The sequence below is a fragment of the Rhizobium sp. 18055 genome (genome assembly GCF_902706285.1).
Classification (GTDB): domain Bacteria; phylum Pseudomonadota; class Alphaproteobacteria; order Rhizobiales; family Rhizobiaceae; genus Rhizobium.
Window position 1 is genome coordinate 1 of the sequence record NZ_CACSKD010000010.1, and the last position, 55,341, is coordinate 55,341.

At 60.4% G+C, this 55,341-nt stretch carries 55 protein-coding genes and 4 tRNA genes (1 of these 59 only partly in view); 23 read left to right on the forward strand and 36 right to left on the reverse strand.

The genetic code is table 11. From position 1 onward, the window contains the following. On the forward strand, nt 1-166 hold a 166-nt coding region (locus tag GVL52_RS17355), incomplete at its 5' end, for an integrase core domain-containing protein (protein ID WP_160009360.1). A gap of 62 nt (nt 167-228) precedes the next feature. Here GVL52_RS17355 and GVL52_RS17360 read toward each other — a convergent pair. Continuing rightward, entirely contained in the window at nt 229-1,143 is a 915-nt protein-coding gene (locus GVL52_RS17360; RefSeq protein WP_160009362.1) for a hypothetical protein, read from the reverse strand. 382 nt (nt 1,144-1,525) lie between these two features. Between GVL52_RS17360 and GVL52_RS17365 the strand changes: the two genes are divergently transcribed. Further along, complete coding sequence (locus GVL52_RS17365) at nt 1,526-1,771, forward strand: pyocin activator PrtN family protein (RefSeq protein ID WP_160009724.1); 246 nt, start codon at nt 1,526-1,528, stop codon at nt 1,769-1,771. 71 nt (nt 1,772-1,842) lie between these two features. On the opposite strand, the gene GVL52_RS17370 is transcribed toward GVL52_RS17365, so the two are convergent. After that, nucleotides 1,843-2,730 carry a hypothetical protein gene (locus GVL52_RS17370; protein WP_160009364.1) on the reverse strand — a complete coding sequence of 296 codons (888 nt, stop codon included), beginning with the start codon at nt 2,728-2,730 and terminating at the stop codon, nt 1,843-1,845. Between the two features lie 778 nt (nt 2,731-3,508). Here GVL52_RS17370 and GVL52_RS17375 point away from each other — a divergent pair. Next, on the forward strand, nt 3,509-4,666 hold the full coding sequence (locus GVL52_RS17375; RefSeq protein ID WP_244619216.1) for an MFS transporter: 1,158 nt from the start codon (nt 3,509-3,511) through the stop codon (nt 4,664-4,666). Nucleotides 4,667-4,777: 111 nt separating this feature from the next. Here the strand turns inward: GVL52_RS17375 and GVL52_RS30420 are convergent, their stop codons facing one another. The 4 genes from GVL52_RS30420 to GVL52_RS17390 form a co-directional block, all read right to left on the reverse strand. Then, complete coding sequence (locus GVL52_RS30420; protein WP_200847847.1) at nt 4,778-4,945, reverse strand: hypothetical protein; 168 nt, start codon at nt 4,943-4,945, stop codon at nt 4,778-4,780. Between the two features lie 440 nt (nt 4,946-5,385). Next, a tRNA-Arg gene (locus GVL52_RS17380) sits at nt 5,386-5,462 on the reverse strand. A 52-nt stretch (nt 5,463-5,514) separates the two neighbouring features. Beyond that, nucleotides 5,515-5,820, reverse strand: coding sequence for an ETC complex I subunit (locus GVL52_RS17385; protein ID WP_160009366.1), 306 nt, complete (start codon nt 5,818-5,820; stop codon nt 5,515-5,517). 155 nt (nt 5,821-5,975) lie between these two features. Next, a complete protein-coding gene (locus GVL52_RS17390) occupies nt 5,976-7,598 on the reverse strand; it encodes a phosphoethanolamine transferase (RefSeq protein WP_200847850.1) in 1,623 nt (540 codons plus the stop codon). A gap of 223 nt (nt 7,599-7,821) precedes the next feature. Between GVL52_RS17390 and GVL52_RS17395 the strand changes: the two genes are divergently transcribed. Continuing rightward, nucleotides 7,822-7,898: transfer RNA gene (locus GVL52_RS17395), tRNA-Pro, on the forward strand. A 273-nt stretch (nt 7,899-8,171) separates the two neighbouring features. Here GVL52_RS17395 and GVL52_RS17400 read toward each other — a convergent pair. The 6 genes from GVL52_RS17400 to GVL52_RS17425 form a co-directional block, all read right to left on the reverse strand. Next, nucleotides 8,172-9,527 (reverse strand): aminotransferase class V-fold PLP-dependent enzyme, encoded by a 1,356-nt coding sequence (locus GVL52_RS17400; RefSeq protein ID WP_244619217.1) that lies wholly within the window; start codon nt 9,525-9,527, stop codon nt 8,172-8,174. Between the two features lie 107 nt (nt 9,528-9,634). After that, nucleotides 9,635-11,170, reverse strand: a complete 1,536-nt coding sequence (locus GVL52_RS17405; protein ID WP_160009372.1) for a hypothetical protein — start codon at nt 11,168-11,170, stop codon at nt 9,635-9,637. Nucleotides 11,171-11,207: 37 nt separating this feature from the next. Next, entirely contained in the window at nt 11,208-12,917 is a 1,710-nt protein-coding gene (locus GVL52_RS17410; protein WP_244619218.1) for a RimK family alpha-L-glutamate ligase, read from the reverse strand. A gap of 210 nt (nt 12,918-13,127) precedes the next feature. Beyond that, on the reverse strand, nt 13,128-14,789 hold the full coding sequence (locus GVL52_RS17415; RefSeq protein WP_244619219.1) for a phosphoethanolamine transferase: 1,662 nt from the start codon (nt 14,787-14,789) through the stop codon (nt 13,128-13,130). 144 nt (nt 14,790-14,933) lie between these two features. After that, on the reverse strand, nt 14,934-15,518 hold the full coding sequence (locus GVL52_RS17420) for a dual specificity protein phosphatase family protein (protein WP_244619220.1): 585 nt from the start codon (nt 15,516-15,518) through the stop codon (nt 14,934-14,936). Next, complete coding sequence (locus GVL52_RS17425) at nt 15,502-15,747, reverse strand: hypothetical protein (protein WP_160009376.1); 246 nt, start codon at nt 15,745-15,747, stop codon at nt 15,502-15,504. Before GVL52_RS17425 ends, GVL52_RS17420 begins: the two co-directional genes overlap by 17 nt. Nucleotides 15,748-15,788: 41 nt before the next feature. Here GVL52_RS17425 and GVL52_RS17430 point away from each other — a divergent pair, with 41 nt between their 5' ends. Further along, nucleotides 15,789-16,097 carry a BA14K family protein gene (locus GVL52_RS17430; RefSeq protein WP_160009378.1) on the forward strand — a complete coding sequence of 103 codons (309 nt, stop codon included), beginning with the start codon at nt 15,789-15,791 and terminating at the stop codon, nt 16,095-16,097. Nucleotides 16,098-16,158: 61 nt separating this feature from the next. Here GVL52_RS17430 and GVL52_RS17435 read toward each other — a convergent pair whose 3' ends face one another. The 3 genes from GVL52_RS17435 to msrA form a co-directional block, all read right to left on the reverse strand. Further along, nucleotides 16,159-16,677, reverse strand: a complete 519-nt coding sequence (locus tag GVL52_RS17435) for a Dps family protein (protein ID WP_160009380.1) — start codon at nt 16,675-16,677, stop codon at nt 16,159-16,161. A 227-nt stretch (nt 16,678-16,904) separates the two neighbouring features. Beyond that, a complete protein-coding gene (gene fdhD / locus GVL52_RS17440) occupies nt 16,905-17,726 on the reverse strand; it encodes a formate dehydrogenase accessory sulfurtransferase FdhD (protein WP_244619221.1) in 822 nt (273 codons plus the stop codon). A 250-nt stretch (nt 17,727-17,976) separates the two neighbouring features. Further along, on the reverse strand, nt 17,977-18,489 hold the full coding sequence (gene msrA, locus GVL52_RS17445) for a peptide-methionine (S)-S-oxide reductase MsrA (protein ID WP_160009384.1): 513 nt from the start codon (nt 18,487-18,489) through the stop codon (nt 17,977-17,979). Nucleotides 18,490-18,623: 134 nt separating this feature from the next. Here msrA and GVL52_RS17450 point away from each other — a divergent pair, with 134 nt between their 5' ends. Both GVL52_RS17450 and GVL52_RS17455 read left to right on the forward strand, forming a co-directional pair. After that, nucleotides 18,624-18,794 (forward strand): hypothetical protein, encoded by a 171-nt coding sequence (locus tag GVL52_RS17450; RefSeq protein ID WP_160009386.1) that lies wholly within the window; start codon nt 18,624-18,626, stop codon nt 18,792-18,794. 172 nt (nt 18,795-18,966) lie between these two features. Further along, nucleotides 18,967-19,191 carry an alkylphosphonate utilization protein gene (locus tag GVL52_RS17455; RefSeq protein WP_160009388.1) on the forward strand — a complete coding sequence of 75 codons (225 nt, stop codon included), beginning with the start codon at nt 18,967-18,969 and terminating at the stop codon, nt 19,189-19,191. Nucleotides 19,192-19,399: 208 nt separating this feature from the next. Here GVL52_RS17455 and GVL52_RS17460 read toward each other — a convergent pair whose 3' ends face one another. Continuing rightward, nucleotides 19,400-19,879 (reverse strand): DUF192 domain-containing protein, encoded by a 480-nt coding sequence (locus tag GVL52_RS17460; protein WP_160009390.1) that lies wholly within the window; start codon nt 19,877-19,879, stop codon nt 19,400-19,402. Continuing rightward, the gene (locus tag GVL52_RS17465) at nt 19,879-20,457 is read right to left on the reverse strand and encodes a cold-shock protein (RefSeq protein ID WP_160009392.1); all 579 of its coding nucleotides are present in this window, start codon (nt 20,455-20,457) and stop codon (nt 19,879-19,881) included. The genes GVL52_RS17460 and GVL52_RS17465 overlap by 1 nt, the downstream gene beginning before the upstream one ends. A 193-nt stretch (nt 20,458-20,650) precedes the next feature. Here GVL52_RS17465 and GVL52_RS17470 point away from each other — a divergent pair, with 193 nt between their 5' ends. The 3 genes from GVL52_RS17470 to GVL52_RS17480 all read left to right on the forward strand — a co-directional run bounded on the left by GVL52_RS17470 (nt 20,651) and on the right by GVL52_RS17480 (nt 22,559). After that, nucleotides 20,651-21,091: a VOC family protein gene (locus GVL52_RS17470; RefSeq protein ID WP_160009394.1), complete on the forward strand. Its 441-nt coding sequence runs from the start codon at nt 20,651-20,653 to the stop codon at nt 21,089-21,091. 156 nt (nt 21,092-21,247) lie between these two features. Then, nucleotides 21,248-22,288, forward strand: coding sequence for a D-Ala-D-Ala carboxypeptidase family metallohydrolase (locus tag GVL52_RS17475; RefSeq protein WP_160009396.1), 1,041 nt, complete (start codon nt 21,248-21,250; stop codon nt 22,286-22,288). A 196-nt stretch (nt 22,289-22,484) separates the two neighbouring features. After that, nucleotides 22,485-22,559: transfer RNA gene (locus tag GVL52_RS17480), tRNA-Glu, on the forward strand. A 106-nt stretch (nt 22,560-22,665) separates the two neighbouring features. Here the strand turns inward: GVL52_RS17480 and GVL52_RS17485 are convergent. From GVL52_RS17485 to GVL52_RS17495, 3 genes are all read right to left on the reverse strand, one after another. Further along, entirely contained in the window at nt 22,666-23,997 is a 1,332-nt protein-coding gene (locus GVL52_RS17485; RefSeq protein ID WP_160009398.1) for an FAD-binding oxidoreductase, read from the reverse strand. A 191-nt stretch (nt 23,998-24,188) separates the two neighbouring features. Further along, nucleotides 24,189-25,415 (reverse strand): adenylate/guanylate cyclase domain-containing protein, encoded by a 1,227-nt coding sequence (locus tag GVL52_RS17490; RefSeq protein WP_160009400.1) that lies wholly within the window; start codon nt 25,413-25,415, stop codon nt 24,189-24,191. 134 nt (nt 25,416-25,549) lie between these two features. Further along, a complete protein-coding gene (locus tag GVL52_RS17495) occupies nt 25,550-26,314 on the reverse strand; it encodes a TIM barrel protein (protein ID WP_160009402.1) in 765 nt (254 codons plus the stop codon). A gap of 251 nt (nt 26,315-26,565) precedes the next feature. Here GVL52_RS17495 and GVL52_RS17500 point away from each other — a divergent pair, with 251 nt between their 5' ends. Beyond that, nucleotides 26,566-27,777 carry an MFS transporter gene (locus GVL52_RS17500; RefSeq protein ID WP_160009404.1) on the forward strand — a complete coding sequence of 404 codons (1,212 nt, stop codon included), beginning with the start codon at nt 26,566-26,568 and terminating at the stop codon, nt 27,775-27,777. A gap of 263 nt (nt 27,778-28,040) precedes the next feature. Here GVL52_RS17500 and GVL52_RS17505 read toward each other — a convergent pair. The 7 genes from GVL52_RS17505 to GVL52_RS17535 form a co-directional block, all read right to left on the reverse strand. Beyond that, a tRNA-Lys gene (locus GVL52_RS17505) sits at nt 28,041-28,116 on the reverse strand. Nucleotides 28,117-28,241: 125 nt separating this feature from the next. Continuing rightward, the gene (locus GVL52_RS17510) at nt 28,242-29,153 is read right to left on the reverse strand and encodes a PhzF family phenazine biosynthesis protein (RefSeq protein WP_160009406.1); all 912 of its coding nucleotides are present in this window, start codon (nt 29,151-29,153) and stop codon (nt 28,242-28,244) included. Between the two features lie 74 nt (nt 29,154-29,227). After that, nucleotides 29,228-29,965, reverse strand: coding sequence for an NUDIX hydrolase (locus tag GVL52_RS17515; protein WP_160009408.1), 738 nt, complete (start codon nt 29,963-29,965; stop codon nt 29,228-29,230). 26 nt (nt 29,966-29,991) lie between these two features. Then, nucleotides 29,992-31,101 (reverse strand): endonuclease/exonuclease/phosphatase family protein, encoded by a 1,110-nt coding sequence (locus GVL52_RS17520; protein WP_160009410.1) that lies wholly within the window; start codon nt 31,099-31,101, stop codon nt 29,992-29,994. A 69-nt stretch (nt 31,102-31,170) separates the two neighbouring features. Next, nucleotides 31,171-32,199: an ABC transporter ATP-binding protein gene (locus tag GVL52_RS17525; RefSeq protein WP_160009412.1), complete on the reverse strand. Its 1,029-nt coding sequence runs from the start codon at nt 32,197-32,199 to the stop codon at nt 31,171-31,173. After that, nucleotides 32,187-33,881: an iron ABC transporter permease gene (locus GVL52_RS17530; protein ID WP_160009414.1), complete on the reverse strand. Its 1,695-nt coding sequence runs from the start codon at nt 33,879-33,881 to the stop codon at nt 32,187-32,189. Before GVL52_RS17530 ends, GVL52_RS17525 begins: the two co-directional genes overlap by 13 nt. Before the next feature lie 17 nt (nt 33,882-33,898). Further along, entirely contained in the window at nt 33,899-34,873 is a 975-nt protein-coding gene (locus GVL52_RS17535) for an ABC transporter substrate-binding protein (protein ID WP_160009417.1), read from the reverse strand. Between the two features lie 176 nt (nt 34,874-35,049). Here GVL52_RS17535 and GVL52_RS17540 point away from each other — a divergent pair, with 176 nt between their 5' ends. Further along, entirely contained in the window at nt 35,050-36,108 is a 1,059-nt protein-coding gene (locus GVL52_RS17540; RefSeq protein WP_160009419.1) for an aldo/keto reductase, read from the forward strand. Between the two features lie 19 nt (nt 36,109-36,127). On the opposite strand, the gene GVL52_RS17545 is transcribed toward GVL52_RS17540, so the two are convergent. Beyond that, nucleotides 36,128-37,351: a PLP-dependent aminotransferase family protein gene (locus tag GVL52_RS17545; protein WP_160009421.1), complete on the reverse strand. Its 1,224-nt coding sequence runs from the start codon at nt 37,349-37,351 to the stop codon at nt 36,128-36,130. Nucleotides 37,352-37,580: 229 nt separating this feature from the next. Here GVL52_RS17545 and GVL52_RS17550 point away from each other — a divergent pair, with 229 nt between their 5' ends. Beyond that, complete coding sequence (locus GVL52_RS17550; protein WP_160009423.1) at nt 37,581-38,681, forward strand: branched-chain amino acid aminotransferase; 1,101 nt, start codon at nt 37,581-37,583, stop codon at nt 38,679-38,681. 169 nt (nt 38,682-38,850) lie between these two features. On the opposite strand, the gene GVL52_RS17555 is transcribed toward GVL52_RS17550, so the two are convergent. Then, on the reverse strand, nt 38,851-39,342 hold the full coding sequence (locus GVL52_RS17555; protein ID WP_160009425.1) for a YidB family protein: 492 nt from the start codon (nt 39,340-39,342) through the stop codon (nt 38,851-38,853). A gap of 144 nt (nt 39,343-39,486) precedes the next feature. On the opposite strand from GVL52_RS17555, the gene GVL52_RS17560 reads away from it, so the two are divergent. Both GVL52_RS17560 and GVL52_RS17565 read left to right on the forward strand, forming a co-directional pair. Then, complete coding sequence (locus tag GVL52_RS17560) at nt 39,487-39,744, forward strand: GlsB/YeaQ/YmgE family stress response membrane protein (protein ID WP_160009427.1); 258 nt, start codon at nt 39,487-39,489, stop codon at nt 39,742-39,744. A gap of 104 nt (nt 39,745-39,848) precedes the next feature. Beyond that, nucleotides 39,849-40,436 (forward strand): bifunctional 2-polyprenyl-6-hydroxyphenol methylase/3-demethylubiquinol 3-O-methyltransferase UbiG, encoded by a 588-nt coding sequence (locus GVL52_RS17565; protein ID WP_160009429.1) that lies wholly within the window; start codon nt 39,849-39,851, stop codon nt 40,434-40,436. A 49-nt stretch (nt 40,437-40,485) separates the two neighbouring features. On the opposite strand, the gene ilvC is transcribed toward GVL52_RS17565, so the two are convergent. From ilvC to GVL52_RS17580, 3 genes are all read right to left on the reverse strand, one after another. Then, nucleotides 40,486-41,505, reverse strand: coding sequence for a ketol-acid reductoisomerase (gene ilvC / locus GVL52_RS17570; RefSeq protein ID WP_160009431.1), 1,020 nt, complete (start codon nt 41,503-41,505; stop codon nt 40,486-40,488). A gap of 59 nt (nt 41,506-41,564) precedes the next feature. Continuing rightward, nucleotides 41,565-42,218, reverse strand: a complete 654-nt coding sequence (locus tag GVL52_RS17575; RefSeq protein WP_160009433.1) for a TetR/AcrR family transcriptional regulator C-terminal domain-containing protein — start codon at nt 42,216-42,218, stop codon at nt 41,565-41,567. Between the two features lie 205 nt (nt 42,219-42,423). Then, the gene (locus tag GVL52_RS17580; protein ID WP_160009435.1) at nt 42,424-43,332 is read right to left on the reverse strand and encodes an AraC family transcriptional regulator; all 909 of its coding nucleotides are present in this window, start codon (nt 43,330-43,332) and stop codon (nt 42,424-42,426) included. A 192-nt stretch (nt 43,333-43,524) separates the two neighbouring features. On the opposite strand from GVL52_RS17580, the gene GVL52_RS17585 reads away from it, so the two are divergent. Both GVL52_RS17585 and GVL52_RS17590 read left to right on the forward strand, forming a co-directional pair. After that, on the forward strand, nt 43,525-44,571 hold the full coding sequence (locus GVL52_RS17585) for an NAD(P)-dependent alcohol dehydrogenase (RefSeq protein WP_160009437.1): 1,047 nt from the start codon (nt 43,525-43,527) through the stop codon (nt 44,569-44,571). A 161-nt stretch (nt 44,572-44,732) separates the two neighbouring features. Next, the gene (locus GVL52_RS17590) at nt 44,733-45,776 is read left to right on the forward strand and encodes an NAD(P)-dependent alcohol dehydrogenase (RefSeq protein ID WP_160009439.1); all 1,044 of its coding nucleotides are present in this window, start codon (nt 44,733-44,735) and stop codon (nt 45,774-45,776) included. A 191-nt stretch (nt 45,777-45,967) separates the two neighbouring features. Here the strand turns inward: GVL52_RS17590 and GVL52_RS17595 are convergent, their stop codons facing one another. Continuing rightward, entirely contained in the window at nt 45,968-47,230 is a 1,263-nt protein-coding gene (locus GVL52_RS17595; protein ID WP_160009441.1) for an NAD(P)/FAD-dependent oxidoreductase, read from the reverse strand. A 352-nt stretch (nt 47,231-47,582) separates the two neighbouring features. Between GVL52_RS17595 and GVL52_RS17600 the strand changes: the two genes are divergently transcribed. The 4 genes from GVL52_RS17600 (at nt 47,583) to GVL52_RS17615 (ending at nt 51,285) form a co-directional block, all read left to right on the forward strand. Beyond that, entirely contained in the window at nt 47,583-48,296 is a 714-nt protein-coding gene (locus tag GVL52_RS17600) for an aspartate/glutamate racemase family protein (protein WP_160009443.1), read from the forward strand. A 67-nt stretch (nt 48,297-48,363) separates the two neighbouring features. Further along, the gene (locus tag GVL52_RS17605) at nt 48,364-49,281 is read left to right on the forward strand and encodes a bifunctional helix-turn-helix transcriptional regulator/GNAT family N-acetyltransferase (protein WP_160009445.1); all 918 of its coding nucleotides are present in this window, start codon (nt 48,364-48,366) and stop codon (nt 49,279-49,281) included. Between the two features lie 60 nt (nt 49,282-49,341). Beyond that, a complete protein-coding gene (locus GVL52_RS17610) occupies nt 49,342-49,962 on the forward strand; it encodes a TetR/AcrR family transcriptional regulator (protein WP_160009447.1) in 621 nt (206 codons plus the stop codon). Between the two features lie 168 nt (nt 49,963-50,130). Then, nucleotides 50,131-51,285 (forward strand): MFS transporter, encoded by a 1,155-nt coding sequence (locus tag GVL52_RS17615; protein WP_160009730.1) that lies wholly within the window; start codon nt 50,131-50,133, stop codon nt 51,283-51,285. Here GVL52_RS17615 and GVL52_RS17620 read toward each other — a convergent pair. Then, nucleotides 51,282-51,701: a helix-turn-helix domain-containing protein gene (locus GVL52_RS17620; protein ID WP_160009449.1), complete on the reverse strand. Its 420-nt coding sequence runs from the start codon at nt 51,699-51,701 to the stop codon at nt 51,282-51,284. The two genes, GVL52_RS17615 and GVL52_RS17620, sit on opposite strands and share 4 nt — an antisense overlap. A 120-nt stretch (nt 51,702-51,821) precedes the next feature. On the opposite strand from GVL52_RS17620, the gene GVL52_RS17625 reads away from it, so the two are divergent. Continuing rightward, on the forward strand, nt 51,822-52,709 hold the full coding sequence (locus GVL52_RS17625; protein ID WP_160009451.1) for an SDR family oxidoreductase: 888 nt from the start codon (nt 51,822-51,824) through the stop codon (nt 52,707-52,709). Nucleotides 52,710-52,773: 64 nt separating this feature from the next. Here the strand turns inward: GVL52_RS17625 and GVL52_RS17630 are convergent, their stop codons facing one another. After that, on the reverse strand, nt 52,774-53,526 hold the full coding sequence (locus GVL52_RS17630; RefSeq protein WP_160009453.1) for a pyridoxine 5'-phosphate synthase: 753 nt from the start codon (nt 53,524-53,526) through the stop codon (nt 52,774-52,776). A gap of 431 nt (nt 53,527-53,957) precedes the next feature. Here GVL52_RS17630 and GVL52_RS17635 point away from each other — a divergent pair, with 431 nt between their 5' ends. After that, nucleotides 53,958-54,647, forward strand: coding sequence for a MerR family transcriptional regulator (locus GVL52_RS17635; protein WP_160009455.1), 690 nt, complete (start codon nt 53,958-53,960; stop codon nt 54,645-54,647). A gap of 39 nt (nt 54,648-54,686) precedes the next feature. Here the strand turns inward: GVL52_RS17635 and GVL52_RS17640 are convergent, their stop codons facing one another. Continuing rightward, on the reverse strand, nt 54,687-55,341 hold the 3' portion of the coding sequence (locus GVL52_RS17640; RefSeq protein WP_160009457.1) for an ATP-dependent RecD-like DNA helicase. The gene runs 473 nt beyond the window's last position; the window shows 655 of its 1,128 coding nt (coding positions 474-1,128); the start codon falls outside the window, past its right edge; the stop codon is at nt 54,687-54,689.

Below are 55,341 nucleotides of genomic sequence, written 5' to 3' on the forward strand. Positions count from 1 at the left end.
CGAGGAAGTCTACCTCCATGCCTACAGGACGGTGTCCGAGGCTCGCGCTGGCATCGGCCGCTATCTGGCCTTTTACAATAGCCGACGCCCACATTCATCCCTTGACCGGAAGACGCCGGATCAGGCCTACTTCAACGCGCTGGCACCAATGATGGTGGCGGCATAATCGAGGCGGAAATCCACTTAGCCAAACGCCCAAAACTGTTCAGACAAACCGAGCCATCTCTATTATTCTGCCGCAGCCACAGGCTGCGCCTTGGCGCGCCGAGCCTGAGTGGGCTTTTCCGTGCTCTTTAGATAAGCTGGGGCGTCGGCGCTGCGCTCAGCGATAATGGTGATCAGGCGATCAATGGCCTTGGTCTTATCTTTCGTTTCAGTCAGCGATTCCGCGAGGTGGATAGCAAGAAGCGTGTCCTGCATCTGTGCCAACCGCGAAAAAAAGAAATTCAACTGGATCAGGCTTCGGTTATAAAGATAGAAATACCCGCCTCCAATAAACTGGAGGATGAGTCCTGCAAAGGGCACGACGTAGACTGTTATATCACTCTTCTGCGAGGTATAAGCCCACCAGCCTCCACAGATAATCGTTACAAACCCGACGATGACCGCAGTGAGGCTGGCGCGAAAGCTCGACTTCGCTTGGCTCTGATTCATCAGGTAGTATTCAACGAGCTGGGCGAGATTGATCTTGATACCTTTGATGATATCATCATCAGCATCTTTGGGCTTTTCATCATTCTTCGGCGGTTCGAGAGAAAGCGTGCCTCTAGCGCTGGCGGTACCGATTGCCTTGCCGCTGAAGGTACCGCTGTTCCGTCCGATTAACGCGTCTAAGAACCGCTCGCTTCCGTCGTCACGCCTCGTAACTTCCTTAAGGCGCTCCGGCTCCACCAAGCTCACAAAAATTGCGGAAAGACACCATATCGTCACAAATGCTCCAGCTATCACGACGGGAGCGATTTCGAGAGGATTCACCGCTCTGCCGCTGCCTAGCGTGTTGCCTGAAAACCCAACATAAAGGCCAGCAACAGTTATGCCAGCAGATATGACGGTTGTTGCAAGCACCAGACCTCTCGCAAGCTTGTTTCGGCGGAGCACCTCAATGACGACCGCATTCAGAGTTTCAATCGTTTGTTCGAACATCGTTCCTAGCCAACCGAACTACAAAGACGAGCTATATCAATACAACCGTAAATAAAAAGTCCCTCAAGGCCGCAGATTTCGTTCACCCAATTGATACCTCATCGCCAAGCATTCTTATAAAGCAATGGGGAAGGGTTCTCTTTTAACCACTCGTTTTTCGCCTCGCGCTGGAGAACGAAGCGCATGGCTCTTGAAATCGATTCAACCTCCTCTGTCAGGTGAAGTCGCTCCAGTTCATGCAAAAGCGCTAGCGTTGAGATTTTCACAGCACCGCTTGCGAAACTATCGGCTCCCGCTGGTCAGCTCCATTTGCTACTCCATATTGCCGAAAGCCTGTCGTGCGGAAAAGGATAAGATAGTGGTCAACACAACCTTCTTGCTTATGGCACAATACGATGGCGCGGCGATTGTGCCCACAGAAGCGGTCTGCAAAGACTACTTCAGCCATCTGACGCCCACGCAGTTCGTTCGCAAGGTCAATGCGGGAGACATCGACATTGTCTTGACAAGGATCGAGACCAGCCAAAAGGCTGCACTTGGCGTTCATATCGAAGATTTGGCCGATTACATCGACAAACGTAGAGCGTCCGCGCGTAAAGAAAATGATCAGCTTCATGGACGACGTTAGTGTCCAGGTAATTTTCCCAAAACAACCGCTCGTCCATGGCGGATGTTTTGATAATTCATACTCGAATTTCGTCATCCACTCTTGCTGAACTGCGCTGCGGTGCGCAGGGAGTTCATTTCAATCAGCAAAGGTTGAAGTCGGTACCGGCCCATCAGAATCTGGTGTTTTGAAGACAATCTTCCACTCATGGATTGAAGTTCGTCCAACTGCTCTCGAATCTCAATCCACAGCCGCTCGTCCCAAGTGTCTTGATCAATCTCCAAATTTCGAGTTTTGATGGACTTTGTCGCGGCAATTAAGTTTTCCCGAACAAGCTGGGCCAAATCAGCGAGGTCGCCAAACCTTGACGACGGAAAAATAGTGTAAGTTCGGGCTCCTCCGAACACGCGTACGGTCTTATGGTCGCCTGCCAATCCCGGCGTTGGCCGCTCCTCCCATTCCGATGCGCTGAATGAAAAGCTGCCCTCCTGCCCGACGAAGACTAGGAAATTCTCTACCATCTCGTCAAACTGATCATTGGCGTCGGCTTGATCGCGGGAAAGTTGTTCCCGCTCCAAAATCTCGGTCTGCTTTCTAAATAATGCAGTCGAAGCTTTTGTTTCTTCCACCTGCTGCCGCGCAACCTCTAGCTGCTCCCTCATTACATCCTGGGTCTCGTCAAGCTCTTGGCGTTGCGCCGCAAGTTCCTGCGATTGGATGAACACCGTTCCGGCGAGCCACAGAAAGGCAATGGGCGCGAATGCTCCGCCGAGGGTGTCTCCAAGCTCATTAATTTGTCGGCATGCTAGAAATCGATCCCAGAAGCCATGAAACCAGTTTGGAGAAGCGACAGTATTGATCGGGCTGCAAGTTTTGGTCTGAATTGCGAGATAGTAGAAAGTAATTGCGTATCCTACTGTCAGTCCAACGAGTATCCCGGTAACCATGCTCTTGCGCTGCCCGGTTGCCTTTTTTGTCAATCTCGCTGCTCCCTACGAGAGGCTGGCATTCGCGCATCAGCAGTTCGGCGCTTCTTTGTGCCGCGCACTCCCCTTATTATCGGATGACCACTCTTGTCCCATGTTTCAATCGATGACGGCTCAATGTTTCGGTACTTCTGCGTCGCGTCCCACGCCCAATCGAAGGCAACCGTGTCCGAGACAAAAACCCACTTCTTGGAGCCCAACGCTAGAAATGAGTATTTCTCGCCAGCTATATGCAACACGTGAGCATGCCACGCCTTAGTGTTGCCGCCTCTGCTTGGGGGCCTCCCTGGCTCTGACAGATATGCAGCATAGCTACCCACACTTGTCCTATCTAGACGCATAGTTCCAATCTCACCCCGATTCTCACCATTCATATAATAAACGGGCTATTGCGGAAGTTGCAACGAAGGTACGCCGCGAACCACTCGGTCACCAATCCAGCGATGCAGCCGCCTTGGCGATTGCCGCTATCTTTGACAGCACCGACACTGATCATGAGCTTTGGATTACTGATGAGGCAAGCCGGGACGCTCATTCTTTGGCGCTGGTCATCCTGGCTCTCTGCCGGGAATATAGGGCGGGCGACGGATGCGACCCATATGTGGCTTGACGGCACATATCCTGCTGCGGACTATGCAACAAAATAGGTCCGATAGGATTATTGCTGGGATCGGGAAATGCGCCAATGGATAATGTGAAGCGAAATCAACAATTTATAGGTGGATTGCACTCGGAGAAACCCTCTGCGGAACAGACGGTTTTCAGCATCATCATGGCAGTCAGCTTCTGCCATCTCTTGAACGACACCATGCAGTCGCTGATCCCCGCCCTCTATCCGATGATCAAGGACAGCTACGGCCTCGACTTCACCCAGATCGGTCTGCTCGGACTGGTTTTCCAGGTCACCGCATCGCTGCTGCAGCCGCTGATCGGCATCTATACCGACAAGCGCCCTCTGCCCTATTCGCTGTCGATCGGCATGGGCTTCACGCTGATCGGCCTGGTGCTGCTGGCTTACGCGCACGCCTACTGGGTGCTTTTGGTCGGCGCTGGCGTCGTCGGTCTTGGCTCGGCGGTGTTCCACCCGGAATCCTCGCGCGTCGCCCGTCTCGCCTCCGGCGGTCGCCATGGTCTCGCCCAGTCGCTGTTCCAGGTTGGCGGCAATTTCGGCTCGGCCATCGGCCCGCTGCTCGCAGCCTTCATCGTGCTGCCGCATGGCCAGACCAGCGTCGCCTGGTTCTCGGTCGCAGCATTGACCGGCATGATCATTCTCTGGCGCGTCGGTGCATGGTATGCGAACCACCGCCGCACGACTGCCGGCCGCAAGGCACCTTCAAATGTGGTCGCGCTGCCACGCAAGAAGGTGATCATGGCCATTGCAGTGCTCGCCATGCTGGTCTTCTCGAAATACGTCTACATGACCAGCCTTTCGAGCTATTACACCTTCTACATGATCGAGCGCTTCCAGGTCTCGGTGCAGCATGCGCAGATCCTGCTCTTCGTCTTCCTCGGCGCCGTGGCCATCGGCACCGTTGCGGGCGGCCCGATCGTTGACTGGTTCGGCACCAAGTTCGTGATCTGGTTCTCGATCCTCGGCGCCCTGCCTTTTACCCTGGCACTGCCTTACGCCGGCTATACCTGGACGGTGGTCCTGACCTTCGTCATCGGGGTGATCCTCGCCTCCGCCTTCTCGGCCATCGTCGTCTTCGCGCAGGAACTGGTACCCGGCCGCGTCGGCATGATCGCCGGCCTGTTCTTCGGCTTCGCCTTCGGCATCGGCGGCATCGGTGCGGCGGCGCTCGGCATGGTCGCGGACCACAAGGGCATCGTCTTCGTCTATCACCTCTGCTCGTATCTGCCGCTGCTCGGCCTGCTCACCGTCTTCCTGCCCGATATCGGCAAGGGCCGGCGCCACGCACCGGCGAAATGACGCAACCAGCCCGAACCAATCCGCCTGAATCAAAAAGGGCCGAGGCGTGATGCCTCGGCCCTTTTTCTTGCATGGTCCCGGGTTCAGCCAAGAACGGCCGGCCCCTGTCGATTACTTGCGAGCGCCGCCCGGACGACCCTTGTTCTGACCGGTGCCGCCCGAGGTCTTGGCATCGTTGGCCTGGCCGAAATTGGTGCCGCCAAGATGGCCCCCGGCGCTGCTGTTGGCCACATAACGTTCTGTGCGGCGCTGGATTTCGGCTGCATTTGTCTTGCTCATGTGATCTTCCCTTTGATTGCATAGATGACCGCCCCCAGCCCGCGGCCAGATGGCGTAGAATCGATTTTGAGAGAAGAAGTCAGCTTGAGCGCCGCAGGGTATGAAGCGAGGGCGCTAAACAAAGCTCGACCAGCAATTTCGATAGGAAAGCTTTGCGCGCTCAATGTGTTCAAAGCAAGCAATACCTGCCTCACACGCTCGACAGGCACTTGCAGGCAACAAAAAAGGCCGGGGCGAAACCGCACCGACCTTCCTCATCGCATCTCACACCAGTGCCAGTACATCCGTGGTCAAAAGTATCAATGCAATATCAGCAGTCGCGAGGTCCGCTGTTGGGACGCTAACCAGCAAAGCCGATGAACACCATATGGGCGAGCAATGTGTCGAATTCAAGTCCGGATGGAGAGAAACTGTGGAACCGGCAGCCGGAATCTCAGAAATGGCGACCCCTGCAGGAATCGAACCTGCGACAACCTGCTTAGAAGGCAGGTGCTCTATCCAGCTGAGCTAAGGGGCCACGCGCCGATGCGCCTTGGCACATCGGCGAAATCAGTTTTCAAGAACGCGGATCAGTGCGTCCAGGGCTGGGTGCGCGTATAGCGGAAATTATCCGGATACGCCACCGTCTGGCGCTGCGGATCTTTCGGCACCAGCACCCGGTATTCGATGCCGTTGCGCTGCGCATAGGCTTCGGCCAGTTCCTGGGTTTCGAAGGTCAGCTTCACTTGCTGGCGCATGTCGGATGACGACGTATAGCCCATGATCGGATCAATCGTGCGTGGCGTTTCCTGATCGAACTCGAGCACCCAGACGTGGGTCTTTGCCTTGCCGGACTGCATGGCGGTCTTGGCTGGACGATAGATCTTGGCAGACATGGCTGCACGCCTCCGGATTATGGCTTTCGCATTCAAATTCATCTGGCCCCGCTAGCGGCGCCGCGTCATGCACAATCGCACAAACAGATGAATTTTGCTTAGCTGCGAATCCCGTCCTTTTCAAGAGAAAAGCCGCAACCTCGACGCATGGCAGCTCAGGCTTTCGGCGTCACCTGCGCCACCACGTTGGCCGTGTTGCGGCAACGCGCAAACAGGTCGAGCTTCGGATCATAGACCGTCGTCGCCACATCCATCAGGCCAAGGACGCTGTGGAAAAAATTGTCGTGCGACACAGGATCGGAAGCGCTGGCAGCAAGGCAGGCCGTGTCGATACCCGACGCCGCACTGAAATCCTGAGACAGCCAGGCGATGATCGGCGCATGCGTCTGCTCGGCAGGCGCGATGATATAAGGTGCGCCATGCAAATAAAGGCCATTCTCACCCAGCGATTCACCGTGATCGGAGACATAGAGCATCGAGGCCGAGATCGAGCCCTGGCGCTTCTTCAGATTGTCGATGACCTTGGCAACGACATGGTCGGTGAACAGGATGGAATTGTCATAGGCGTTGACGATCTCCTCCGGCTTGCAGGCGCCGAACTCGGCGGTGCGGCAATCCGGCGTAAAGCGGCGGAAATCATCGGGATAGCGCCGGTAATAGGCCGGACCGTGGCTTCCGAGCTGGTGCAGCACCAGCACGCTGTCGCTCTTGACGTGGGCAAGCCAGTCGTCGAGCTTGTCCAGCAGCACCGTGTCCAGGCACTCGCCGTCGGTGCAGAAGCGCGGATCGGCGGCATCCGGCAGGAAGCGGTAGGGAATGCGGTTGGCAACGCCATAGCTGCCCGTATCGTTGTCCCACCATTCGACATCGATCTTGGCATGGCCGAGAATATCCGTGAGGTTGTCGGTCTCCAGCCCCTTGCGGTGGGTATATTCCTTGCGGGGATAGACAGAGTACATGCAGGGCAGCGACACCGCAGTCGCCGTGCCGCAGCTCGTTGCATTCGCGTAGTAGATGACGCCGCGCGCCTTCATCTCAGGATTGGTTTCGCGGGGATAGCCGCCCAGCGAGAAATTCTGCGCCCTGCCCGTCTCGCCGGCAATGATGATCGTCACGCGCGGCTTGCCATTGGCACTCGCGGAGCGCTGATGCGCATCGGTGCCAAGCGGCCGGCGCACGATATTGCGATCCTCCTCGGATGCGAAGACGAAGCGCGCAACACTGCCGATCGGCAGGAACGGGTTGAGCGTCAGCAGGATATCCCGGTGGATACGGCCAACGGACGCATAGGTCTGCGAAAAGCTGAGACCGGCGGCAACGAAGATCGCAAGGCAGGGAACGATCACCGCCATGTTCCACACGAACTTCTTCAAAAACGGCTTGTGGACGACCTGAACCCAGAGAATGAACAGGGAAGGAAGAATGCCCTTGAGGAGAATGTGGAACACGAAGGCTGGCGTGATCAGGTGCGCGGACTCGGCGTGCGTGGTGACGGCCGCGTTGCGAATCATCTCCTTGTCGATGATCACGCCGAACTGGTCGTTGAACCACGACGACACCACGGCGACCATCAGGAAGAAGATCAGCGCAGGCTTGATCAGGTATTTCACCGAAAACGTCGTCAGCGCCGCAATGGTCAGCGCGCAGATGCCAAGCACGAAGCCGACAAAGGCAAGAGGTGCGGAGGAGAGATATTCGAAGGCGCGCATCCAAAATGTCTGGTTTGCAACGCCGAGAATATAGATTGCCGTCACCACCGACAGTGCCACACTGCCCATGCGCGACCGAAAGCCGCTGCGGGCATCCGATAAAACGCTGTCTTTCAATATGCTCTCCACCGTCAAAGCTGGCGCTCCGTGGAGGGCCGCCGCATCAAACAAACAGGGAGATGGCATCCGTTGCTGACAGAAACCTGAAGGTGTCTGCGTACGATCATTGTGAAAAGGTGATTTTAGTTATTGCGGCCCACCAACGAACCGTGTATTGCGCTCCTCGTTGGCACGGAGTGTAGCGCAGTCTGGTAGCGCATCTGGTTTGGGACCAGAGGGTCGGGAGTTCGAATCTCTCCACTCCGACCACCGACATCAAGCTGATTTTGATCAGCAATTCCCAATTCGAGTTCAGCCTGCAAAATCCCATACGTGGGAGCGGACAGGCATGTGCCGCGCTCTGAAAGAGTTGGTCTTTCGTGCCGGAGCTTATCAGCCTCCGGTCATCCGCGGCTGCCACGCTGGACGCGGTCAGGAACATGCAGGTTCGGATATTGGCCGCACCGGGCGACACCGCTCATGGCGCCGGATGAAGCCCCGCCCCCCGGGCGGCGCGCAACACTGGAACGCCAAGGGCATCGCTCAGGCGAGATAATCGACCAGAATATTGACGAACGTGTCGATGTCAGCCTTGCTCGTGCGATGATTGACGATGGCGCAGCGCACGGCGAGTTCGCCATTCACGGTTGTCCAGGACGGTACGGCGACGCCTTGCTCGTGAAGATCGAGCACCAGGTTCCGGGTAAATTCGGCGTCGGCGCCGCGAATACCGAAACAGACGATGTTCAGTGCCACCGGCGCCTTGATCTCGAACCTTGGATCGCAGGCGATCTTATCGGAAAGATAACGCGCAAGTTCGCACGTATGGGCGATCGAGTTGCCCATGCGCTCCGTCCCGAGCGATTCCATGGTCATCCACGTCTTCAGGGCCCGAAAGCCGCGCGACAGGTCGGGTCCGAGATCGCAGGGCCAGGTTTCCCCTGCTGCCAAGCCACGGTCCGAGCGTTGCAGATACGCAGCCGGTTGCGCGAAGGCCCGCTTTTGGGCGGCGCTGTCTCGAACGAGCAGGAAGCCTGCGTCATAGGGTACATGACCCCATTTATGAAAATCGAGCGCGACCGACGCTGACTGTTCGATGCCGGAGAATAGTTCACGCATCGAGGACGAAAGCATGCCGAGAGCACCAATCGCTCCATCGACGTGAAACCAGATTTTCTCTCGCCCAGCGACCGTCGCGATGTCTGCGAGCGGATCGATGGCTCCGGTGTTGACCGTGCCGGCGGTCCCGACGACCAGGAAGGGCAGCAGACCAAGGGCGCGATCCTCGTCGATGGCCGCGCACAAGGCGTCCGGCCGCATTCTCCCGAGAGCATCGACCGCGATTGATCTGAGGTTCGCCGAGCCGATCCCCGACAACTGCATGGCCTGGGCGATGCAGATATGCGCTTCCGATGACGTGTAGGCCACAAGCTGCTGCTCGGCGTTGCGCAATCCGCTCTGGCGAACGGAGGCGCCCAGGGCCTCCGTCTTGGCGATCGTCACCGCCAGGAAGTTCGCCATCGAGGAACCGGTCACGAACAGCCCGCTCGACGACGCGGGATAGCCGAGTGCTTCGCTCATCCATCGGACGATCTGCTTCTCGACCTCGATACCGACATGGTCACGGCCGCCGCAGTTCATGTTCAGACCGGCCGCCACCAATTCGGCGACCATGCCGATCGGCGTGCCAGCACCGTGCACCCACCCCATAAACAGCGGATGCAAATTGCCGGTCGCGTAGGGAAAGATGTGCGCTCGCACATCGTCCAGCACGCAGCCGAGATCACGCGGTTTCGTGGGCAGCGGTTGAGCAAACCGTGCCCTGGTCTCGCCAGGCATCGGGCGCCACACCGGGTTGTCCCTGATGTTCGCAATATGGTCGATCGTATCGTCCAGCATCCGGTGAGCCGCTTCGCGAAACTGCGCCCAATCGGCAGGATCAAGGCTTGTCGGGGTTTGCACACCGCCGGCGCTCGTCAAAGATGGATCTCCCTGCAGCTTCGACATCACGCACCGTCAACCATTCTGGAGACGGCTGCCCACTTGTCGAACACAATGTCGAGACCATCCGCAATCGGCTGCATTGCCTCCGACAGCGATCGTCCGCCCGCCATCCGCGCCGACACGGCGTTGATATCCGACGCCGACGCCGCGACCCGCAGGATCGTTCGATGGCCAAGGTGCACGGCCTGGCCAACATGGCAGACGGGCCCTGTCGCGTTCTCGCGCAAGTCAAGGTGGATTGCCTGCGCCTGCGCCAACGATGCAAAGCCGCCTGCCCCGTTCAGGATCGTCAAAGGCACGATCGCGCGACCGGCAACATGGTCACCCTCGTCATCGGGATGGATCAGCGCAGCTGGAAGATCATCACCCCGGGCCCGCACCAGATCGGCAAAGGCGCGTTTGATTTGCAGCTGCAGCCCCTCGCCGATGTCGGCAAGCGGATCCATCTGCGCCAATGCCGCGATCCATCTCAGGCCGAGGCCTAGATTGAAATGAGATCCGAATTTTAAGCGCGTACGTTCGCGAAGACGTGCCGGCCAATCGTGAAGCGCCGTATAATCGGACAGGCCTGCGGGAATAGTCGGCGATGCCGCGAATTCCTCGGCAAACGATGCTGGAACCAGCAGGGCACCGGAAAACGGCGGGCCGGCCAGAAATTTCGACCCGGTCACGGCCACGAGGAAACCATCGGCAATATCGCGCCGCACAGTATCGCCGCTGCAACGCAACTGGCAGGCATCGACCAGAACCCGCACCCGTCCCGGCGACAAGCTGGCGACATACCGCGCAGCCCGGCGCGACACAGCCGTCAGACCAGTCTTCGACGTGTCGAGAACATGCAGAAGCACATCCCTGTCACGTTTGAGTTCCTGCTCGACCAGAGCAATGACTTCGGCATCGATTTCGCTCTCGTGACGAGGCTGACCCGCGCCATTGCGAATGGGCACCGTCCGGACGTCGATGCGCTGACCGGCGATACCGTCCAGCACAGCATTGGCCACCACCGTCCGCCCGAGCGCCGTCATCTCCGAAAAATGGCATCCGGCGGCGGCCCTGGGGATACCGCTTCCCGTTTCCTCGGGGGCTATGAGAATATTCGTCATCGGCCTCCGCGACAGACCGGCCACCAGGCCGAGCGCAAACAGCTCGATATCCGTACCAGACGCAGCCAGGATGACTTCCGTTCCGCGCGAGCCGAACCGGCGCGCAACACGATCCCGAATGGTCGCGAAGCAGTCGTCGATACTGGTCGACGAATAGGCCCCGTCAACGCCAAACAGCCGCATCAACTCTGCATCAGCAGCCGCAAAACCTGCGGCCGATACGTTGCTTGCCGTTGTCGATGCAAACGAAATCTCGTCGTCGCAGGGTACGGTCCTGGTGCCGTACCGATTGCGTCCGGTGACCGCATCCGGCCAGATGCGACCATCGCCTCCGGCTGCAAGCAGCAGGGACAGCGGGTGTAATGCCGTGGTCGTATCGCCCGCAAGGGCGCGACCATCCGCAACATCGGTGATTATCGTCTGAACAGCGGGCATATCGTCTCCGGACCTGATGCTTGCATGTGCTCCGGGATCACAAGGGTTCCACGATCGAGACTGCGCCTGCCTTGTAGGATATCTGCGCCTCATGGGTGATCAGCGGCGCAAGGTCCGTTGCCCGCTGGCTAAACTCCAGCCCGCACCGATCGACATATGAGCGATCAACACGGTCACCGATGCCGGGGTCGATGATCTTCTCCCCGTCCCAGAGGACGGCATGGCCGGTATCGGGAACTGTCGGCGATACCACCCCAATGATCGCCGGCTTGTCCCAGAGCATGTAGATGCTGCTCAGCAGCACAATGCCGCATGTGTTGGCCACACCGCGCATGATCGAATGGCTCATCGGCCCGCCGGATGGGAAACTCGGCTCGCAGCTTGTGGCGATTTCCTCGATCTCGTCGTAGCTTTTGCCCGTGTACATCGCCAGCACGCAGATCAGGCAGTCATCATCCGTCCGCTGGAAGATCGGCGCCTTGCCTGTATGGGCAACTTTTACACCGGAGGTCGAGTTTGCCCGTGCCACACGCTGCGCCAGCGTATTGTCGAAAGCGGCGAAGAGCGTGCTCATGGCCTTTTTTTTGTAGGGAAATACCGCTTCGGAATCCATCGAGTGAACGATCATCGCCACGTCGGCTTCGAAAAGCAGCAGGCGGCCATCCGACAGCTCAGCGCAATCGATGGCGAAATAGTCCAGGCCAATCCGGCGGTGAAGCGCATCGAACGCGCGCGCGTGGCGGACAGCAAAGTCAGCTTCGAAATTGGCCATCCAGCTGGCCTCTTCCGCGCGTCGCTCGCCGTGCTGCGCCATGCCGGCGCTGAGATAGTGCACCATCCAGTGGTCGGAGATCGCCAGGTGGCTGGCGTAAGGCCTGCCGTTGATCACCGCTATCCGCTGCTTGCGAAACTTGCCGTCTTCGCTGCTGTAATCGATAAACGGCGCGATATAGAATTCGGTTTCGCCGCGCTCGCCAAGATAGGTGGCAAGCGCCTCCGGGGAGATGATCTTCTCCATGCCATGGCCGGCATGCGTGCCGATCGGGCGAACGATCACCGGGAAGGACGCGACGCCGCCGATCGCGTCGATCGCGGTGGTCCCGACCGCAAGCCCTTCAAGCTCTTCGCGCCCAATGCGGGTTGTCTGCGGGGCAAGGATCGAAGGCTCGTGCTTGAAAGCATCGGAGACGCCTTCACGCGATAGGTTGATGATCCGGCGTGGAGCGTTGTTGATGATCGGACCTGACCAATCGGCCAAAAGCCGCTCGAGATTTTCCAGCACGGGCCGGTTCTCGGGAGATTCGCCGACGGCGACAAACGCGACGTCATGCGCAGGCGCGCCGTGCAAATCCCGCGTTTCAGCATCGACATAGTGCAGCAGAATATTCGTATCGGTGCTTTCGAGAAGAAACTCGATCGGCGTGTTGGCCATGAAGTCTCCCGCCGTGACGATGACCAGCACGTTGAGACCTGTACCCTGCCCGTTGCTGATCCGGTAATTCCGGCTGATGTCAAGCGCCGCCGTCTGCGTCGTCACCGCTTCATCTTTCTTGCCGAGCGTATGCAGGATGATCGACAGGTCCATGAAAGCGCCGGCGTTGGCAGGGTCGAGCGACAGGCTCGCCATCAGCCTTTCCCAGGTCGGGGTGATATCTCTCCCCTCGTAGATCGTCCGAACGATCGCGGCCTTGCCAAGGATGGTATCGACGTCGGCAAATTCCGGGACCTGGGCAGCAGCACTTTTCAAAGTCTCAACTCCTTGGAGCCGGCTCGGGACGCAACTGGAGAACCGTCGCGACATCACCGGGATTCGAATATTTGAACCCACTTGTGTGCCGCCTCGCTTGTGTGGGCCTTGCACGCGAAAAGTAGCGCCGGATAGCGCCGACGTCATGCTCGGCGGCGATGGCCCGGATCGGGGTTCGAGCCCCGATCCTCCACCGGCGAGCATCCAGCGTCAGGGGGCACTTGCGACGTGCGTGTTGCCTTTCCGGCATCCCGAAAACACATCGAGCTTCGGATCGTATACCTTGGTGGATACGTCCATCAGGCCAAGCATGCTGTGGAAGAAATTGTCATGCGAGGTTGGCTTGTCAGCCGTTCCGGCAAGGCATGCCATGTCGTAGCCAGCGGATGCCTGCAGGTCATCCGAGAGCCATACCAGGAACGGGACATGGGTCTGCTGTACCGGCGCGACCACATATGGCGTGCCGTGCAGATAGAGCCCGTTCTCGCCGAGAGATTCGCCGTGGTCGGAGAAATAGACGACCGAAGCAGCCATGGTGTTCGACCGTCGTTTCAGCTTGTCGATCACAGTCGACACGAGGTGATCGGTATAGAGGATTGTGTTGTCGTAGGCATTGCGGATCTCTTCGGGCGAGCAGCTGCCGAAATCGTTGGCGCGGCAATCCGGCGTGAAGCGACGAAACGCCTCCGGGTAGCGCGCATAATAGGCCGGGCCGTGACTGCCGAGTTGATGCAGCACCAGCACGCTGTCGCCCTTCACCTTGTCCAGCCAGTCATCGACCTTGTCCGACAGGATTTCATCAAGGCACTCCCCGTCCTTGCAGAAGCGAGGATCGGCCGAATCGGGGAGAAACGCGTATGGCACACGGTCGGTGACGTGGTAGCTGCCGGTATCGTTGTCGAGCCAGGAAACCGACACCTTGGCATGCCCCAGCACATCAAGAACGTTTTCCGTCTCCAGTCCCTTCCGGTGCGTGTAGGCGCTTCGCGGATAGACGGAGAACAGGCAGGGGATCGACACCGCCGTCGCCGTTCCACAGCTGCTCGTCTTGGAGAAGTAGACGATGTTCTGCTTCTTCAGCTCGGGATTGGTCTCGCGCTCATACCCGCCCAGCGAAAAGTCCTGCGCGCGTCCGGTCTCGCCGGCCACCACGATCACCACGCGAGGTTTGTTGGTTGCAACAGTGTTGACGCGACGGGCATCCGTGCCGAGCGGCTGGGCGACCACGTTGGCGTCCTCGCCGGAGGAAATGGCAAACTTGACAGCGCTTGTGATCGGCACGAATGGATTGAGCGTGTCCAGGATATCCTTGTGCGCCCGCCCGACGCCGGCAAACGTCCGGTAATCGCCAAAACCGATCGCCGCGAAAACGGCAGCACAGGCCAGGATCACCACGGTGTTGTGCGCAAGCTTCTGAACAATCGGCCGGTGCCTGATGCGGACCCAGATGATCAGCAGTGATGGCAACGCGCCTGTGAGCAGCAGGTGCAGCGCAAATCGCGGAGTAATCAGATGGCCGGCCTCGGCACCTGTCGAAACCGCGGCGTTGCGGATCATCTCCTTGTCAACGATCACGCCGAACGCGTCGGTGAACCAGGATGCTGCCGAGGCAGCGATCACGAAGAAGATCAGGAACGGCTTGATGATGTACTTCGCCGAAAAAAGGGTGACGACGCCCATGCTTGCGGCGGCGATGCCGATCGCGAAGATCGCAAAGCCGAAGTGATCGACCCCAAAGTATCCGAATGCCTTCGACCAGAAGGTTCGGTTGGTGATGAGCAGAAGATATATCGTCGTCAACAAGCACAGTGTCACGCTGCCGATTTCCGGCCTGAAGACGCGTGATATTCGCGCAAAATTTGTATCGTTCAACTCGAGCGTCTCCATAACAGCCAGCGCGAGACCTCATCTGCGATCAGACGAGGTCCAGGGTATGGCCGACGGATGAGCTTCTTTTCTGACAAGAGCCTGAAACCTGTGTTGCCGTTCGGCATCAGGCCTGGGCTTGTCCACATGCTAGCCCTTGAGGCCGAAATGCCTCTCAAGCCGATCCCAGCTGACATCCATGGCATAGACGGATGAAATGTGGGGAATTGCCACGTGACCGTAGCGTACCGAGAGCTGACGCTCGGCAACGTCTTCGCTGACGCCGGCAATCTGTTGGCTGTAGATGACGGACACCAGGCCGGTCCTGTCGGCACCGCTCTGGCAATGGATGAGAATCGGCTTGGGTGCAGCCTTCATGATCGCAACCAGCTGGTCGGCACGCTCAGGTGAAAGGACCGTGCCTGACGACATCTTGAAATCGATGTGTTCGATGCCGAGCTGCTGGGCGGCCGCAACTTCCCCGTCGTACCATTTTGCGCTCAAGCTCTCGCCGCGCAGATTGATGACCGTCTTGATGCCGTTCGCGCGGACATATCGCTCAAGCCGTGCAGGAGACAATTGTGCTGACCGATAGAGCTGCCCGTCGATGACCGTGTGAAAATTTCCGCTCAGATGCAGATAGCCGATGAACCCACCGAACAAGGCACCGGCACACAGCAAACCCACGGCCAGCAGCCGCAAAGTCTTCTTGCGCGTCTCAACAAAACTCTTCACCGCGAACCTCGACAGTCAAACCACTGAAGCGAGTTTGAATGCAGAGGCTGACGGCCACCTGAAAGCCTGCGATTTTCTCGCAACGGGCCCGGTCGCTGCTGCCCGATGCGCCCGTGCAGAGCGGCCGTTCAATGGTCAGATGCTCGCCTTGAAGGCAGGCGCCGACCGCGGAAGCCTGGTATCCGGCGCCGTCGGCGGCAAGTGACCTGCGCCTGAGGGAACAAAACATTTAATCTTTCGTTTAACTAGCGACCAAACGAGGATTTTCCCATGAAGAAGGCATTGACGCTCGTGACTGCGCTGACGACCGGCAGCATGATTTTCGCGTTGTCGTTCGTGCCTGCCTGCGCTTTCAGCATCATCACTCCGGCAGCAGCTGGCGGTCCTGACAGTCGAGGCGCCGTGACCGCATTTGCCGTCGAGGCAAGTGAGGAACAGGGAGGAGCCGATACCCTTCTTTCCCCGGGCGAAGTTGCTCACATTCGCTGGTGCGCGGAACGCTATCGCTCCTATCATGCGACCGATAACAGCTACGCAACAAGCTCAGGGGCCCGCGTAGATTGCCGTTCGCCGCTTTGAGCGGATACCCCGGCTTGAAGCAGCCGGGGTTTGGTTGGAAGAAACGAATGGTGCGGCCAGACTATTCGCCGCGGCGCGTGCACTCGAACAGAAACCAGGTGCGGCGCTCGGCCTGATCGATCCAGTTTTCGAGCAGGCTTGTCGTCGCATAGTCGTTGTGTTCGGAAGCCAATTCATGCACCTGGCGCATCAGCACAACGAGTTGCTTGTTATCGTCGCGCAGTTCGGCAAGCATGTCCTCAGGCGTCACATAGTTCGCATCATTGTCGAGCAGCCGCTGCAGTCGTCCGATATGGCCGATGGACCGCAAAGTCGTGCCGCCGATCTTGCGGGCGCGCTCGGCAATGTCGTCTGTCATCGCAAAGATCTGCTCACCCTGCTCGTCGAGCATCAGGTGATAGTCGCGGAAATGCGGTCCCGACATGTGCCAATGAAAGTTCTTCGTCTTCAGATACAGTGTAAACACATCGGCCAGCAACGCCGTCAGTGCAGCCGAAATGTCGGTCGTGGCGTTCGATGAAAGATCGGTAGGGGTCGCAAGCGCTGCGCGCTGTGTCTTCGATGGGGAATGATCCGTCATGGTTTTTCTCTCCTTGGGAGTTTTGATGACTTTATCGCGGGCTTCGCAATTGGCGGTTTGAAATCACTGTGCGGTGGTGAACATCCGCAATAGCGGCAGACGCGTCTTGTCGGATCGTGCGGTAATCTCGACAGGCTGAGGAGCATAAGCATCGGCCACATCGAAGCCTGAGACAGCCCGGCCGGGTCGCAAGGCACAGCACCGTTCAGGTTCGTCTGCGACACGTCTTAGAAGATGACGCGATGGGCGTGCGTGAAGATTTCGAAATCGGCACCACGGGCGACAGCGACCATCGTCATCCCGGCCTCGTCGGCGGCGCGAACGGCGTAGGCAGTCGGCGCAGAGATTGCGATAATGATAGGACTGCCGAGCATGCCGGCCTTCTGGATCATCTCTATGGAAAGCCGGCTGGTCACGGTGACGACACCGCTGCTGCCCGCCAGACCCGAGGCGACAACCGCGCCGCAAAGCTTGTCCAGCGCATTGTGCCGGCCCACATCCTCGCGCACCAAGACAAGCCCCTGATCGGGAACGAAGAACCCTGCCCCATGTACCGCACAGGTTATCTGGTTGAGCTGTTGCTGCTCAGAAAGCGCCGCGACAGCGCTGGCGATTTCGCCAGGCGTGATGGTCAGAGTGGAGGACATGACAGGGCGAACCGCACGAACCGCCTGCTCCAGCGATTCGATCCCGCAAAGACCGCACCCGACCGGCCCCATCATATGGCGTCGCCGCGCGCGCAGCTTTTCATCGACGTCTTCGACCAGCGAGAGCTGGACATCGATGCCCATTTCATCACGAACGATCTCGATCGCCTCGATCTGTGAGGCATCGTCGATCAGGCCCTCCGAGAGGCTGAAACCAACGGCAAAATCCACCAGATCGTCCGGCGTCGCCATCATCACGGCATGGGAGCTGCCACCATAGGAAAAAGCGATGGCAACTTCCTCTGCAACGCTGCGGCTTTGCCGGACAGCAACGCCACCGCGAAATGCGATCGTCTCTACCGGCGCGTGGGTTGCTCTGCTATCGGCGAAAATGACGTTCACTTTGCTCTTCCCCGAACCAACCAGCACCACCGGATTCCAATGCTGTTCGAATCCATCATAGAACCATACCAGCGCATCTGTCCTCGTCATAAAGCGATTGCGAATACGCTGCCACCGCCTACCTGCCGCCGGCGAGGCGCAACGTCACAGCTGTCCAACTCGTCGCCTCTGTAGCGCTTCGCGCCAATAAGCCCGGACACAAAACGCCAGGTCTCATCGACCTGGCGTCAGAAAACAGCGAACGCTTCGTTCAAGCGGCGGTGGACTGCCGCTTCGGCAGCTTCCAGCCCGGACGGACGAAGTGGCACGTATAGCCGTTCGGGATCCGCTCCAGATAATCCTGGTGCTCCGGCTCCGCCTCCCAGAAATCGCTGACCGGGGCAAGTTCGGTCACCACCTTGCCGGGCCACAGACCGGATGCATCAACATCGGCGATCGTGTCCTCGGCGACGCGCTTCTGCTCGTCGTTGACGTAGAAGATCGCCGAGCGATAGCTCGCGCCGCGATCATTGCCCTGGCGATCCGGTGTCGAAGGATCGTGGATCTGGAAGAAGAACTCCAGAATGTCGCGGTAGCTGGTCTTCGCAGGATCGAAGACGATCTCGATCGCCTCGGCATGATTTCCGTGATTGCGATAGGTCGCATGGGCAACCTCGCCGCCGGTATACCCCACACGCGTCGTCTCGACGCCGGGGAGCCGCCGGATAAGATCCTGCATCCCCCAGAAGCAGCCACCTGCAAGCACTGCGCGTTCAATGGTCATCGAATATCTCCATTCCCATACGTTTCGTCATAACTGGCAGAGTTGCGATCGGGCGACATCACCCGGGTTCCTGCAGCCCTGTGTGAGTTACCTCAAGACAGCCTCACGCCGTGCCCTATAGATAGGAGGCGGCCATGGCTTTTGCCAGCCTGTCCTGCCGAGGTGCGGTTTTCCACACGCCCAGGCGCGCCCAGGCGCGCCCAGGCGACGAGCCAGCCGACCGATGCGTTGCAGACACCACGCTCGGCGCACCGACACGGTTTGACGTCGATCCCATCTCGGTGACATTGAGCCATCGCTTATGAACAACGGCAGGCAACCAATTGATTTTACTTTCACGACGGTTGCGGCTAGGGAGGCATCCAGTGGTTGCGCAGGAACAGGCGCGGTAACGCTACGGAATGTTGCTTCACGCAACGGCAACTGTGCTCGCGCCGCCTGATCGCCAGACCACACAACACTCAAAGCGAGACAGACATGGCCGACGAACCAATCGTGAAAGACAGCAACGGCGCCCAGCTCAACGACGGCGATTCCGTGACGCTCATCAAGGATCTGAAGGTGAAGGGCACCTCGGAGACCATCAAGCGCGGCACCCTGGTGAAGAACATCCGCCTCAACGGAAATCCCGGCGAGGTCGAGTGCAACACCAAGCAGGTCAAGGGCCTGGTGCTGAAGACCGAATTCGTCAAGAAGGCGTAGGTCGAAACAGCGACTGTCTCCGCCGCCGCAATCCGCCTTTGATACAGATCAATGTGCCGGCTTCCGGCAGCTGTATGGTCCGTTCATGAGCTTCTTGCACGTCGCTCATAGCCGTACGACTTGGCTCGTCCTGGCGCAAACCGCCGGACGAGCCTTTTTTCATGCAATCCTGAAAGTAATCGGGGAGTAGCGCCTGCGTGTCCGCTGCCTACTTGTACTTGGTGATCGTCGGGCTGACCACGGTATCGCCGGTACTGATCCCGAGCTTTGCCGCCGCGCCAGCATTCAGCTCGATCACGTACTTCACCTCACCGACGGAATCGATGATATCCCGCGAGTAAGGCACGGCGTCATGCTTGATGCCACGCACAGTGCCCGCCCGATCGACGAACAGCATATCCAGCGGCAGGACGGTGTTCTCCATCCACATCTGCACGCGCTTCGACGCGCCGAAGTCGAAGATCATGCCGGCATCGGCAGCCATCTCCTTGCGATACATCAGCCCGCGCTGACGCTGCTCATTGGTATCGGCAATCTCGACGGTGAAGTTGATGCGCCTGCCGGCAGCCGTCTGAACGATCATCGGCTCCTTGTCGAACTTGACAGTGCTCTGCGCCAGCGCCGGCACTGCCAGCATGAAAAAAAGCGCCACAAAGGCGCTTCTGATCGTATGAGAGACAATCGGCATCAGTGTGCCCGGCTCACTGGGCTTGGCGCATCGGGATGAATTTCCGCAGCCATCAATCCCTTGTCGCCATCGCCGAAGCGAACCAGGACGACCTGTCCGGGGCGCAGTTCGGTCAGGCCGAAGCGGCGCAGCGTTTCCATGTGTACGAAAATATCTTCCGTGCCCTCGCCGCGTGTCAGGAAACCGAAGCCCTTGGTGCGGTTGAACCACTTGACCAGAGCCCGCTCCAGCCCGCTCGTCGCCGTGACCTGCACATGTGTGCGCACCGGCGGCAGCTGCGATGGATGAACCGCTGTAGACTGGTCCATGGAGAGGATTTTGAATGCCTGGTAGCCGCGATCACGGCGCTGGATCAGCGCAACGATACGCGTTCCTTCCAGAATGGTCTGGAACCCGTCGCGGCGCAGACATGTCACGTGCAGCAGCACGTCCTGCATGCCATTGTCAGGAATGATGAAGCCGAAGCCCTTGGCAACATCGAACCATTTGACGACACCCGTAATTTCAATGAGGTCAACCGCATCACCCGCGAGTTGATCGAGGTCAGTGAATTCCGTCGATGAAATCCTGTCAGCCATTTCGCCAGCCCCTCAATACGCGTCACACAGTTACGGTTAACTGATTCTTGAGATCAAGATTAACATGTTGGTAACGGATTAGCGCAAGCCCTACTTTTCGTTTATTCGCAGCTGTCAATCTTATCCCATAGTCTTGCCCGGGGCTGACGTTCCACCACATAACAGGCGCACCAGCATTTAGAGAGGAAACAGAATGCGTTATCTCCACACCATGGTCCGCGTAAAAGACCTTGATGCATCCCTGCACTTTTACGCCACGCTTTTCGGCCTCGAGGAAACCCGGCGTATCGACAACGAAAAGGGCCGCTTCACGCTCGTCTTCCTGGCCGCCCCTGAAGACAAGGCCGATGCAACGGCCAAGGGCGCGCCGTGCCTCGAACTCACCTACAACTGGGACCCTGAAGACTATACCGGCGGACGCAACTTCGGCCACCTGGCCTACGAGGTCGATGATATCTACGTCACCTGCCAGAAACTGATGGACAACGGCGTCATCATCAACCGTCCGCCACGCGACGGCCACATGGCGTTCGTCCGCTCGCCGGACGGCATCTCGATCGAGATTCTGCAGAAGGGCGGCGGCCTTCCTGCCGCCGAGCCGTGGGCCTCGATGGGCAATACCGGCGCCTGGTAAGCCGAGGCTTTTGCGAGGCTTGCCGCTTTGGCGATTTCGGGCCACTGCGCCCGGATCGCCCTTGCCGCATCCGATAGCGGCGGGCAATCATCAGGATGACTCGGGGTGGATCGTGGTTTTCTCACGCCCCTCACCTTCATTTTGGAGATTGCTCGCTTGTTCGCTGTTGAAAAGCGCACCCCTTTCGGGGCGGCACTTCTGATCGCCACCTCGGCGCTGATGCTGACCGGCTGCGTGTCCGACAAGACCGCCGTCGATGCCCTTGCCTCAGCCGCCCCCGCAGAGCCTGCCGTTGCCGCGCAACAGCAGGCAGCCGCCACGCCGGCCACGACCGCTTACCGCGATCCGATGGTGGCAAACGTATCAGGCGCACAGCAAGCCAACACGGCGCAGGCGACTGCGCAGCCGATGACTGCGGGTTCCGCGGCCACAGCGCCCGCAAATATCGGTGGCCTTGCGCTGCAGCAGACTGGCATCAACGCCCAGGCGATGAGTATCTTCGCCGTCAAGCCGAAGCTCCAGAACAATCCGACATCCACGACCCTGCAACCTTCCGCCGGCGTCAGCGCGACACGATCGAGCGTCTATTCGAGCCAGCTGCCGGTCGATCCGGCGCCGCAGGACCAGGTGATTCTGCCGCAGCAATCCTCCGAAAATACCGGCACGACGCCGGATCCAACGCAGACCGCATCATTGGCAACAGGCGCACTACCCGGCCAGACCATGAACGCGCTCTACAGTGCTCCGAAGCAGAACCTTCTCACCAGCCTCTCGGGCCTGCTGCAAAAAGCCTCCCTGCCGGGTATGACGCGGATTGCCCCGAACGGCCTGCACCTGCAGAACGACAAGGTCGAGGTCGGCTGTTTCAAGCCCAACCTTCTGAACGTCATCAAGACCGTCGAGACCCATTTCGGCAAGCCTGTGCTCGTCACCTCCGGCTATCGTGATCCGGAACACAACCGGATGGTCGGCGGTGCGGAGGAATCGATGCACAAGAGCTGCGACGCGGCGGATATAAAGATCGACGGCGTCTCGAAATGGGATATCGCCAGCTATATCAGGTCCCTGCCCGACCGCGGTGGCGTCGGCACCTACTGCCATACCGATTCCGTCCACCTCGATACCGGCAGGAACCGGGACTGGAACTGGGGCTGCGGCGGCAAGCCGTCAGCCACCACCTTGGCACGCGCGCTGTAACACCCGTTGCAGGCAGCAACACCGTCCGAACCGATGCCTGCAGGGCATGCGAGCAATTGCGCCTAGCCATTTGATTCAAGAGCGCTAATGGCGCTTATCCACACCCCGGACTTTCCTGTCATTTTTTTGAAAAAAATCAGCTTTGCGGCTTGCGGGACTCGGCATGCCTGACTATAAGGGCGCCACCACGAAGGAAGCGCCCTTCGTCTATCGGTTAGGACACCAGATTTTCATTCTGGGAAGAGGGGTTCGACTCCCCTAGGGCGTACCACTTCTCTTCGTTATATCAATGACATCTCTGCAGATTATGAACCCAGGCCACTCAGCCTGGCTCGAATGCGTTTGCGGGTGATTGCGATCCGGCCATATGTCCGCGGTCAGACGCCACTGATCAGTTCGATTTTCGACCCATCGCTAAACCGCGAGAACCTGAACGCCGCGGGATCGACGATCGGCGCCCTGCCCGTGACAATATCAGCCATCAACCGCCCGGCCGCCGGTCCGATGCCGAAGCCGTGGCCGGAAAACCCGGTGGCGATATGAAAGCCGGGAATCGCTTCGACAGCCGATATGACCGGAACCGCATCCGGCGTGACGTCGATATATCCTGCCCAACGCTGCGCGATCTCGGCCTTTGCAAACACCGGAAAGGCAGCCTTCAGATCCGCCATCGCCTTGTCCTGCCCCTTCTTGGACGGGACCGGATCGAGCACCCTGTCATACTCGAAGGGGCTCGCCTCATCGAGCGGCCAGTGACGAGACATCCGCGCCTCTTCAAGGAAGCGCCCGCCGAGCCGAAACGACAGCGACTTCCATTCGCAGCGTAGCGCAGGCAGAAAATCCCTGGCATGGCGGAACGACGCCGGCACGATATCGACGATGTTGTCATAGCCGGACGCCACCGTATAGCCGCCGTCCTGGCGCTTGCGGATGGCAAAATCCCTGGCCCAGATCGTCTCCTCCGGCCCACCCGCCAGCGGCTTGGTCCTGATGACGCTGTTCATCACCTTGAGTTGCGGCAGATCGATACCGAAGCGCCCTGAAAACAGGCTGGACCAGGCGCCGCCAGCCAGCACCACGGCCTGGCAGGCGATGGACCCACGCTCCGTCACCACCCCACTGATAGCGCCACCGGACAGTTCGATGCCACGCACGGCGCATTCGGTGAGAATGGTGGCACCCTTGTCGCGCGCAGCCTCGGCCATCGCCGGGGCGACGCGCTGCGGCTCCGCGCGACCATCCGCCGCCGCATGGAGCGCACCGGCCATAGTGAGATTGGAGCCAGGAAAGAGATCGCTGAATTCGCGCGCGCTGAGCATCCGCGTATCGATCTGATACCCCTGCAGGTTCGAGCGCCACCGGTCGTGATCGGCCAGTTCCTTCTCGTCCGCACAGGTAAAGATGATACCCGCGCGCCTGAAACCGGTGTCCCGACCCGTCCGTGCATCGAGACCGTCCCACATCCGCAGCGACTCGGCCATCAGCGGCACCTCGCGCGGATCGCGCATCGAGATCCGCACCCAGCCCCAGTTGCGGCTCGACTGCTCCTGCCCGATACCACCCTTCTCGCACAGCACCACCCGCAATCCGCGCTCGGCAAGTTCGAGCGCCGTTGCACAGCCGATGATGCCGCCGCCGATCACCACCACATCGCACGTCTTCGGCAGGTCTTCATCGCCATGGACGGGAACGACATAGGGACCGGGCATGCGGGTATCTTTCCTGAACGGCGATTTCACTCGCTCAACGGTTTACCGCCGGCCGCATGCCTTAGGAACAGAAAATCCGCGCAGGACGCGAATAATTGTGGAGATACCCGCGATGAGCAGAAGCCGGCAAGCGGTAAAGACCCGACATGCATCGCCGGCCTCCGGATTGAAGGCGCGTGTTGCGCTCAGGGCTACGTCAGCGGAAACGCAAACACATCGACCGGCTCGCCGAGACCGCGCAGCGGAAACGCACCGAGGCTGTCCATCTCGTTCTGGCAACCCGACATCTCGACGAATGCCTTGGACAGCAGCACCGGCCGCTTGATCTCCTTCGTCAGGCTTTCCAGCCGCGACGCGACATTGACGGCCGGGCCGATCACGGTGAAATCCAGCCGCCGGCGCGAGCCGATATTGCCGTACATCACCTCTCCGACGTGCACGCCGATGCCATAGCGAAGCACCTCGCGGCCCTTGCGCTTGTTCTCGGCATTCAGCGCAACCATGGCTGCTTCGGCCGCCTTGATAGCCTGCAGCAGGTTTTCGCAGGCCTGCGGGTTGCTGAGCGGAAAGATCGCCAGCATCCCGTCGCCCATGAACTTCAGGATCTCGCCGCCATGCTTCTCGATCGGCTCCGACATTGCATCGAAATAGCCGTTCAGCAATTCGATCACGTCGTCGCGCGGCCAATGGTCGGAGATCGTCGTGAAATCTCGCAGGTCGCAGATCAGGATGGCAGCATCAACCGTGGCGCCGCTGCCGCGCGTCGTCGCGCCGGCCAGGATCTGTTCGCTTGCATGCGGCCCCACATAGGTCTGCAGCAAGGTCCGGGCCATGATGTTCTTCAACCGGATTTCGGTGACCAGCGTCAGCGCCGGCAGCAGATCCTGGAGATACGCCACATGCTCCTCCAGAAAGCCGCCCGGACGATCACTCGAAAATGTCACGATATGACGCTTGCCGAGCGTATGCTCCATCGGCCAGGCGATATATTCGGTCACGCCTTCACGCTTGAGATCGTCGTAGAACTCGCTGCGCTCATCGTCCGCATGCGGACCTTCCAGCTTCCTGCGCACTTCGGCGGCGCCGCTGAAAATTTCGTTGACCGGGCTCCGCAAAAACTGCGGCGTATTTTCAATGCCGTAATCGAATGTCGTGATGTTGGCTTCCGTCATACCGACGCGCCACAACAGCCGCGCGCCGAGCCATTGCGGATGATGGGTTCTGAAATGCATCGTCGCCCGCGAGACGGGAACACCCTCGTCGCGCAAGCGGCCGCAAAGCTGCACCAGCAGATTGTCGATGAAGCGCTCGTTGCGCGTTTCGTTCACCAGCCAGTCGAGGCTGGTTGTCCTGTGCCTTGGCCAATGGCCGACGCTCAGATCGGAAGAATCCGAAGCCGGGTTGGATAGGGATTGCATGGCTGTACACTCCGCGAGGTCACGCGGCCTTCTCACTTCAAAACAAAAAATCATTCCTGCATCCGCTAGATGGGGTGCCTCAACGTGGAATGGAATGCCCTCTTTACATTAGATTGCTGGAAAATGTAGCCTGCTCATCCCAGCAAACGTCTTGTCTGGGCGATCGTCTGCGCACTCGGCTGTGTCGGCCGATATTCCAACCCCAGGGCGCCCGCATAGCCTTGCGCGACAAGCCAGTCCACCCGCGCCTTCAGATCGATCGAGCCGCTGCCCGGTTCGTTGCGGCCGGGATGATCGGCGATGTGGACATGGAAGACCCTGTCGATATCGCCGCCGATCACGCTGGCCGTGTCCTCGCCCATCACGGCAGAATGATAGATATCGTAGATGATGCCGATCTCGGTACGGCCCGTCTGCCTGACGATATCGAGCCCCTCGCGTGTCGAGCCCAGGAAATAGCCGACGTGATCGATCAGCGTGTTCAGCGGCTCGACACCAAGCCGGACGCCGCTGTCGGCAAGCACTTCGCCAGCCCGCCCCAGTGTCTCGGTCAACGCCGCCCTCTGCTCGTCGCGCGACTTGCCGGCAAGGTCGTCGCCCGCCTGCGCGATCAGCGTGCGGGCCCCAAGCCGCCGCGCCACCTCGACGGAGCGCTTCAGCCCCTCGATGAACGCCGCCTGATTGGCCCGATCGGTCAGCGCGATCATCGGCTCGGCGACGAAGCTGGCGAGATCGATTCCCGTCTCGTTCAGCGCCCATTCGATGCTGCCGACGTCCTTGTTGGTCCAGCGCCAGAACTCCACGGCCTCGACGCCATGCTGGTGCGCCAACCGAATACGATCGGCAAAATTTGCGGTCTCGTCGGCGAAAAGCCATTCGATGCAGGCGGAGAGTTTCATGACATCTCGCTTTGTTTCGACCAGGTGACGTTCGGCGATTTGATCAACAAGCGCCACCGGATTGCAAGCGTTTCCCGAATCCGGGCCACCGGCATACCCCCTGCAAACGCCTCACACTTTCGCACGTTTAAACCAATGCGATAGTTTTCGTTCAAAATACCTCCCGCATGCTTATTTTTGATTGTATCCGCAAAATCCCAAACCTAGGATATCAACAGCGCCGTTCTGCGCATGCCCATCCGGAGACAACAATGCAGCTCGCGCCGCAGCACCGAATCTATGTGTGCTTCTTCCTCTTTGCCATTTCCATGGGTGCCTTGCTGGCCCGCATGCCTGACTTGCAGATGGCGCTCGGCGTCGATCGCTCGACGCTCGGCCTGACACTGATCGGCGCCGCAATCGGCGCGCTGACCTCGCTGACCTTCGCCTCGCCGATCATCGCCCGCCTCGGCACCCGCACCACCGCATTCATCACCGTCATCGGCACCTCGGCATTGCTGGCAACAGTGCCATGGTTGGCAAGCGCGCCCCTGGTCTTTCTCATCCTGATTCTGGAGGGCCTGCTGGCGGGGTCGCTCGAGATCAATCTCAATGTCGAGATCGATCGCATCGAAGCGCAGCTTGGCCGTGGCGTCATGACCCGAGCGCACGGCTTCTGGAGCCTTGGCTTCTTCCTGACCGCACTGGCCGCCTCTGCCATCCGGCAGGCAGGCGTGCCGATGCATATCCATCTCGGCCTGACCTTCGCCTTCGTGCTGATCGTAGGCACCTTCGTCATCTCGGGCATGCGCAATGCACCGCCGCGGGCAACACAGGCGCATCAGGAAAAGGCGCCCTTGATCGCGCTGCCGAACTGGGGCGTGCTGCCGCTCTGCATCATCGGCATCGCCGCTTTCCTGATCGAAGGTGCCGGCATCGACTGGTCGGCCATCTACATGCGCGACGTCTTTGCCTCGGAGCCGTTCGTCGGTGGACTGGGCCTGACCTGCTTCACGTTCTTCATGGCCACTGCCCGCCTCCTGATCGACCCACAGGTCGACCGCTTTGGCGCGCGCCTGGTCGCTACGATCCTGCTCGTTCTGGCCGCTGCCGGTGTTCTGGCCGTCTGGCTGGCGCCACAGCCCTATGTCGCGCTGCTCGGCTTCTCGCTGATGGGCGCCGGCTGCAGCGCGATCTATCCGCTGGTCGTCTCGGCCGCAGCGCAGAGAACCGATCGCCCGACCCATATCAATGTCGCAACAGTGGCTCAGATGTCGTTCGCCGTCTTCTTCCTTGCGCCACCGTTGCTGGGTTTCATCGCAGACTATGCCGGCATGCGGATTGCCTACCTCATCTGCCTGCCGCTGATCATCTATGCCTTGGCCTCGATCAAGTCGCTTCCCGGCCGCAAGACCGCCAGCGCCGCACCTGTGATGGCCGCAGACAGCGAAGCAGAGGCAAAACGGGTGTCGGTGGAAGTTTGATATCGCGCGCGCAGCAGGCGCGCGCCTGACCGCCGCGAAACGACAAACGCGACAACCGGAACAAGCGTCCGGCAGCGACAATCACGGGAGCAATCGGGAGGTTTTCCGGGCCTGTTGCGGCCGACCGGCCATCGCCCGCGCAGGCGATTCGCAACGCCCGACCCGCAGCGGATTTTGCCCGATCCAGCGGCAAAACCATCCAGCCCGGCGGCACTCGCCGAAGCGAGTGTTTCAAGCACAATGCTTTGATTTGATTGATAAAATGGTGGGTGATGTAGGGTTCGAACCTACGACCCGCTGATTAAGAGTCAGCTGCTCTACCAACTGAGCTAATCACCCGTCCGCGCTGTGTCTGCGTGGTGTGAGAGGGCGTATAAACAGGATCGTTCAGCTTGTCTAGCGCCCTTCCGAAAATTCTTTCAACAATGTCGCATTTTTTTGTGCACGGCTGAAATCCAATGAAATCAAAGGTCCAGCATCCCGGTGGCCAGACGCACTGCCTGCCCGCCGATCCGGGCGTTTGAGATCGTCCCGCCCTCGATATCCATGTGCAGATGAATGAACGACGGCCGCCCCATCTCCACGCCCTGCTCGATCATGACGCCGTGATGACCATCGGTGAGCCGATCAAAATGATGGATTGCACCGGAAAGTGCTGCCGCAGCCGAGCCCGTCGCCGGGTCCTCGACGAGGCCCATGCCACTTGCAAACATCCGCGCATGGAACTTGGCGACATGGTTCACGCCGCCGCGGCAATAGACGTAGGCCGACGCCAGGGCGCCATCGACGAACGGCACTGTGGCCTCCCATAGCTGCGGATCGAAATCCAGCCGCTCGGCCACACCGACATCGCGCACCGGCACCAGCAGAAAAGGGACACCGGCCGTCCACAAGGATGGCACATGATTTTCGAAGCAGATCTCGCTGGTCTTCAGCTGCAGCGCCTTGGCAATGCCGATCCGGTCGAGCGGCATGGGGATCTGCTCCGATTTGCGCGGCAGGTCGAACTCCGCAAAGCTCGCCTCGCCTTCGCTAAGCCTGACAGCACAGCGCACCGGCCCGATGTTTTCCTGAAGAACAGAGACAAGATCGATCGTCATGCCTGCATGCGCCCGCTCGGCAAGCGCAATCGCCGTTCCCACGGTCGGATGACCGGCGAAGGGCAATTCCCGACCAGGCGTGAAAATGCGAACCCGCGCCGCATAGGCGGGATTGCCGGAAGGCTGAACAAACACAGTCTCGGAAAGGTTCAGCTCCTTGGCGATCGCCTGCATCGCCTCGTCGCTCAGATCGTCGCCATCGAAGATGACGGCAAGTGGGTTGCCCGCCAGCTTGCGATCGGTGAATACGTCATAGACGCTGTAGCTGCGCGCCACATCGGCCTCCTTGTCTCGGTCCTCGTGCCGCCAACCTGCCCGACCGCCGCAACGAGCGCAAGGCGTTAGGTGAGCTAGCTCTTATGGAAGTACCAGTCGATGACCGGCAGCATCGAGATATTGTAGGTCTGTGCCTGCGGGTCCGCGGAGCGGATGACGACGGCACCTGCTATCTCCTTGTCCTCGGCAACCAGCATATGCGCGTGGATCTTTTCGACCATTTCGTCGGACGTCAGATCGAAGCGGAACAGCCGCAGCAGCGTCACCGTCCTCCTGTTGTGGGTCGCGAAGTATCCGTCGCCGGCCTGCGCATCGCGAAGGTCGAGCCCGGTCTCCTCCAGCACCTCCCGGCGCATGTTATGCTCGATGTCGCAACGCCCGTCGGACAGGTCCTCCGGCTCCAGCGAACCGGCAGCGAAGTATACCTGTCCGGGATTGGCCGTATGCGCGCCCATCCGGATCGCCACCAGAGCGCCATCGTTCGTCTCGACAACAGCATAAGCGAACAGGTGAATGCCACCCCGCCGCTCCGGCTGCCGGCGCCAGTGCATGAAGGTGGAAAAAGGAATGACATGGCCCTCGCCGGCCAGCCCTTGGCCGGTCAGCGCCAGCCGATTCTGGAAAATCATCCGGCCATCGAAAAGGTGTGGATTGGCAGCCGTTTCACGAGCCCAGTTCTCGGCAATCGCGTCGCCATTGCTGCTGTGAAACGGATGGTCACCGGGCAGCACCTTCAGGTCCACACCGGCGATCGGAAAGACCGTCTGCGTCGGCGGCCAGCCGGCAAAATCATCGCTGAAATCAGTGCTCATCTCAAATCCGTCCCCTTAGAAACCGCTCAAATCAAATCCAAAGTCATCACAACAGGGCAATGGTCGGACGCCTTCGGCCGGTCCCAGCCCGTCCGGGGATAGCGCTCGACCTCCTGGCCCGGCGGAAACACCGTGCGGTAGGGCTGGCCATGCCTGACGATCTCCGGCAACCGGCCGGCATTGGTCTTTGCAAGTGCTGGAGAGAGCCAGATATAATCGAGTTGGCACAGCCACTGTTCCTCCGGCCCGCGCGCATGGTAGAGCGTCCAGCGATCGAGCGGCTCACGCCGACGCACGACGTTCTCCGCAAAGCCATCCCGGCTGAGCTCGTCCAGTGCACTTGCGCTTTCGTCCTGATGCTGGAACGTATAGCCGGTGCGCCGCCGCCCGATGACATCGACGCGCTCCTGATAGTCGTTCATGTCGCCGCAGATGACGAAGCGCCTGGCGGATGCCGGCTCCGCGCCGAACTTGTCCTCGATGATCCGGCGCACCGCCTTCGCTTCGGCCCGGCGAACCGGCATCGTATAGGTCCGCCCGTCCTGCCCCTCGCGCTGCCCGCCCATCGATTTGAAATGCACGACATAGAGCGTCATCGGCACGCCGCCGATCAAAAGGTCGAGTTCCAGGCAATCGCGCTTGAAGATCTTGTCGTCGATATGGTTGGTCTGGGCGAGATCGTCGTCGAACAGGTCGAGATTGCGATAGGTGGTCATCGCGTGGCTCCTGACCTCCTTGAGCTCGATCTTCTGCCCGTCGCGGGTCTCCTCGCGCATCAGCACGGCAACGTCGATACCGCGGCTGTCATTGCCCTCGACCAGGTATTTCTGCCGGTAGCCGTTTCCGACCATGCGAAACAGATAGTTGTATTCGAAAGCCTGCAGCGCCTCCATGTTGTCGATCTCCTGCAGGCAGAGAATGTCGGCATCCGCATCGGCAATCGCCAGCGCCGTCATCTGCCTGGTGTCGTCGGTGGAGGCGATGACGCGGGCCTGCTCGAGCTGCTGGTAGACGCCCTCGCTGCGCACATCGAACAGCTTGATCACCCGGTCCTGCCGCAGCTGGTTTCGAAACCCGGTGAAGTCGAAGCGGGTCATCAGGTTTTCGACGTTGAACGTGGCAATGCGTAACGACATCAGCGATTTCCGGTTGGCATTGCCCCGACACTAGACAGCAATGACCGCTTCGGAAAGCCCGCTTCCCGATCACAGCCGCCAGGCGCTGCGAATGACGACGCGAACATTCTCGCCTGCCGAGAGCGGCAACCGGCTGAAAGTGCGAAGGATCTGCCCATCATTGAGGCGCAGCCGCGCGGCATAGCGCTCGCCCTCGTAGAGCACGGACTCGACACTTGCCGCCAAGCCCTCTGCGCCGAGGATCACGTCTTCCTGCCGTACAAGAATGTCCGATCTCGGACTGTCACCAGTCTCACCTGCAAACAGCGGCGCAAGCACCTCCCAGCCCAACTGCCTGATATCACCAGTCGGAGACATCAACGAAACAATCGCCCCGCGCCCGATCAGCCCGCCGACGATCCGCCCTTCCGGCCGTGCATAAATCTCCGCAGGCGGCGCCACCTGCAGCAACTGTCCCTCCGACATCACGGCCACATCCGTCGCCAGCGCCATCGCCTCGCTCTGGTCGTGGGTGACATAGACCATCGTCGCGCCGGAGCGCTGGTGGAACTCGCGAAACGTCTCCTCCATCTCCTGCTTCAGATGCCGGTCGAGATTGGCAAGCGGCTCGTCGAGCAGCACCACGTCGGGCGATGTCACCAGGCAGCGCGCCAGCGCCACACGCTGCCGCTGCCCGCCGGACAGATCAGCCGGCCGCCGCTCGGCATAGGCTTCCAGCCGGACGGTCGCGAGTGCCTCGCCGACCTTCTTCCGATACGCCTCGCCGGAGATGCCGCGCACCTTCAGAGGATAGCCGACATTGTCGGCAACGCTCATATGCGGCCACAGCGCATAGGACTGGAAAACCATCGCCATGTTGCGCTTTTCCGGCGGCAGCGATTGCGAGGCGTCGGCCAGCAGCCGTTCGCCGAGATGCAGCGACCCGTCGGTCGGCGTCTCGAAACCGGCGATCATCCGCAGCACCGTCGTCTTGCCGCAGCCGGATGGCCCGAGCAGCGCCAGGAAGCCGCCGTCGCGAACATCGAGTGACAGGTTGCTGACGGCAGCCCGTCCGGTGCCGAAATCCTTGGCAACGCGATTGAGGATCAGTTTCGCCACGGCACCACTCCCTTCGGCAGCCGCTTTGCCATCAGTTCAAGAAGCAGCATCATGAAAACGACCATGAGAACGACCAGCACCGACAACGCCGAAGCGAGGTCGGTGCTGCCGCTGTCATCGAGATTGTAGATGGCGACGCCAAGCGTCTGCGTCCCCGCCGACCAGAGCAGCGCCGAGATGGTCAGCTCGTTGCAGGCGATCAGGAACACCAGGATGACGGAGGCGCCGGCAGCCGGCGCGATCAGCGGCACGATGATGTCCTTCAACCGCCGGAAAAACCCTGCCCCCGCCAGCCGTGCTGCTTCTTCCAGCGCCGGATCGAGCTGGTGGAAAGCGCTGACGACAGGCTTGAGGCTGACGGCGAAGAAGCTCGAGAGATAGGCGATCAGGATGATCCAGACGGTGCCGTAGAGCGTCACGTGGATGATCGGGATCGGTGCGGCAAAGACCAGGATGAACGACACCGCAACGACGATGCCGGGCAAGGAATACGGGATCTCGATAACGCTCGAAATGACCCGGCTGAGCAGATCCCTTCGCCGTGTCAGCGCATAGGCGGTCAGCACGGTCACCCCGAGGAGACATACCGCCGTGCCCGCAGACAGCGACAGCGAATTGACGAAGGCGGTGCGCGTCACAGCTTGGCGAAAGAGGATTTCCGAAAAGGCGTTGAAGGTCATCGTCTTGAAGGTCAGCGGCACGCCATAGGCAGGCACCAACGCGCCGGCGAGCAGCGCGAAGAAGGGAGCGGCCAGCATGAAAAACAGCGTTGCCCAGAGAATTGGCGTGAACAGCAGCTTCCAGTGTCCGAGCTCGAAGGTCGCCGTCGCGCCGGACAGGCCGAGCACGCGGTAGTCGCGGCCGCGCAACGCCCAGTCCTGGATGGCGAGACCCGCCACCGAGATGATCGCGATGATCGCCGACAGCAGCGCCACGTCACCGAAGGTGCGGCTGGTAAAGGCAGAAAACTTGGTGAAGATCAGCGTCGGCAGCGTATAGATCGAAGCCGGAATGCCGAGAATGGCGGGAATGCCGAAATTGCCGGTGCAGGAGACGAACGAGATCGCCGCACCGGCAATGATCCCGGGCAGCGACAGCGGCAGGATGATATCGCGAAACACCCTGAGGCTCGACGCACCGGACAGCCGCGCCGCCTCGACGCCATCGCGCGGCAGCGACATCAGGCTAGCCCGAAGCGCCAGATAGACCAGCGGCGCATGCTGGACGCCATAGAGCAGCGCGATGCCGCCGATCGAATAGAGCGGCTGCGGCGTACCCATCGGTGGCGCGATGTGCAGCGCCTTCAGAAGCGGGCTCGACGGGCCGGACATCTGCACCCAGGCAAGCGCCGTCACCTGCGGCGGTATCATCATCGGCAGCACGAAGAGGAAGCTCAGCAGCCCCTTGCCCCGGATATCGGTCAGCGTCAGCAGGAAGGCGAAGGCGCAGCCGATCACCAGCGAGATGATCGTTCCGAAAATGGCGGTGACCAGCGTGTAATAGGTCGCCGACCACAGGGCAGGATCGGTCAGCACCGCGATGGCGCCGCCATTGGCAAGGGCCGAGACACCCGTGATCGCCAGCCGCGCCAGAGGCAGCACGCTGAGGATCAGGACAACGGCGATGATAAAAGGAAACAGCCAGGCGGGCGGGCTGTTTCCGGGACGAACATATCCGTACATCAATTTATGTCAGGCAATCAGTTCGAGTAGATGCCGGAGAAGGTCTTGAGATCGGCATCGGTGCTCTTCAGAGCCGTCGCTGCATTGACCGGCAGGACCTTGATGGTTTCGCGGGCCGGGAAGCCCTCTGGAACCTTCATGCCGTTACGCGCCGGGATGTAGCCGAGCTTCAGGAAGCCTTCCTGGCCCTTTTCCGACAGAACGTAATCGACGAACTTCTTGGCGGAATCTGCGTTCTTGGCGGTCGAGAGAATGCCGACCGGCTCCGTCACGGCAGACACGCCTTCTTCAGGGAACACGAACTCGACAGGAGCACCCTTGGCCTTTTCGCGGATCGGCATGTAATCGACGATCATGCCATAGGCCTTTTCGCCAGATGCGACCGCCTTGAGGATGCCGCCGTTACCGCCGGCAGCCGTGGCGCCATTGGCAGCCAGATCCTTGTAGAAGTCCCAGCCGAGGCCATCGACGGCAGCAAGCGTCTGTGCGTGGATCAGGGCTGCGCCAGAGGTCAGCGGGCTCGGCATGGTGACGAGGCCCTTGGCTTCCGGCTTCGCCAGGTCCTTCCAGCTGGTCGGCTTCATCGAGGCCGAGGTGTTGTAGACGATGCCGGTGGTGATCAGCTTGGTCGAGTAATAGTAGCCGTCGGCGTCGAACAGGGCGGCGTCGTAGTGTGCGGCTTCCGGCGACTTGTAGGCCATCAGCTTGCCGGTTTCCTTGAGGCGCTCCAGCGTCACCGTGTCGGCAATCAGCAGAACGTCGGCCACCGGGTTGCCGGCTTCGATCTCGGCCTGCAGCTTTGCCATGATCTTCGGCGTGCCGTCGCGCACCCAATCGACCTTGATGTCGGGGTTGGCGGCCATGAAGCCATCGACGGTTGCCTGTGCATCCTCATTCGGCTGGCTGGTGTAGAGCACCAGATTGGCAGCGGTTGCCGGAATGGCGAACAGGCTTGCGGCGAGCAGTGCGGCGGCGGAAACGATGGTCTTCATGGATGGTGCCCTCGGCGTGATGGAAGGCCCGTTCCATAGACACCTGGGTTAACATGAATGTGACAGTTGTCATTCGAAGACACAGGAACGCATGGCCTCCTGCCCTTGACCCCTCCTTTGCACCTCTATCTTCTAGCCGGCGTTTCAGTTTTCATTTTGGGAGTGGAGGAAAACCTATGGAATATCGTCAACTGGGCCGTTCGGGCCTGAGAATTTCAACGCTGACCATGGGCACCATGACCTTCGGCGGCAAGGGCTGGGCAAAGACCGTCGGCGATCTCGGCGTCACGGACGCCCGCCGCCTGGTCGACATGTGCATCGATGCCGGCGTCAACCTCATCGATACCGCCGACGTCTATTCGTCCGGCGCCTCGGAGGAGATCATCGGCGAAATCCTTGGCGGCGTCAGGAAGAACGGCACGCTGATCGCCACCAAGGCGCGTTTTCCGATGGGCGATGGCCCGAACGATGCCGGCAACTCGCGCTACCACCTGATCAGCGCCTGCGAGGCCAGCCTGAAGCGCATGAAGACCGACGTGATCGATCTCTACCAGGTGCACGAATGGGACGGCCAGACGCCGCTCGAGGAAACCATGGAGGCACTCGATACGCTGGTCCGCCAGGGCAAGGTCCGCTATGTCGGCTGCTCGAATTTCTCCGGCTGGCACATCATGAAGGCGCTCGGCGTCAGCGAACGCGAGAAGCGCGAGCGCTTCGTCAGCCAGCAGATCCACTACACGCTGGAAGCCCGCGACGCCGAATACGAGCTGCTGCCCATCAGCATCGATCAGGGCCTCGGCGTGCTGGTCTGGAGCCCGCTTGCCGGTGGGCTACTATCAGGCAAACACCGCCGCAACCAGGCGGCGCCCGAAGGCACCCGCCAGTTCGCCGGCTGGACGGAGCCGCCGATCCGCGACGAAAACCGCCTGTGGAATATCGTCGAGACTTTGGTGTCGATCGCCGAAAGCCGCAATGTCTCGGCAGCCCAGGTGGCGCTGGCTTGGCTGATCGGCCGCAAGCCGGTAACGTCTGTCATCATCGGCGGACGCACGGAAGCGCAGTTCAAGGATAATCTTGCGGCAGCCGACCTGAAACTGTCGGAGGAAGAGCGCAAGCGTCTTGATGACGTCAGCCTGCCGCAGCTGCTCTATCCCTACTGGCATCAGCGCAATACCGCGAGCGACAGGCTTGGCGAGGCCGACCTCGCCTTGCTCGGCCCCCACCTCGACACGTAATGGCGAACTGGTCGGCGGCCTACAGGCCGCCGATTTCGCTGGAGATCAGCTTGCCAAGGCGGCTGATGCCCTCTTCGATCTTCTCTTCGTTACTCGACGAAAAGCTCATCCGCAGCGTGTTTTCGCCCGATCCATCGGCAAAAAAGGCGCGACCAGGCACGAAAGCCACCTTGACGGTCTCGATAGACTTGGCCAGCAATTTGGCGCCATCCATCCCCTTCGGCAGCGTCACCCATATGAACATGCCACCCTCCGGCTTCGTCCAGCTCACACCCTCGGGCATGTGCTTGGCGAGCGATGCCAGCATCACGTCGCGACGCTTGCTGTAGGCAGCTCTGATCTTGACGACCTGCGCATCAAAACCGTTCTGCGCCACCTGTGCGACGGCCATCTGGTTGATCGTCGAAGAATGCAAGTCGGCCGCCTGCTTCATCAGCACCAGCTTGCGGATAACAGGCGCATTGGCAACGATGAAGCCGACGCGCAGACCCGGCGCCAACGTTTTCGAAAACGAGCCGCAATAGATCGTGCGGGTGTGCTCGATATCGCCCTTCTGGGCAATTTCGAGCGCGAGAATCGGCGCGATCGCCTCGCCGTCATAGCGCAGCGACTGGTAGGCCGCGTCCTCGATGATGGCGATATCCATCTCGTTACCGAGCTCGATCAGCTTGTTGCGCCCCGCCAGATCGACTGTTTCGCCGGTCGGATTGGAGAAATCGGCCGAGAGATAGGCGAACTTGACCTTGCCGCCGGCTGCCGCTGCCTGCGCCTGGTAGGAGGCGGGTGTGCGGTTGCCATCGGGTGTCAGCTGGTCATAGGCCGGCTCATAGGCGTTGAAGGCCTGCAGTGCGCCAAGATAGGTCGGCCATGTGACGAGGGCCGTATCACCGGGCGACAGGAACAGCTTGCCGAGATAATCGAGACCCTGCTGCGAACCGGAGACGATGAAGACGTTGTCGAGACCGCAGGGAATGCCGAGCTTGCCCATCTCGCCGACCAGCCATTCGCGCAGTGGCTTGTAGCCTTCGCTGACCGAATACTGCAGCGCCGAATTCACGGCAGAGCTGTCGAAGATATCGACATAGGCCTGCTTGAATTCCTTGTCCGGGAACAGTGCCGGATCAGGAATACCACCAGCGAATGAAATGATATCCGGCTGGTCCAGAAGCTTCAGAAGCTCGCGGATCTCAGATGCGCGCATGCGCGAAGAACGGGTTGCAAAGATGTTTTCCCAATTCAACATGGGGCTTCCTCGTAATTTTTTGTCTTTAGGTGACCAGACCACGCAACAAATGATAAGTCAACATTGCTGACCTATTCGTTTGCTACGGTGACAATTTTACGGTATCTCGCCCTTGAATTTGGCATTTCAAGCGGCAGAGACCCAAACCCGCCGAAATCGGCCTTTTCAACACATACCCGGCGGCAGTAGTGTCGCCGCCGCTATCCAACAGGCTTTGAAGGTGCCCGAAATGACCGCGTCGTCGAACACTCCCGAAATCACCATCGAATTCCACACGTCGCCGGTCTCCGACGCCGATCGCATCAAGGCCCTCGAAACACCCGGATTTGGCAAGATCTTCACCGATCACATGGTCCTTGCCCGGTGGACCCCTGACAAGGGCTGGCATGATGCGAAGGTGACGCCGCGGCGTCCGCTTGAACTCGATCCCGCCAGCGCCGTGCTCCACTACGCTCAGGAAATCTTCGAAGGCATGAAAGCCTACAAGGCCGATGATGGTCGCATTCTGCTCTTCAGGCCCGAGGAAAACGCCCGCCGTTTCGCCCGCTCGGCCGAACGGATGGCGATGCCGCCCGTTCCCGAAGACCTCTTCCTCAAGGCTGTCGAAGAGCTTGTGCGCATCGACAAGGCGTGGATCCCATCGGGCGACGGCAGCCTGTATCTTCGTCCTTTCATGTTCGCAAACGAAGCATTTCTCGGCGTCCGCCCTGCCCTGGAATATGTTTTCTGCGTGATCGCCTCGCCTGTTGGCGCCTACTTCAAGGGCGGCGCCAAGGCGGTGTCCCTATGGGTCGAGACCGAATATACCCGTGCGGCCGCCGGTGGCACGGGAGCGGCCAAATGCGGCGGCAACTACGCGGCAAGCCTTGTCGCGCAGGCCGAAGCCGCGAAGAAGGACTGCGACCAGGTCGTCTTCCTCGATGCGGCGGAACATCGCTGGGTGGAGGAACTCGGCGGCATGAACGTATTCTTCGTCATGAACGACGGGACCGTGGTGACCCCACCTCTCGGCGGCACGATCCTGCCGGGCATCACACGTGCTTCGGTCATCGTTCTTGCGGAAGAAAAGGGCTTGCAGATCGACCAGCGCCCCTATTCCTTCGCCGAATGGCAGGCTGATGCCGCAAGTGGCAAGCTGGTCGAGGCCTTCGCTTGCGGCACAGCCGCAGTCCTCGCCGGCATCGGTCTGGTTCGACACGCCGGCGGCGAATTTCAGGTTGGAGACGGGCAGACCGGCAAGCTGACCAGCGAACTGCGCCAGGAACTGGTCGGCCTGCAGAAGGGCGTCAGCAACGACCAGCGCGGCTGGACGCGCCGCGTCCTCGCCTAAGGCTATCCAATCATGGCTCCGCTCGACGAACCCTCGCCGAGCGGGTCTTTCCTATATTGCGCATGTGACAAATCACGACAGGTCCGCAAAGCCTGACGCTTTACGAACCTGCACTGAAAAGGCGGCTCAAGCGGTAACACAGCGCCGTCCATAAGCGGGACGCATCCCGTCAGGAGCGCAACATCGCCGCAATCTGAGCCTGGCTCGGAAGCTGCCCCTGCGGCGTCAGCTTGTCGACCACGCCGGGCAGCACCCTGGACAGTTGCGCCAGCAATTCCTGCTCGCTGATCCCCGCCTGCCGCGCCAGATCGCTGATCGTCTGCGAGCCCAGCGCGCTTTCGAGATTGCCAGGCGCGATCGGCTCGTTCTGTCCGGGCTTCACCCAGGAATCGGCAACCGATCCTTGACCGGCTTCCGCCAGCTTGCCGAGCAGACCGCCCAGTCCTCCAAGACCACCGAGGCTGCCTGCCAGGCCACCAAGATTGCCGAGCAGCCCACCATCATTGGCGCCGGCATTGGCCTGCGGGTTCTGAGGTGCCGGCTGATCTTCCTCGGACGCCCCTTTGCCGCCAAGAAGCTTGCCAACCAAAAGCGCACCAAGCGCGATCATGATCGGCTTCGAAATGCTCCCACCAGGAACAGCATCATCAAATATTCCCATGTGATTCTCCTTCTACGTTTTCTTGGATCGGAAGAGTAAAAACACGACATGAGGCCCGGCAGAGCCTTGAATTCCTTCAGCGTCACTTTAGCTGTTATTGAAACATGGTCGGATTGCTCGGCCAATCAAGGAGGGAAATGAAAGATGTCTGTCATCGGATGGATTATTCTTGGATTGATCGCCGGCTTCATCGGCAGCAAGATCGTCAACAAGTCGGGCTCCGGCATGCTGATGGACATCGTCCTTGGGATCGTCGGCGCCATCGTTGGCGGCGTCATCTTCACCTTCTTCGGGGCATCCGGCGTCACCGGCTTCAACATCTACAGCCTGCTGGTCGCGGTGATCGGCGCCGTCGTGGTGCTCTGGCTCTATCACGCCATCAGCGGCCGGCGCTCGGTCTGATGCAAACGTCTTCCCTCGGCTGTTTGGTCAGCCGCAGTTGACACAGTCGGCATGCGCGCTTGATCATGGCTGATGCGTCCTGCGCGTCAGCCAAAGCGAGTATCATGTCCGACCAAGCAACCTCTTCCTTCTACATCGACAACGCGGCGACCTATGCCACGCGAGACCGAACGCTCCCCGTAAACCGGCTCGACGCCTTCCTGTCGGCACTGCCAAAGGGTGCGGCCATCCTCGAACTCGGATGTGGCGGTGGCCAGGACAGCGCCTACATGCTGTCCAAAGGCTTTGCGGTAACAGCAACGGATGGTTCCGAACAACTGGCAAAACAGGCGGAAACACTGCTCCAACGGCCTGTAAAAGTGATGCAGTTCCAGGAGCTCCAGGACGAAAACATATTCGATGGAATCTGGGCCGAAGCCAGTCTGCTGCATGTACCGCGCACGCAGCTTCCGGATATCCTGCATCGCATCCATCGCGCCGCAAAACCGGGCGGTATGTTCCATGCCACCTTCAAGGCGGGCGACGCCGAAGGTCACGACGAGTTCGGCCGCTACTATAATTATCCATCCGCCGCTCTGCTCTCGGCGATGCTTGGCAAATCAGGTTGGCGCAATGTGGTCACCACCGAGCGCGACGGCAGCGGCTACGATCGCAAGCCGACACGCTGGCTCATCATGCGCGCACAAAAATAAAGGCCGGAGCTTTCGCCCCGGCCTCCATCGTCTGCAAAAGCAGAGAAGCTTAGTTGACCGACTTGTCGACCAGCTTGTTCTTGCCGATCCAAGGCATCATGCCGCGCAGCTTGGCGCCGACTTCTTCGATCTGGTGGTTGTCGTTCATGCGGCGAATGCCCTTGAAGCGCGAACCGCCGGCCTTGTATTCCTGCATCCAATCGGACGTGAACTTGCCGGTCTGGATGTCGGCGAGGACGCGCTTCATTTCAGCCTTCGTTTCAGCCGTGATGATGCGCGGGCCGGTGACGTATTCGCCCCATTCCGCCGTGTTCGAGATCGAGTAGTTCATGTTGGCGATGCCGCCTTCATAGATCAGGTCGACGATCAGCTTCACTTCGTGCAGGCACTCGAAATAGGCCATTTCGGGAGCATAACCAGCTTCCGTCAGGGTTTCGAAGCCGGCGCGGATCAGTTCGACCAGACCGCCGCACAGAACGACCTGTTCGCCGAAGAGGTCGGTTTCGCACTCTTCGCGGAAGTTGGTTTCGATGATGCCCGAACGGCCGCCGCCAACGCCGCAGGCGTAGGAGAGAGCGAGTTCAAGCGCGTTGCCCGAAGCGTTCTGGTGAACGGCAACGAGGCAAGGAACGCCGCCGCCCTTCTGGTATTCGCCGCGAACCGTGTGGCCAGGGCCCTTCGGTGCGATCATCACGACGTCGAGCTCAGCCTTGGCTTCGATCAGGCCGAAATGGATGTTCAGGCCGTGTGCGAAAGCAATCGCGGCACCATCGCGGATGTTGCCGGCGATGTCGGCCTTGTAGATGTCGGCCTGCAGTTCGTCAGGCGTTGCCATCATCAGCAGGTCGCCCCACTTGGCGGCTTCGGCAACGGTCATGACCTTGAAGCCGTCGGCTTCAGCCTTCTTGATGGTCGGCGAGCCGGCCTTGAGGGCGATGACGACGTTCGAATGGCCGCTGTCCTTGAGGTTCAGCGCGTGCGCGCGACCCTGGGAGCCGTAGCCGACGATGACGACGTTCTTGGACTTGATGAGGTTGAGATCAGCATCACGATCGTAATAGACGCGCATTTGAATTTTCCTTCCCTTTGCTTGTCTTGTAGACTTGTCAGTAACAGTAGAACTTGAAATCAGGCGATGGCGGGTATCTCGGCCAAAGCCTTTTCCGTGCCGTAGAGCCGGAGGAAGGCAGTCACCGCCTTCTCCGCCTGGCGGGCACTATCCTTGACGCCCGTATTGTCGCCGAGCAGCATGCGCACATGCAGGTCGGAAACGATCAGGCCGTAGAACGTGTGATACGCCTCGTCTGCGTCGGAAAAACGAAGCAGACCGGCGCGCTTGCCGGAATCGATCAGCCCCATGGCGCGACGGTCGATCTGCCGACGCCCGCGCTCGAGCAGCAGCTTGCCGAGCTTGGAGCCATCACGCGGCGACTGGCCGATCGCCAGCCGGTTCAGCGCCAGCGACACATCGCCGGCCAGAACCTCGAGCAGATCGCGCGAAAAGATCACCAGATGATCGTGCAGGCTGGCAGCCGTCAGCCGCTCGCCATTGCGTTCGAAGGTGCGAACCTTGCTCGCCTGATAGGCAATCATCGCCGACAGCAAACCGTCGCGATCGCCGAACCACTTGTAAAGACTTTCCTTGGAGCAGTTGGCCGCACGCGCCACGCCCGACGTCGTCAGCGCCTTTTCGCCGCCATCCACGAGCAACCGCAGCGCCTGCTCCAGAACAGCGTTCTGGCGCGGCGAAAATTCGCTGGGCTCCAAGTTTTCGACGGACACGACATAAGCTCCCGATGGGTACCGTACGGTACGGTTCGTGCGCTTTATGCTGGAAACTTTAAGGCGCGTCAAGCGGCATCTGCCGAATTTTGTGGCCGTTGCCTCAATCCGACCTTGCTCGAAAATTGCCGCCGGATCAGCGCAAAACGGCACGCGATCGGCCATGATGCCGTTCGAATGCCTACGATTGAAATAGTGGAGGCGCCTATTCCGCCGGTATCGACACGCGGATGGTTTCCAGATCGCGCAGCGGTGAAAGCCCGTAGAGACGGCTATACTCGCGGCTGAACTGCGACGGGCTTTGATAGCCGACGCGGTAGCCGGCCGTCCCCACATCGAGCCGCTCGACGAACATCAGCCGCCGGGCCTCGTGCAGCCGCAGCTGCTTCTGATATTGCACCGGTGTCATCGCCGTCACCGATTTGAAGTGGTGATGGAAGGACGAAACGCTCATGCTGACGCGCTCGGCCAGTTCCTCGATCCGGAGTGGCCGCGAGAAGTTCTCGCGCAGCCAGCCGACGGCGCGGGCGATCTTGTGCCCCTGGCTTTCGGCCATCGCGATATTGAGCAGGCGCGGACCATCGGGACCGGTCAGGATACGATAGAGGATTTCCTCTTCGATCAGCGGCGCCATCGCGGCGATCTCGTCAGGACGATCGAGCAGACGCAGCAGCCGCACCGAGGCATCGAGCAGTTCCGGCGAAGCGACATTCACCGCCATCCCGCGCAGTCCGGTCTTATCGGTGGCCGTGCGCGGCACGTCGGCGCGCCGCAGCAGCGACGCCAGCTTTTCCGGATCGATCGCCAGCGCCATGCACAGATGCGGCGATTGCTCGCTGGCTTCGACCACGCGCGAAGCAACAGGCAGATCGAGCGAGGTCAACAGATAGTCGCCGGTGCCGTAGTTCAGCGTCTCCGCCCCGAGCCGCAGGCTCTTTGCCCCCTGCAGCACCAGTGCGAAACAGGGCCGGTAGGCGGTGTGCAGCGGTCCGACCGGCTGCGATCGGCGACTGAGAAACAGATTGTCTATCCCGGTCGCGAACTCACCGTCACCCGGCGTGAACCGCGCGGTGATAGAGGCGATCTCGCCATAGGCATTGAAAGGCAAAGTCATCCGCGAGGACCCATGGCTTGAAGATGTGGATGGCCATTATCTAGGATAAATTGGCGCCGCCGCAAGCAGGCAGTGCTCAGACTTTTGCAGGATTGTGCAAAAACACAGGAGGATCGCTCTAACGCCTAATGCCGCCTTTGCCCCATAAGTCCCCTCGTCCGAACCACCCACAAATATATATGGAGTTTTCCCATGGCTATCGCAAAAGGCTATGCTGCCACAGACGCCTCTAAGCCGCTGACGCCGTTCACCTTCGAGCGTCGGGAACCGAATGCGGACGACGTCGTCATCGACATCAAGTTTGCCGGCATCTGCCACTCCGACATTCACACCGTTCGCAACGAATGGAAGAATGCCGTCTACCCGATCGTGCCCGGCCACGAGATCGCCGGCATCGTTTCGGCCGTCGGCGCCAACGTCACGAAGTTCAAGGTCGGCGACCATGTCGGCGTCGGCTGTTTCGTCGATAGCTGCGTTGGTTGCGCCAACCGCGACCTCGACAACGAACACTACATGCCCGGCCTCGTCCAGACCTACAACAGCGTCGAAGCCGACGGCAAGACGGCAACGCAGGGCGGCTATTCCGACTCGATCGTCGTCAAGGAAGGCTATGTCCTGTCGATCCCTGACAACCTGCCGCTCGATGGTGCCGCTCCGCTGCTCTGCGCCGGCATCACGCTCTATTCGCCGTTGCATTACTGGAAGGCCGGTCCGGGCAAGAAGGTCGCCATCGTCGGCATGGGCGGCCTCGGCCATATGGGCGTCAAGATCGGCGCCGCCATGGGTGCTGATATCACCGTCCTCAGCCAAACGCTTTCCAAGAAGGAAGACGGCCTGAAGCTCGGCGCCAAGGAATACTACGCAACATCAGACGCATCGACCTTCGAAAAGCTCGCAGGCACCTTCGACCTGATCATCTGCACGGCAGGCGTCGCCATCGACTGGAATGCCTATCTCGGCCTGCTCAAGGTCAACGGTTCGATGGTCATCGTCGGCGCCCCCGAGCATGCCATTCCGGTTCATGCCTTCTCGCTGATCCCGGGCCGCAAGAGCCTGTCCGGCTCGATGATCGGCTCGATCAAGGAAACCCAGGAAATGCTGGATTTCTGCGGCAAGCACAACATCGTCTCGGAGATCGAGAAGATCAACATCCAGCAGGTCAACGAGGCCTATGAGCGCGTGCTGAAGAGCGACGTGCGCTACCGCTTCGTCATCGACATCGCCTCGCTGGCAGCCTGAGCCGATCAGACCAAAAGACACGAAAGGCGGCTCCTGCGGGGCCGCCTTTCCGCATTCTTGCAGGATCGGACAAAAAGCTCGCAGGATCGCGATAACAGCTTCATCTCGCCTCGTGCATATTTCGATGGTCAAATTCTCTCCCAACATCAAAGGAAGATCAGATGGCTATTGCAAAAGGCTATGCTGCGACGGACGCGTCGAAACCATTGACGCCCTTCACCTTCGAGCGACGTGAGCCAAATGATGACGACGTCGTCATTGCGGTCCAGTATTGCGGTCTCTGCCACTCCGACATTCACCAGGCCCGCAACGAATGGGGCAACTCCAAATATCCGATGGTCCCCGGCCATGAAGTCGCCGGCGTCGTCTCGGCCATCGGCTCGAAGGTAACCAAATTCAAGATCGGCGATCACGTCGGCGTCGGCTGCTTCGTCAATTCCTGCGTCGGCCTGCCCGAGCGCAATGTCGACATCGAGCAATATCTCCCCGGCATCGTCCAGACCTACAACGACGTCGAAGCCGATGGCACGACGCCGACCTATGGCGGCTACTCGGATTCGATCGTCGTCAAGGAGGGCTACGTCCTCTCCTTCCCCGAAAACATCCCGCTCGATTCCGGCGCCCCGCTTCTTTGCGCCGGCATCACCCTCTATTCGCCGCTCGCCCACTGGAAGGCCGGCCCCGGCAAGAAGGTGGCGATCGTCGGCATGGGCGGCCTCGGCCATATGGGTGTCAAGATCGGTGCGGCCATGGGTGCCGACATCACCGTTCTCAGCCAGTCGCTGTCGAAAAAGGAAGACGGCCTGCGGCTCGGTGCCAAGGACTACTACGCCACCAGCGATGCCGAGACTTTTAAAAAGCTCGCCGGCACCTTCGACCTGATCATCTGCACGGTCGGCGTCGCCATCGACTGGAATGCCTATCTCGGACTGCTGAAGGTGGACGGGACCATGGTTCTGGTCGGCGCGCCCGAGCATCCGGCACCGGTGCACGCCTTCTCGGTCATCGCCGGCCGCAAGGCGCTGGCCGGCTCCGGCATTGGCTCGATCAAGGAAACCCAGGAAATGCTGGATTTCTGCGGCAAGCACAACATCGTTTCCGACATCGAGATGATCAACATGCAGGATATCAACGAAGCGTATGAGCGCGTGCTGAAGAGCGACGTTCGCTACCGCTTCGTCATCGATATCGCCTCGCTGGCTTGATAATCCGAGATATCGGTCGATTTGGCTTTCAGCAGCCAACGCGCATACCACCGACAGACCCCGTCAATTTTTGGCGGGGTCTTTTCTTGTGCTGCAGAGCAGAACGCTTGCGTGGCGGTTGGCTCAATCAAAAAAGCCTCCGGCTCGCGCCGAAGGCTTGTCAGATCTGCGAAGCAGTGCCGTGAAGGCGCCTACTTGTCGTCGGCGATGTTTTCCCGCTGGGTAATCAGCCTTGCGCTGTGCTGACCGCTCAGGAAAATCCACAGCCAGCTCCAGGCAACGGCAAAGCGCGAACGCGTGCCGATCAGGAAGTAGATGTGGGCGATGCCCCATATCCACCAGGCAAGCCCGCCCTTGAGCTTGATCCGGCCGAAATCGGCAATCGCAGCACTCCGGCCGATCGTTGCCAGACTGCCCTGGTGGCGATAGCGAAACACCGGTGGCGCCTTGCCGGTCAGGCGCGCGCGGATGACCTTGGCGGCATAACTGCCCTGCTGCTTGGCGGCAGGCGCTACACCCGGCACCGGTGCACCGCTTTCCTGCACCACCGATGCGGTGTCGCCGATGACGAAAACATCGGGCAGTCCAGGCGCCGTCAGGTCCTTCTCGACGATGGCGCGCCCTGCGCGGTCGGCCGGGATGCCCAGCCACTTCGCGGCAGGCGATGCCTGTACGCCGGCTGCCCAGCTGATCGTCCGGCAAGGGATGAACTCGTCACCGATCTGCACGCCCTCGGCCGTGCACTGCGTCACCGGCTTCCCGAGCCGCACCTGTACACCGAGATCACCGAGTGCCTTCAGGGCATAATCGGAAAGCTCCGGCACGAAGCTCGGCAGCACCCGTGGTCCGGCTTCGACCAGGATGACCTTGGCCTTGCGGGTGTCGATATTGCGGAATTCCTTCGGCAGCGTCTTGTGCGCCAGTTCGGCGATGATCCCGGCGAGTTCCACGCCGGTCGGGCCGGCACCGACGATGGTGAATGTCAGCAACGCGTCGCGCGCCGCCGGATCCTGCGCCGTCTCCGCCTGTTCGAACGCCAGCAGCACGCGGCGGCGGATCGTCGTCGCGTCCTCGAGCGTCTTCAGGCCGGGGGCCACAGGCTCCCATTCGTCACGGCCGAAATATGCATGGGTCGCACCGGTCGCAAGCACCAGCGTGTCGTAGCGCAGGACGTTGCCATCGCGAAGCGTCACCGCCTTCGCCGCCGCATCGACGCCCTGAACTTCGCCGAGCAGCGTCGTCACTTCCGGGCGGTCGCTGTAGAGATGGCGGATCGGCCAGGCGATCTCCGAAGTCGACAAAATCGTTGTGGCGACTTGGTATAGCAAGGGCTGGAACAGATGATGATTGCGCCGATCGACAAGCGTAATACGCACACCAGCGCCCTTGAGGTCGTTTACGAGTTGCAGGCCTCCAAAGCCCCCGCCAACGACGACGACGTGATGATCACCCATAAGCTACCCTTTTTATAATTTGCATAAGAATTGACCAATGTCATCTATTGCACCCCGCTTTCAACCACCGTTTCAGCATAGCTAACCTGCGCTGACGGCCCTGCGACCAATCAGCGCGTTGGCCGGTCGCGTCGAAAAACGCACATCCGAAGACGGCGATTCAAGCTGCCGGGACCGCCCCATCGCCGCACGATAGTACCTGCATCCCAGCCATCAGGTGTCAGTCGTCTGGCATGACAGCCAACGGCAATCCCGCTCGCTTTTTGGATGACGTCCGGCAACACAGCGGATATTCCGGCAGACATTGAAACTGCGTGCGCCGACATCGGCGCCATGACGGGAGCCGAACCACATGCAGACAATCGGCCTGATCGGCGGCATGAGCTTTGAGAGTTCGGCCGTCTACTATCGCTTGATCAACGAGATGGTCCGCGACCGCCTCGGCGGTTTCGCCTCTGCCGAACTGCTGATGCATTCGGTGAACTTCGACGAGATCGTCACGATGCAGAAGGCTGGAGACTGGGACGCCGCAGGCGAACGGCTCGGCGACGTCGCAGCGCGTCTGCAGCAGGCCGGTGCCAGTTGCGTGCTGATCTGCACCAACACCATGCACCTTGTCGCCGATCCTGTCGCAGCCAGAATTTCCGTGCCCCTGATCCACATCATCGATGAGACTGCCGCCAATATAAAGGCGTCGGGATGCAGGCGCCCGCTGCTGCTTGCCACCCGCTACACCATGGAACACGGCTTCTACACCGACCGGGTGAAAAGCCTCGGCCTCGATATCATGGTGCCCGAACCGGATGATCGCACGACCGTCCACGACATCATCTTCAACGAACTCTGCGCCGGCCAGGTGCTCGACAGTTCACGGGAGACGCTGCTTGGCATCATCGAGCGCGAGCGCGCCAAGGGTGCCGACAGCATTATCCTCGGCTGCACCGAGATCTGCCTGATCCTCGATCCGGACGGCCTGCCGCTACCGGGGTTCGACACCACCAAGATCCATGCCAAGGCAGCCGTCGATTTCGTGCTCGGCAAGCAGCAGGCAGCAGCGGTCGCATAGTCGCCCTAAATTTAATTGACTAAGTCAATCAATTGCAGGACAAAGTCTTCCATCAGGAGATTTTTCCATGGACGATTCCGCTCTCATCGAAGCTGCACGCGATTTCAATCGCTTCTACACCAACTTTCTCGGCATCCTGAACAAGGCCTATCTCGACACGCCGTTCACGCTGACCGACGCCCGCGTGCTGTTCGAAATCGGCTCGCATGCGAGCGTCAGTGCCGTTGCGCTCGCCGGCGATCTCCAGCTTGACCCGGCCTACCTCAGCCGCATCCTGAAGCGCTTCCGCACCGAGGGCCTGATCGAGACGAAGCCCGATCCCGCCGACCTGCGCAGCCAGCTCATTTCGGTCACCGACACGGGACATGAGCAATTTCAGGAGCTTGGAAGACGCTCCAAAGCTAAGATCGCCGAGCGCTTCGAGGATCTGGCTATCGGCGAGCCGCAGCGCGTCGTCGGCGCCATGAAAACGATCCGCGCCCTGCTCGATCCCGGCGCAGCACCATCGCCGGCCATCATCCGCGCCCATCGCGCCGGTGACATCGGCTGGATCGTCGAGAGCCATGCCAAGGCCTATACGCAGGAATACGGCTGGGACATGCGCTTTGAAGGCCTCGTCGCCACGGTCGCCGGCCAGTTTCTCACCAACTTCGATCCGGCGCTGGAATATTGCTGGATTGCCGAACGCAGCGGCATCAATGTCGGCTCCGTCCTGATCACCAATGGCGGCAACGGCATCGCCAAGCTCCGCCTGCTCTTTGTCGACAGGTCCGCCCGAGGCCTTGGCCTCGGCAGGACGCTGGTGGACGAGTGCATTCGCTTTTCCGGAGCAAGGGGATATCGGCAGATTTCGCTCTGGACCAACGACATCCTGCACACCGCCCGCACAATCTACGTCAAGGCAGGCTTCCGGCTGGTCGCCGAGGAGAAACACAGCATGTTCGGCCCTCAACTGAACGGCCAGACCTGGGTACTCGACCTCTAATTTGATCGGTTATGAAAGTTTCGCTTGATTTGGAAACGATCATTTCCTAATGACAGCATCATGACCACCGTAGCCACCACCGCCGACAAAAGCCGACCCCGCGGACGCCCGCGCGAGTTTGATATGGACACCGCACTGGGCAAGGCGCTCGCCGTCTTTTCGGAGCGCGGCTACCACGCGGCCTCGATCAGCGAACTGACGGATGCGATGGAACTGACGTCCGGCAGCGTCTACAAGGCCTTCAGGGACAAGCGCGGCATCTTCATTGCCGCCTTCGACCGTTACCGCAAGATCCGCCGCGCCCTGCTCGACGCCCGCCTTGAGAAGGTCGGCACCGGCCGCGAGAAAGTCCGCGAGCTGCTGGTCTCCTATGCCGTCTCCTCGCATGGCGAAACAGGCAGGCGTGGCTGCCTCGTCGTCGGCAGCGCCAACGAATTGGCAATTTTCGACGAGGAAGCAGCACAGCGCGTCTCCGCCGCCTTTGCAGACAACGAGACACATCTTGCCGGTCTCATCCGCCTCGGCCAGAGCGACGGCTCGATTGACGCCGGGCTCGACACTGTCTCCACCGCCCGCACGCTGCTCTGCCTGACCGCCGGCATGCGGATCGTCGGCAAGACCGGACGCAGCGAGACGGACATGGCAGCCGTCGCTGAAGCAGCGCTGAAGCTTCTCACCTGATTTCTATCTCGGCGAGTAAGCGCCCCAAACACCCTCGAAACGTCCAAGACCCTCCCGCCTGCCCCATCGGAGCCCAGCATGAGCCTTTCTGCCACCACGCCGACGACAATTGAGACGAAAGTTGAGACGAATGAGACGTCGGTCGCCCACCCGACAATCTCGCCGTTGATGACATTCCTGTTTGCTGCCGCCTGCGGGCTGGTCGCCGCCAATCTCTACTATGGCCAGCCGCTTGCCGGCCCGATAAGCGCCTCGCTCGGCTTCAGCCCGGCCGCAACAGGACTGATCGTGACACTGACACAGATCGGCTACGGCCTCGGCCTGCTGCTGATCGTGCCGCTCGGCGATCTCCTGGAAAACCGCAAGCTGGTGCTGACGCTGATCCTGCTCTCGGCGGTCGCCATCGTCGGCGCCGCCCTCTCCTCGACACCGACGCTGTTCCTGATCGCCTCGCTGTGTATCGGGATCGGATCGGTCGCCGTGCAGGTGCTCGTTCCCTTTGCCGCCAACATGGCGCCCGATGCCTCGCGCGGTCGCGTCGTCGGCAATGTCATGAGCGGCCTGCTCTGCGGCATCATGCTGGCACGGCCGGTCGCAAGCCTTCTCGCGCAGGCCACCTCCTGGCACGTGGTCTATTATGTCTCCGCCGTCGTCATGCTGCTGCTGGCCGCCATCCTGCGTTTCAAGCTGCCGGTTCGCTTGCCCCACACTCGCCTCAGCTACGGCGCGCTTCTGGCATCGATGGGCCATCTTGCCCTGCATTCGCGCATCCTGCAGCGTCGTGCGCTTTATCAGGCCGGCATGTTCGGCGCCTTCAGCCTGTTCTGGACGACCACGCCGCTGCTGCTCGCCAGCCCCGCCTTCGGCCTGACGCAGAATGGTATCGCGCTGTTCGCGCTCGCCGGTGCTGCCGGTGCCATCGCCTCGCCGATCGCAGGCCGCCTCGCCGACCGTGACCTCGGCAGGATTGCCTCAACCATGGCGATGCTCTGCGGCATCGTCGCATTTGTGATCAGCCACTTCGCCACCGACGGTTCGGCTCTGGCCCTGGCGCTGCTGACGGCGGCCGCGATCATTCTGGATTTCGGGGTAACGACCAATCTGGTGGTCGGCCAGCGGGCGATCTATGCGATCAGCCCGGAACACCGCAGCCGCCTCAACGGCCTGTTCATGGCGACATTCTTCGTCGGCGGCGCCCTGGGCTCCGCCATCGGCGGCTGGGCCTTCGCAACCGGTGGATGGACGCTGACGGCCTGGATCGGCCTCAGCTTCCCGACGCTGGCCTTCCTGCTGTTTCTTACGGAAGGCAGGAAGAAGCGCTAAGCGCCGGAAGCATCGAAACGGACACGGGCGGTACGAACAGCATCATGGTTGTTCTCCGCCCAGTTCAACAGCAGCGCCAGGGTCTGGTAAAGCGAACGCCCGAGATCCGTCAACCGGTACTCGACGCTCGGCGGCTTGGTCGGAAACACCTCGCGCTCGACATAGCCATCGCGCTGCAGATCCCGCAGCGTCTGCGTCAGCATGCGTTGCGAGATATCCGGGATCATCCGCCGCAGCTCGCCAAAGCGGTAAGGCCGCTGCGACAGCGCCTCCAGCATCAGCGTCGACCACTTGCCGCCAATCTGCTGCATCATGTCGCGCACCGGGCAATTGTTGAAGTCGAGCTTGCTGAGATCGACCTCATGCCTGATGCGCGGCTCGGCCTTGCTCTTCAAATTGACGACGGTAGCAGCCATGCCAGCGGTTCCCTTTTGGTAACTTACGGCGCAAAAACTGCCTCCTTTACACCATGTCGTCAATCCCTATTCTAGCGCTAGTCTCTTTTTGAGACCTGCAATTGAACCAGAGGTAAAGACATGAGCGAAACGATTCTCATCACCGGTGCAGCCGGCCAGCTCGGCCAGCGCGTCATCCACCACCTGCTCGAGACCTGCAAGGTTCCTGCGGCCAGCCTGATCGCCGCCAGCCGCGACACATCCAAGCTCGCCGACCTCGCCGCCAAGGGTGTCGCCACCCGCAAGGCCGATTTCGACGATGCAGCCTCGCTGGAAGAAGCCTTTGAGGGCGTCGATCGCGTGCTCCTCATCAGCACAGACGCACTCGCCGTCCCCGGCCTGCGCCTGAAGCAGCACACAACAGCCGTTGCCGCCGCCGTCAAGGCAGGTGTCAAGCACATCGCCTACACATCCATGCCGTCGCCGGACAAGTCGCTGGTTACCTTCGCGCCGGACCATCTCGGCACAGAGACTGCGATCAAGGCAAGCGGCCTGCCCTACACGATCATCCGCAATGCCTGGTATCTCGACAACTACATGCATTCCATGCCGCACAATCTGCAGGGTGGCAGCTGGTACACGGCATCGGGCGACGGCAAGGTGCCGAACATTTCGCGTGAGGATTGCGCCATGGGCGCTGCCGCCGCGCTCGCATCCGGCACCACCGAAAGCGCCACCTACACCCTGACCGGCAGCCAATCGCTGAACGCTGATCAGATCGCGGCAATCATCTCCGACGTCGCGGGCAAGCCGTTGGCAGCCGTTCAGGTCAACGACGAACAGCTGAACCAGGGCATGCTCGGCGCCGGCCTGCCCGATTTCGTCGCCACCATGCTGGTATCGGCCGACGCCAACATCCGCGCCGGCAACTTCGACCACGTCACCACGGATTTCAACAGGCTGACCGGCAAGCAGCCGCAGACGCTGAAGGAATTCTTCGTGGCCCACAAGGCGGCACTCACCGCCTGATAGAGCCAAATAAAAAAGCCCGCCCTGCATCATGTCCAGGGCGGGCTTTTCGTTGATTGGATTTTTAGATTTTCTGGCCGCAGGCGCGGCAGAAGCGCCTGACCGTCTCGGCCATGCCGAACTCAAGCGCATCCGCCGTCAGCCCGTGCCCGATCGACACTTCGGCCAGCTTCGGAATGCGCTTCACCAACAACGGCAGATTGGCCACCGTCAGATCGTGACCGGCATTGATGCCAAGTCCGATCGCCAGTGCCGCATCGGCCGTCTTGCCGAGCGCTTCGAGGATCGGGCCTACCCGCTCCGGCGCATCGTAACAGCCGCCATACGGGCCAGTGTAAAGCTCGATCCGGTCGGCACCCACAGCCCTCGCAATCGCCACGGCCTCCGCGTCCCCATCGCCATCGGCAAACAGCGACACGCGCGTCCCCATCCTCTTCAGGCGCCCGATCACATCGGCCAGCAATTCCTGATGCTTGCGGAAATCCCAACCGTGGTCGGACGTCGCCTGCGACGGATCGTCCGGCACCAGCGTCACCTGCTCCGGGGCAGTCCTGGCGCACAGTTCGAGGAACTCGTCGGTCGGATAGCCCTCGATGTTGAACTCGGCATCCGGAAACTCGTCGTCGATCAGATTGCGGATCACCGGCAGATCCGAGAAGCGAATATGCCGCTCGTCCGGCCGCGGATGCACGGTCAATCCGCTCGCACCCGATTGAAGGGCGATGCGCCCCAGCGCCTCGACGCTGGGCCACGGCAGATCGCGACGATTGCGCAGCATGGCAACGGCATTGAGATTGACGGAAAGCGTGGTCGGCATGGCAGGTTTCCATTCAGCGAAGAAAGCTGAACTGCTTTTAAGCCAATGACCCCGCCGGGGCCAACGAGATTCGTGCATGCATCCATGCGATTTTCTGATGGGAACCACAACCTGTGCACGCAGAAAAAGAGAAAGTAACGCCAGCATCGCCAAAGCAAGAAAAACGATTAATCACCGACGTATAAGATCCTGCGAACAACATCTCGCAAAAGCAGCGGCATTGCGCTTCGTACATCCGACTATTATTTACAAGTGACTATTTTTAAGACTAACAAATCAGGCATTTGACGCATAGTCTGATCACAATGAATCGCCAAGGACAGCCGATCATTGCTTCGTAGACTGGAGAGTAACGCCTACCCGGAAACCACGCGACCGCGCCCGTATCTCTGCCATGCGCAACCCGCATCACGCGTACATCAGGAGGGCTCATGTCCGACCGACACAAGCAAACCGCGCCGCCAAGCGCTTCCGCGCAGGCCCCGCCCGATTATCGGTTCTTGCCGTCTGCGGTGTGTCCACCCAATTTGCCGCACGGCCGGGTGGCGATTGCCGATATGGCCAATGCCTTCGGCGTCACCCACAGGACCCTGCATTTCTACGAGGAAAAATGTCTGATCGCCTCCAGCCGCATAGGGCTGATGCGCGTCTACAACCCGACAGACATCATGCGGATGGCCGTGATCAACGTTTGCCGCGAAGCCGGCATGCCCGTGGCCGTCATTCAGGAACTGATGACCGATCTCTGTCGGTCGACATCACAGCAGGAGGCCGACGCCGTGTTCAACGCCGCCTTGGCGTCGCGAAAGCGCGAACTCAGTGCGGAAATGTCGACGCTGCATCGCCAGTTGCAGCAGGTGACCGAGCTTCTCGACCGAGGCAGCCCCAACACCGAACCGTCGCTCAACGACAACGAAAACGACCGGTGCCTGACCGATCAGGAGCGCCGCTGCCTGGCACTGATGGCCGAGGGCCTGTCGACGCAACGCCTCGCGCGCGCCCTCGACCTGAAGGAAGACGACGCGAAATCGATCGAAGCGGCCATCATCATCAAGCTCAGCTCCAACAACCGCTTCCAGGCGATCGCCAAGGCCGTGCTTCTGGGCATCGTGCACGTCTGAACGAGCAACCGATCGCTCCGCCCACAGCCTCCGGACAGTTCAGCGAACGATGGTGATCGTCTCCGCAGCACGCGTGATCGCCGTATAGAGCCAGCGTTCCCTCGTATCGCGAAACGCCCAGCTTTCATCGAACAGCACGACATTGTTCCATTGCGAACCCTGCGCCTTGTGAACGGTCAATGCATAGCCGAAGTCGAACTCGTCATAGCGCTTGCGGGTATTCCAGGGGATCTCTTCCTCGACATTCTCGAACACCTGCTTCAGCAGCTTGATCTTCGCCGCCCCGCGATCGATGTCGTCGTCCTCGGGCCGGATCAGCAGATTGATGCCGGGTTTCGTCGTTTCCTTCGACGACGTCATCACCTGCCACAGCGAGCCGTTCAGCAACCCCTTGGCAGGATCGTTGCGCAGGCACACCAGCTTGTCGCCTGCCTGCGGATAATCGGTGGTGAACCCCTTGAGCTCGCGCAGCCGCTGGTTATAGCGCCGGCGCGTACGGTTGGTTCCAACCAGCACCTGATCGGCATCCAGCACCAGCGCCTGGTTGACCTCGTTCTTCGAGATCACCTGCGCGGCGCCGTAATCGCCGTACATGATCTCCTTGCCCTCGCGCACCTGCATGGCGAGCCCGATGATCGGGTTGTCGCGCGCCTGCCGGTGAATGTCGGTCAGCAGGTAATCCGGCTCCTGGTTG

What these genes read in the sequence shown, in the direction of transcription:
- GVL52_RS17495 (WP_160009402.1), bottom strand. Translation starts at nt 26,314, where the DNA reads ATGAAACTCTCCGCCTGCATCGAATGGCTTTTCGCCGACGAGACCGCA.
- msrA (WP_160009384.1), bottom strand. Translation starts at nt 18,489, where the DNA reads ATGACCATTGAACGCGCAGTGCTTGCAGGTGGCTGCTTCTGGGGGATG.
- GVL52_RS17435 (WP_160009380.1), bottom strand. Translation starts at nt 16,677, where the DNA reads ATGACGGATCATTCCCCATCGAAGACACAGCGCGCAGCGCTTGCGACC.
- GVL52_RS17500 (WP_160009404.1), top strand. Translation starts at nt 26,566, where the DNA reads ATGCAGCTCGCGCCGCAGCACCGAATCTATGTGTGCTTCTTCCTCTTT.
- GVL52_RS17515 (WP_160009408.1), bottom strand. Translation starts at nt 29,965, where the DNA reads ATGAGCACTGATTTCAGCGATGATTTTGCCGGCTGGCCGCCGACGCAG.
- GVL52_RS17375 (WP_244619216.1), top strand. Translation starts at nt 3,509, where the DNA reads ATGGCAGTCAGCTTCTGCCATCTCTTGAACGACACCATGCAGTCGCTG.
- GVL52_RS17535 (WP_160009417.1), bottom strand. Translation starts at nt 34,873, where the DNA reads ATGAAGACCATCGTTTCCGCCGCCGCACTGCTCGCCGCAAGCCTGTTC.
- GVL52_RS17540 (WP_160009419.1), top strand. Translation starts at nt 35,050, where the DNA reads ATGGAATATCGTCAACTGGGCCGTTCGGGCCTGAGAATTTCAACGCTG.
- GVL52_RS17365 (WP_160009724.1), top strand. Translation starts at nt 1,526, where the DNA reads ATGGCACAATACGATGGCGCGGCGATTGTGCCCACAGAAGCGGTCTGC.
- GVL52_RS17450 (WP_160009386.1), top strand. Translation starts at nt 18,624, where the DNA reads ATGGCTTTTGCCAGCCTGTCCTGCCGAGGTGCGGTTTTCCACACGCCC.
- GVL52_RS30420 (WP_200847847.1), bottom strand. Translation starts at nt 4,945, where the DNA reads ATGAGCAAGACAAATGCAGCCGAAATCCAGCGCCGCACAGAACGTTAT.
- GVL52_RS17615 (WP_160009730.1), top strand. Translation starts at nt 50,131, where the DNA reads ATGACATTCCTGTTTGCTGCCGCCTGCGGGCTGGTCGCCGCCAATCTC.
- GVL52_RS17465 (WP_160009392.1), bottom strand. Translation starts at nt 20,457, where the DNA reads ATGGCTGACAGGATTTCATCGACGGAATTCACTGACCTCGATCAACTC.
- GVL52_RS17520 (WP_160009410.1), bottom strand. Translation starts at nt 31,101, where the DNA reads ATGTCGTTACGCATTGCCACGTTCAACGTCGAAAACCTGATGACCCGC.
- GVL52_RS17550 (WP_160009423.1), top strand. Translation starts at nt 37,581, where the DNA reads ATGACCGCGTCGTCGAACACTCCCGAAATCACCATCGAATTCCACACG.
- ilvC (WP_160009431.1), bottom strand. Translation starts at nt 41,505, where the DNA reads ATGCGCGTCTATTACGATCGTGATGCTGATCTCAACCTCATCAAGTCC.
- GVL52_RS17595 (WP_160009441.1), bottom strand. Translation starts at nt 47,230, where the DNA reads ATGGGTGATCATCACGTCGTCGTCGTTGGCGGGGGCTTTGGAGGCCTG.
- GVL52_RS17490 (WP_160009400.1), bottom strand. Translation starts at nt 25,415, where the DNA reads ATGCAATCCCTATCCAACCCGGCTTCGGATTCTTCCGATCTGAGCGTC.
- GVL52_RS17455 (WP_160009388.1), top strand. Translation starts at nt 18,967, where the DNA reads ATGGCCGACGAACCAATCGTGAAAGACAGCAACGGCGCCCAGCTCAAC.
- GVL52_RS17545 (WP_160009421.1), bottom strand. Translation starts at nt 37,351, where the DNA reads ATGTTGAATTGGGAAAACATCTTTGCAACCCGTTCTTCGCGCATGCGC.
- GVL52_RS17405 (WP_160009372.1), bottom strand. Translation starts at nt 11,170, where the DNA reads ATGCCCGCTGTTCAGACGATAATCACCGATGTTGCGGATGGTCGCGCC.
- GVL52_RS17565 (WP_160009429.1), top strand. Translation starts at nt 39,849, where the DNA reads ATGTCCGACCAAGCAACCTCTTCCTTCTACATCGACAACGCGGCGACC.
- GVL52_RS17605 (WP_160009445.1), top strand. Translation starts at nt 48,364, where the DNA reads ATGGACGATTCCGCTCTCATCGAAGCTGCACGCGATTTCAATCGCTTC.
- GVL52_RS17385 (WP_160009366.1), bottom strand. Translation starts at nt 5,820, where the DNA reads ATGTCTGCCAAGATCTATCGTCCAGCCAAGACCGCCATGCAGTCCGGC.
- GVL52_RS17585 (WP_160009437.1), top strand. Translation starts at nt 43,525, where the DNA reads ATGGCTATCGCAAAAGGCTATGCTGCCACAGACGCCTCTAAGCCGCTG.
- GVL52_RS17425 (WP_160009376.1), bottom strand. Translation starts at nt 15,747, where the DNA reads ATGTTTTGTTCCCTCAGGCGCAGGTCACTTGCCGCCGACGGCGCCGGA.
- GVL52_RS17590 (WP_160009439.1), top strand. Translation starts at nt 44,733, where the DNA reads ATGGCTATTGCAAAAGGCTATGCTGCGACGGACGCGTCGAAACCATTG.
- GVL52_RS17430 (WP_160009378.1), top strand. Translation starts at nt 15,789, where the DNA reads ATGAAGAAGGCATTGACGCTCGTGACTGCGCTGACGACCGGCAGCATG.
- GVL52_RS17580 (WP_160009435.1), bottom strand. Translation starts at nt 43,332, where the DNA reads ATGACTTTGCCTTTCAATGCCTATGGCGAGATCGCCTCTATCACCGCG.
- GVL52_RS17630 (WP_160009453.1), bottom strand. Translation starts at nt 53,526, where the DNA reads ATGCCGACCACGCTTTCCGTCAATCTCAATGCCGTTGCCATGCTGCGC.
- GVL52_RS17620 (WP_160009449.1), bottom strand. Translation starts at nt 51,701, where the DNA reads ATGGCTGCTACCGTCGTCAATTTGAAGAGCAAGGCCGAGCCGCGCATC.
- GVL52_RS17625 (WP_160009451.1), top strand. Translation starts at nt 51,822, where the DNA reads ATGAGCGAAACGATTCTCATCACCGGTGCAGCCGGCCAGCTCGGCCAG.
- GVL52_RS17485 (WP_160009398.1), bottom strand. Translation starts at nt 23,997, where the DNA reads ATGCCCGGTCCCTATGTCGTTCCCGTCCATGGCGATGAAGACCTGCCG.
- GVL52_RS17610 (WP_160009447.1), top strand. Translation starts at nt 49,342, where the DNA reads ATGACCACCGTAGCCACCACCGCCGACAAAAGCCGACCCCGCGGACGC.
- GVL52_RS17530 (WP_160009414.1), bottom strand. Translation starts at nt 33,881, where the DNA reads ATGTACGGATATGTTCGTCCCGGAAACAGCCCGCCCGCCTGGCTGTTT.
- GVL52_RS17635 (WP_160009455.1), top strand. Translation starts at nt 53,958, where the DNA reads ATGTCCGACCGACACAAGCAAACCGCGCCGCCAAGCGCTTCCGCGCAG.
- GVL52_RS17600 (WP_160009443.1), top strand. Translation starts at nt 47,583, where the DNA reads ATGCAGACAATCGGCCTGATCGGCGGCATGAGCTTTGAGAGTTCGGCC.
- GVL52_RS17470 (WP_160009394.1), top strand. Translation starts at nt 20,651, where the DNA reads ATGCGTTATCTCCACACCATGGTCCGCGTAAAAGACCTTGATGCATCC.
- GVL52_RS17360 (WP_160009362.1), bottom strand. Translation starts at nt 1,143, where the DNA reads ATGTTCGAACAAACGATTGAAACTCTGAATGCGGTCGTCATTGAGGTG.
- GVL52_RS17400 (WP_244619217.1), bottom strand. Translation starts at nt 9,527, where the DNA reads ATGCTGGACGATACGATCGACCATATTGCGAACATCAGGGACAACCCG.
- GVL52_RS17390 (WP_200847850.1), bottom strand. Translation starts at nt 7,598, where the DNA reads ATGGGCAGTGTGGCACTGTCGGTGGTGACGGCAATCTATATTCTCGGC.
- GVL52_RS17555 (WP_160009425.1), bottom strand. Translation starts at nt 39,342, where the DNA reads ATGGGAATATTTGATGATGCTGTTCCTGGTGGGAGCATTTCGAAGCCG.
- GVL52_RS17460 (WP_160009390.1), bottom strand. Translation starts at nt 19,879, where the DNA reads ATGCCGATTGTCTCTCATACGATCAGAAGCGCCTTTGTGGCGCTTTTT.
- GVL52_RS17560 (WP_160009427.1), top strand. Translation starts at nt 39,487, where the DNA reads ATGTCTGTCATCGGATGGATTATTCTTGGATTGATCGCCGGCTTCATC.